Source organism: Streptomyces chumphonensis (assembly GCF_014779715.1).
In the GTDB taxonomy this organism is placed as follows: domain Bacteria; phylum Actinomycetota; class Actinomycetes; order Streptomycetales; family Streptomycetaceae; genus Streptomyces; species Streptomyces chumphonensis.
The window spans coordinates 1-57,671 of record NZ_JACXYU010000006.1 but is presented as its reverse complement, the minus strand read 5'-3'; the positions used below and the strand labels follow the sequence as shown (position 1 = coordinate 57,671).

At 74.1% G+C, this 57,671-nt stretch carries 47 protein-coding genes and 1 tRNA gene (1 of these 48 running past the window's edge); 18 read left to right on the top strand and 30 right to left on the bottom strand.

Translation table 11 applies throughout. From position 1 onward, the window contains the following. Positions 1-1,043: the 3' portion of a sensor histidine kinase gene (locus IF129_RS26740; protein WP_191209925.1), read on the top strand. 331 nt of this gene lie to the left of the window's left edge; the window shows 1,043 of its 1,374 coding nt (coding positions 332-1,374); its start codon lies beyond the left edge, outside the window; its stop codon occupies positions 1,041-1,043. Between the two features lie 15 nt (positions 1,044-1,058). Here the strand turns inward: IF129_RS26740 and IF129_RS13800 are convergent, their stop codons facing one another. Beyond that, positions 1,059-1,676, bottom strand: a complete 618-nt coding sequence (locus tag IF129_RS13800; RefSeq protein WP_191209924.1) for a peptidoglycan-binding domain-containing protein — start codon at positions 1,674-1,676, stop codon at positions 1,059-1,061. Between the two features lie 246 nt (positions 1,677-1,922). On the opposite strand from IF129_RS13800, the gene IF129_RS13795 reads away from it, so the two are divergent. Both IF129_RS13795 and IF129_RS13790 read left to right on the top strand, forming a co-directional pair. Continuing rightward, positions 1,923-2,075: an SDR family NAD(P)-dependent oxidoreductase gene (locus tag IF129_RS13795; protein WP_191209923.1), complete on the top strand. Its 153-nt coding sequence runs from the start codon at positions 1,923-1,925 to the stop codon at positions 2,073-2,075. Then, complete coding sequence (locus IF129_RS13790) at positions 2,075-2,956, top strand: universal stress protein (RefSeq protein WP_191209922.1); 882 nt, start codon at positions 2,075-2,077, stop codon at positions 2,954-2,956. The genes IF129_RS13795 and IF129_RS13790 overlap by 1 nt, the downstream gene beginning before the upstream one ends. Positions 2,957-3,000: 44 nt before the next feature. On the opposite strand, the gene IF129_RS13785 is transcribed toward IF129_RS13790, so the two are convergent. Further along, the gene (locus IF129_RS13785; protein WP_318153720.1) at positions 3,001-3,888 is read right to left on the bottom strand and encodes a universal stress protein; all 888 of its coding nucleotides are present in this window, start codon (positions 3,886-3,888) and stop codon (positions 3,001-3,003) included. Positions 3,889-4,190: 302 nt separating this feature from the next. Between IF129_RS13785 and IF129_RS13780 the strand changes: the two genes are divergently transcribed. The 3 genes from IF129_RS13780 (at position 4,191) to IF129_RS13770 (ending at position 7,688) form a co-directional block, all read left to right on the top strand. Further along, entirely contained in the window at positions 4,191-5,072 is an 882-nt protein-coding gene (locus tag IF129_RS13780; protein ID WP_191209920.1) for a universal stress protein, read from the top strand. A 150-nt stretch (positions 5,073-5,222) separates the two neighbouring features. Beyond that, positions 5,223-5,912, top strand: a complete 690-nt coding sequence (locus IF129_RS13775; RefSeq protein WP_191209919.1) for a helix-turn-helix domain-containing protein — start codon at positions 5,223-5,225, stop codon at positions 5,910-5,912. 69 nt (positions 5,913-5,981) lie between these two features. Next, positions 5,982-7,688 carry a sensor histidine kinase gene (locus IF129_RS13770; protein ID WP_191209918.1) on the top strand — a complete coding sequence of 569 codons (1,707 nt, stop codon included), beginning with the start codon at positions 5,982-5,984 and terminating at the stop codon, positions 7,686-7,688. A 39-nt stretch (positions 7,689-7,727) separates the two neighbouring features. Here the strand turns inward: IF129_RS13770 and IF129_RS13765 are convergent, their stop codons facing one another. Continuing rightward, the gene (locus IF129_RS13765; RefSeq protein WP_191209917.1) at positions 7,728-8,447 is read right to left on the bottom strand and encodes a response regulator; all 720 of its coding nucleotides are present in this window, start codon (positions 8,445-8,447) and stop codon (positions 7,728-7,730) included. A gap of 341 nt (positions 8,448-8,788) precedes the next feature. On the opposite strand from IF129_RS13765, the gene IF129_RS13760 reads away from it, so the two are divergent. After that, on the top strand, positions 8,789-9,694 hold the full coding sequence (locus IF129_RS13760; protein WP_191209916.1) for a universal stress protein: 906 nt from the start codon (positions 8,789-8,791) through the stop codon (positions 9,692-9,694). Continuing rightward, positions 9,691-10,554, top strand: coding sequence for a universal stress protein (locus IF129_RS13755; RefSeq protein WP_318153719.1), 864 nt, complete (start codon positions 9,691-9,693; stop codon positions 10,552-10,554). Before IF129_RS13760 ends, IF129_RS13755 begins: the two co-directional genes overlap by 4 nt. Positions 10,555-10,650: 96 nt before the next feature. Here IF129_RS13755 and hflX read toward each other — a convergent pair whose 3' ends face one another. The 6 genes from hflX to miaA form a co-directional block, all read right to left on the bottom strand. Then, positions 10,651-12,138 (bottom strand): GTPase HflX, encoded by a 1,488-nt coding sequence (gene hflX, locus IF129_RS13750; protein WP_191210102.1) that lies wholly within the window; start codon positions 12,136-12,138, stop codon positions 10,651-10,653. A gap of 170 nt (positions 12,139-12,308) precedes the next feature. Next, positions 12,309-13,805 (bottom strand): M1 family metallopeptidase, encoded by a 1,497-nt coding sequence (locus IF129_RS13745; RefSeq protein ID WP_191209915.1) that lies wholly within the window; start codon positions 13,803-13,805, stop codon positions 12,309-12,311. Positions 13,806-13,948: 143 nt separating this feature from the next. Next, complete coding sequence (locus IF129_RS13740; RefSeq protein WP_191209914.1) at positions 13,949-16,018, bottom strand: RelA/SpoT family protein; 2,070 nt, start codon at positions 16,016-16,018, stop codon at positions 13,949-13,951. A gap of 271 nt (positions 16,019-16,289) precedes the next feature. Continuing rightward, positions 16,290-17,174, bottom strand: a complete 885-nt coding sequence (gene dapF, locus IF129_RS13735) for a diaminopimelate epimerase (protein WP_191209913.1) — start codon at positions 17,172-17,174, stop codon at positions 16,290-16,292. Between the two features lie 95 nt (positions 17,175-17,269). Next, positions 17,270-17,806 (bottom strand): hypothetical protein, encoded by a 537-nt coding sequence (locus tag IF129_RS13730; RefSeq protein ID WP_191210101.1) that lies wholly within the window; start codon positions 17,804-17,806, stop codon positions 17,270-17,272. Positions 17,807-17,913: 107 nt separating this feature from the next. Then, positions 17,914-18,876: a tRNA (adenosine(37)-N6)-dimethylallyltransferase MiaA gene (gene miaA, locus IF129_RS13725; protein WP_191209912.1), complete on the bottom strand. Its 963-nt coding sequence runs from the start codon at positions 18,874-18,876 to the stop codon at positions 17,914-17,916. Positions 18,877-19,001: 125 nt separating this feature from the next. On the opposite strand from miaA, the gene IF129_RS13720 reads away from it, so the two are divergent. Both IF129_RS13720 and IF129_RS13715 read left to right on the top strand, forming a co-directional pair. Further along, the gene (locus tag IF129_RS13720; RefSeq protein WP_191209911.1) at positions 19,002-19,364 is read left to right on the top strand and encodes a hypothetical protein; all 363 of its coding nucleotides are present in this window, start codon (positions 19,002-19,004) and stop codon (positions 19,362-19,364) included. Between the two features lie 27 nt (positions 19,365-19,391). After that, positions 19,392-19,652 carry an antitoxin gene (locus IF129_RS13715; RefSeq protein WP_191209910.1) on the top strand — a complete coding sequence of 87 codons (261 nt, stop codon included), beginning with the start codon at positions 19,392-19,394 and terminating at the stop codon, positions 19,650-19,652. A gap of 87 nt (positions 19,653-19,739) precedes the next feature. On the opposite strand, the gene IF129_RS13710 is transcribed toward IF129_RS13715, so the two are convergent. Next, entirely contained in the window at positions 19,740-20,447 is a 708-nt protein-coding gene (locus IF129_RS13710) for a class III extradiol dioxygenase subunit B-like domain-containing protein (protein WP_191209909.1), read from the bottom strand. Between the two features lie 141 nt (positions 20,448-20,588). After that, entirely contained in the window at positions 20,589-22,070 is a 1,482-nt protein-coding gene (miaB, locus tag IF129_RS13705) for a tRNA (N6-isopentenyl adenosine(37)-C2)-methylthiotransferase MiaB (protein WP_191209908.1), read from the bottom strand. Between the two features lie 93 nt (positions 22,071-22,163). Here miaB and IF129_RS13700 point away from each other — a divergent pair, with 93 nt between their 5' ends. Continuing rightward, the gene (locus IF129_RS13700; protein WP_191209907.1) at positions 22,164-23,159 is read left to right on the top strand and encodes a TAXI family TRAP transporter solute-binding subunit; all 996 of its coding nucleotides are present in this window, start codon (positions 22,164-22,166) and stop codon (positions 23,157-23,159) included. On the opposite strand, the gene IF129_RS13695 is transcribed toward IF129_RS13700, so the two are convergent. The 5 genes from IF129_RS13695 to IF129_RS13675 all read right to left on the bottom strand — a co-directional run bounded on the left by IF129_RS13695 (position 23,149) and on the right by IF129_RS13675 (position 28,228). Further along, on the bottom strand, positions 23,149-24,723 hold the full coding sequence (locus IF129_RS13695) for an FAD-dependent monooxygenase (RefSeq protein WP_191209906.1): 1,575 nt from the start codon (positions 24,721-24,723) through the stop codon (positions 23,149-23,151). The two genes, IF129_RS13700 and IF129_RS13695, sit on opposite strands and share 11 nt — an antisense overlap. 180 nt (positions 24,724-24,903) lie before the next feature. After that, on the bottom strand, positions 24,904-25,818 hold the full coding sequence (locus IF129_RS13690; protein WP_191209905.1) for an amino acid ABC transporter permease: 915 nt from the start codon (positions 25,816-25,818) through the stop codon (positions 24,904-24,906). Next, positions 25,815-26,492 (bottom strand): amino acid ABC transporter permease, encoded by a 678-nt coding sequence (locus IF129_RS13685; RefSeq protein ID WP_191209904.1) that lies wholly within the window; start codon positions 26,490-26,492, stop codon positions 25,815-25,817. Before IF129_RS13685 ends, IF129_RS13690 begins: the two co-directional genes overlap by 4 nt. Positions 26,493-26,579: 87 nt before the next feature. After that, the gene (locus IF129_RS13680; protein WP_191209903.1) at positions 26,580-27,398 is read right to left on the bottom strand and encodes a glutamate ABC transporter substrate-binding protein; all 819 of its coding nucleotides are present in this window, start codon (positions 27,396-27,398) and stop codon (positions 26,580-26,582) included. A 44-nt stretch (positions 27,399-27,442) separates the two neighbouring features. Beyond that, positions 27,443-28,228 (bottom strand): amino acid ABC transporter ATP-binding protein, encoded by a 786-nt coding sequence (locus IF129_RS13675; protein ID WP_191209902.1) that lies wholly within the window; start codon positions 28,226-28,228, stop codon positions 27,443-27,445. Positions 28,229-28,521: 293 nt separating this feature from the next. Between IF129_RS13675 and IF129_RS13670 the strand changes: the two genes are divergently transcribed. Then, entirely contained in the window at positions 28,522-29,259 is a 738-nt protein-coding gene (locus tag IF129_RS13670; protein ID WP_191209901.1) for a response regulator transcription factor, read from the top strand. A gap of 10 nt (positions 29,260-29,269) precedes the next feature. Beyond that, positions 29,270-30,700, top strand: coding sequence for a sensor histidine kinase (locus IF129_RS13665; protein WP_191209900.1), 1,431 nt, complete (start codon positions 29,270-29,272; stop codon positions 30,698-30,700). Between the two features lie 44 nt (positions 30,701-30,744). Here IF129_RS13665 and recX read toward each other — a convergent pair whose 3' ends face one another. From recX to IF129_RS13650, 3 genes are all read right to left on the bottom strand, one after another. Further along, a complete protein-coding gene (gene recX, locus IF129_RS13660) occupies positions 30,745-31,362 on the bottom strand; it encodes a recombination regulator RecX (RefSeq protein ID WP_191209899.1) in 618 nt (205 codons plus the stop codon). Positions 31,363-31,377: 15 nt separating this feature from the next. Next, positions 31,378-32,520 (bottom strand): recombinase RecA, encoded by a 1,143-nt coding sequence (gene recA / locus IF129_RS13655; protein ID WP_191209898.1) that lies wholly within the window; start codon positions 32,518-32,520, stop codon positions 31,378-31,380. Between the two features lie 318 nt (positions 32,521-32,838). Then, complete coding sequence (locus IF129_RS13650; RefSeq protein WP_191210100.1) at positions 32,839-33,033, bottom strand: DUF3046 domain-containing protein; 195 nt, start codon at positions 33,031-33,033, stop codon at positions 32,839-32,841. Between the two features lie 138 nt (positions 33,034-33,171). Between IF129_RS13650 and IF129_RS13645 the strand changes: the two genes are divergently transcribed. Then, positions 33,172-37,773, top strand: a complete 4,602-nt coding sequence (locus IF129_RS13645; RefSeq protein WP_191209897.1) for an ATP-dependent helicase — start codon at positions 33,172-33,174, stop codon at positions 37,771-37,773. A gap of 12 nt (positions 37,774-37,785) precedes the next feature. Next, entirely contained in the window at positions 37,786-38,613 is an 828-nt protein-coding gene (locus tag IF129_RS13640; protein WP_191209896.1) for an Fpg/Nei family DNA glycosylase, read from the top strand. On the opposite strand, the gene IF129_RS13635 is transcribed toward IF129_RS13640, so the two are convergent. Then, positions 38,591-39,070 (bottom strand): RrF2 family transcriptional regulator, encoded by a 480-nt coding sequence (locus tag IF129_RS13635; RefSeq protein WP_191209895.1) that lies wholly within the window; start codon positions 39,068-39,070, stop codon positions 38,591-38,593. The two genes, IF129_RS13640 and IF129_RS13635, sit on opposite strands and share 23 nt — an antisense overlap. A 76-nt stretch (positions 39,071-39,146) precedes the next feature. Between IF129_RS13635 and IF129_RS13630 the strand changes: the two genes are divergently transcribed. Next, positions 39,147-39,890, top strand: coding sequence for an SDR family oxidoreductase (locus IF129_RS13630; RefSeq protein WP_191209894.1), 744 nt, complete (start codon positions 39,147-39,149; stop codon positions 39,888-39,890). A 131-nt stretch (positions 39,891-40,021) separates the two neighbouring features. Here the strand turns inward: IF129_RS13630 and IF129_RS13625 are convergent, their stop codons facing one another. The 6 genes from IF129_RS13625 to IF129_RS13600 all read right to left on the bottom strand — a co-directional run bounded on the left by IF129_RS13625 (position 40,022) and on the right by IF129_RS13600 (position 46,947). Then, positions 40,022-40,402 carry a helix-turn-helix domain-containing protein gene (locus tag IF129_RS13625; RefSeq protein WP_191209893.1) on the bottom strand — a complete coding sequence of 127 codons (381 nt, stop codon included), beginning with the start codon at positions 40,400-40,402 and terminating at the stop codon, positions 40,022-40,024. A 94-nt stretch (positions 40,403-40,496) separates the two neighbouring features. After that, positions 40,497-41,024 (bottom strand): CinA family protein, encoded by a 528-nt coding sequence (locus tag IF129_RS13620; protein ID WP_191210099.1) that lies wholly within the window; start codon positions 41,022-41,024, stop codon positions 40,497-40,499. 50 nt (positions 41,025-41,074) lie between these two features. Beyond that, a complete protein-coding gene (pgsA, locus tag IF129_RS13615; protein WP_191209892.1) occupies positions 41,075-41,713 on the bottom strand; it encodes a CDP-diacylglycerol--glycerol-3-phosphate 3-phosphatidyltransferase in 639 nt (212 codons plus the stop codon). Further along, positions 41,710-43,185 carry a 30S ribosomal protein S12 methylthiotransferase RimO gene (gene rimO, locus IF129_RS13610; RefSeq protein ID WP_191209891.1) on the bottom strand — a complete coding sequence of 492 codons (1,476 nt, stop codon included), beginning with the start codon at positions 43,183-43,185 and terminating at the stop codon, positions 41,710-41,712. The genes pgsA and rimO overlap by 4 nt, the downstream gene beginning before the upstream one ends. A gap of 121 nt (positions 43,186-43,306) precedes the next feature. Further along, complete coding sequence (locus IF129_RS13605) at positions 43,307-44,134, bottom strand: helix-turn-helix domain-containing protein (RefSeq protein WP_318153718.1); 828 nt, start codon at positions 44,132-44,134, stop codon at positions 43,307-43,309. Positions 44,135-44,370: 236 nt separating this feature from the next. Next, complete coding sequence (locus tag IF129_RS13600; RefSeq protein WP_381479864.1) at positions 44,371-46,947, bottom strand: DNA translocase FtsK; 2,577 nt, start codon at positions 46,945-46,947, stop codon at positions 44,371-44,373. Positions 46,948-46,966: 19 nt separating this feature from the next. Between IF129_RS13600 and IF129_RS27085 the strand changes: the two genes are divergently transcribed. Further along, positions 46,967-47,173, top strand: a complete 207-nt coding sequence (locus tag IF129_RS27085; protein WP_381479866.1) for a hypothetical protein — start codon at positions 46,967-46,969, stop codon at positions 47,171-47,173. A gap of 128 nt (positions 47,174-47,301) precedes the next feature. On the opposite strand, the gene IF129_RS13595 is transcribed toward IF129_RS27085, so the two are convergent. After that, positions 47,302-47,985 (bottom strand): response regulator, encoded by a 684-nt coding sequence (locus IF129_RS13595; RefSeq protein WP_191209888.1) that lies wholly within the window; start codon positions 47,983-47,985, stop codon positions 47,302-47,304. 243 nt (positions 47,986-48,228) lie between these two features. Beyond that, positions 48,229-53,649, bottom strand: coding sequence for a HAMP domain-containing protein (locus tag IF129_RS13590; protein ID WP_191209887.1), 5,421 nt, complete (start codon positions 53,647-53,649; stop codon positions 48,229-48,231). Between the two features lie 434 nt (positions 53,650-54,083). Between IF129_RS13590 and IF129_RS13585 the strand changes: the two genes are divergently transcribed. Next, positions 54,084-56,708, top strand: a complete 2,625-nt coding sequence (locus tag IF129_RS13585) for a SpoIIE family protein phosphatase (RefSeq protein ID WP_191209886.1) — start codon at positions 54,084-54,086, stop codon at positions 56,706-56,708. A gap of 69 nt (positions 56,709-56,777) precedes the next feature. On the opposite strand, the gene IF129_RS13580 is transcribed toward IF129_RS13585, so the two are convergent. Both IF129_RS13580 and IF129_RS13575 read right to left on the bottom strand, forming a co-directional pair. Next, positions 56,778-56,853, bottom strand: a tRNA-Thr gene (locus IF129_RS13580). 79 nt (positions 56,854-56,932) lie between these two features. Next, on the bottom strand, positions 56,933-57,671 hold a 739-nt coding region (locus tag IF129_RS13575), incomplete at its 5' end, for a DegT/DnrJ/EryC1/StrS family aminotransferase (protein ID WP_318153717.1).

The window sequence follows — 57,671 nt, the reverse complement described above, 5'->3', positions numbered from 1 at the left end:
GGGGCGAGGAGGTCGTCCTGCTGCCGGTCCGGCTGCCCGAGGGCGGCACGGCCCTGGTGGAGTCCGTCGTGCGGGAGGACGAACGGACCGACGGCGTGCGCGCCGCCTGGGCGGTGCTGGCCGCCGCCGTGGTGTCGCTGACGCTGGTGGCCGTGCTGGGCGCGGACCGGGTCGCCCGTCGGCTGGTGCGCTCCTCGGACGACCTCGTGCAGGCGGCCTCGGCCGTCGGCCGGGGTGAACTCGGCGTCCGCGTCCGGGTCGCAGGGCCCCGCGAGGTACGGGAGGTCGCGACCGCCTTCAACGCCATGACGGACCGCGTCACCGAGCTGATGCGGCACGAGCGGGAGTTCGCCGCCGACCTCTCGCACCGGCTGCGGACGCCGCTGACCGCGCTCGGACTTGAGGCCGACCGGGTCGAGGGGCCGGTCGCGGAGCGGTTGCGCGTCGCGGTGCGGGCGCTCGACGAGGAGGTGACGCGGCTGATCGGGCTCACCCGCCAGGGCTCGGCCGTGGCCCCGGCCGGGCCGGGGCGGCACCGTGCCCGCGCCGACCTCGCCGGTGTGGTCGGCGCCCGCATGGCGTTCTGGGCGGCGCTGGCCGAGGCCCAGGGCAGGCGCTGCGAGGTGACCGTGGCCCCGGGCCCGGTCGAGGTGGCGGTCCCGGAGGAGGACGTCGTGGCGGCTCTGGACGCGCTGCTCGGGAACGTCTTCCGGCACACCCCGCCGGGCACCCGGTGCGGCGTGTACGCCGGGCCGTCGGACGGCGTCCCGACCCTCGTCGTGGAGGACGCGGGCCCGGGCGTCCCCGCCGGTGAGGCGGTGCGGGCGCGCGGGCACAGCGGCGGTGCCTCCAGCGGGCTGGGCCTGGACATCGCGACGCGCGTGGCCCGTGCGGCGCGCGGCGGCCTGGTGATCGGTCCGGGGCGGCTCGGCGGCACCCGGGTGTGCCTGCGGTTCGGTGCCCGGCGACCGCCCGCACTCCCCCGCACGGACGGCGACGTCGCACGCGGGGGCGCGTCCCCGCTCCCGGACGCGGAACGGTGAGGCGGTCGGCGCCCGTCAGGTCTCGCCCTCCAGGGCCGCCCGCGTGTGCGGTCCGTACACGCCCGTCGGGTCGGCCTGCACCCCTCTGAGCGCCTGGTAGTTCTGGACGGCCGCTTCCGTGGGCTGGCCGTAGACGCCGTCCACGGGGGTCGTGTGGATGCCGACGGTCCGCAGCCTGCGCTGGAGGTCGAGCACCTCGCGCCCCCGGTCCCCGCGCGCCAGTACGGCCGGGGCGGCCTCCGGCGCCTCCCCCGGCTCCGGTGCGGCGTCCCGCGGCTCGCTCGGCCGGGGCGGGGGCGGTGTCGGGGACGCCGGGGCGGGCGGGGGCTCGGGGGTCGGGGTGCCGGCGGGGACGCCGACGTCCCGGGGTGGCGTGTCCCGGCCCGGGGAGGAAGGGGGTGCGGGAGCTGTGGACCGGCCGCCGGGGGCGGACGTGGGCGCGGACGTCCCGGGTGCGGGTCCGTCGGGGACGGCGGGCGGGGACGCCGCCGGGGGCCCGGCGACGTGCGGCGGGATCGGCGGCGGTTCGAAGGGGGGCACGGGTCGGGTGAAGAAGTGCACCAGCGCGGCGGCGAACAGGCCGAGCGCGGCCAGCGCCGTGGCGACCCCCAGCCGGGTGCCCGTCCACCGCATCGGCGGCCCTCCCTCCCCGCGTGGGAGCCCCTGAAGCCCGCGAGACCGTGAGAGCGCTCTCATTCCGGGTCGTCGCCGAGTCTAACCTCCACCGCCGCACAGCCGCAGCCCCACGGTCCGCAGCTCCGCCTCCCGCCAACTCGCGTGCCGGTCATGCCCGGAGGAGCCTGGAAGGAGCCCGCCGCACGGCACGCGACCGGGGGCGGGCTCGTGCGTCGCGGCACACCACAGCGAGGCGGTGAACCCATGGGACGCTTGACGGGCCGCACGGTCCTGGTCACGGGAGGCGCACGCGGCATCGGCGCCGCGATCGCCGAACTCCTCGTCGCCGAGGGGGCGTCGGTGCTGATCGGCGACGTCCTCGACGAGGAGACCGAACGCCGCCGAGGAGGTGCGTGATGCCGCAGCACGTCGTCGTCGGACTGGACGGCTCGCCGGAGAGCCGGTTCGCCGCCCGCTGGGCGGCCCGCGAGGCCGTGAGCCGGGAGGCGCCACTCCTGCTGGTGCAGGTGCAGGACGTCGACCCCGACCCGCTCGCCCGCGTCCCCGGTGAGACGGCCGCCCACGCGTGGGCCGAGCACACCGCCGAGGACGTCCAGGCCGAACTGCACCGCACCCACGCCGCGCTGCGCAGCGCCACGGAGGTGCGGGAGGGGCCGCCGCCGGACGTGCTGGCCGAGTTGAGCTCCCCGAGCGGGCTGCTGGTGCTCGGTTCGCGGGGGCTGGGCGCGATCCGGGGCTTCCTCGTCGGGTCGGTGGCCCTGCCGACCGTCGCCCGCGCGCACGGTCCGGTCGTCCTCGTCCGGGCACGGCCGGAGCCGTCGCCCCCCGAGACCGCCACCACGGCACCGCGGGCGCGCGTCGTCGTCGGGGTGGATCTCGACGCCCCGGCCGCGGAGGTCCTGACCTTCGCGTTCGACACGGCGGCACGCTGGGGGGCCGCGCTGCACGCCGTGTACGGCTGGGAGCCCCCGCCCGTCTTCGGCGTGCGACCGCTCGTCGCCGCCGAGGACGCGCGCGTCCAGCTGAACCAGGAGAAGGAGGAAGCGCTGGTCGGCCTGCTGCGGCCGTGGGCGGAGGAGCGCCCCGCAGTCCCGGTGGAGGCGCGCGCCGTGGTGGGCGGGCCCGGACGGCTCCTGCTCGACGCGGCGGCGGACGCCGGTCTCCTGGTGGTCGGACGGCACGCCCGGCACGGACGCCTGGGCCCCCACCTCGGCTCCCTCGCCCACGCCGCGCTGCACCACGCCGAGATCCCCGTGGCCGTCGTCCCGCACCCCTGAGGAGCCGACGGCCCCACCCCCTCCGGAGCCGAGGAGAGCAGCCGTCAGCGACCCTGGCCGTCCGCGCGGACGACGGCGACCGGGCAGCGGGCGTGCTGGAGCACCGCCTGGCTCACCGAGCCGAGCAAAAGTCCGGTGAAGCCGCCCCGGCCGCGCGCGCCGACGACCAGGAGGCGTGCCGTCCCGCTCGCCTCGATGAGCGCCTGCCGGGGGTGGTCACGGACCAGCCGCCGCTCGACCGGCACGTCCGGGTAGGTGGCCCGCCGGCCCGACACCGCCTCGGCGAGGAGCCGCTCCTCCTGGTGCTGGAGGTGGTGCTTCTCGTACACCGCGGTGTGCGGGTCTCCGGGGCCGAGTTCGACCGGGGTGCTCCAGCCGTCCCACGCGTGCAGGGCGGTCACCCCGACGCCGTACCGGGAGGCCGCCGCGAACGCGAAGGCGAGGGCCGCCTCGTCGGTGGGGCCGCCGTCCACGCCGACCAGCACGTCCCCCGTCGGTTCGCCCCGACCGCGCACCACCAGCACCGGGCAGCGGCCGTGGGCGGCCAGGTGCACCGCCGTGGACCCGACCAGCAGCCCGACGAACCGGCCGAGACCCCGGCTGCCGACGACCATGAGCGTCGCCTCGCGCGACTCCGCCTCCAGGACGGTCAGCGGCTCACCGGTCACGAGCGCCCGGGTGATCTCCAGCTCGGGGGCCAGCTCCCGCGCCCGCTCCGCCGCCTCGTCGAGCAGCCGCTCGGCCTGGTGGCGCAGCCCGCCGTCCGACGGGCCCAGCTCCGAGGGCCCCAGGGGCACGTGCATGAGCGGCCAGATGAACGCGTGCACCACGCGCAGCGCGCAGCGCCGGCTGCGCGCCTCCTCCACGGCGACGGCGACGGCCGCCAGACTCGACTGCGATCCGTCCACCGCGACGACCACCGGTCCCCGCACGGACGGACTCCCCTGCTCTGCGTTCCTCCGCGGCATCCTCGCCACCTCCTGTCTCCACGATGCGCCACGCCACCGTGCCCCCGCAGGCGCCGATCGGTCACTTTCCGCGGCCGTTCGGCCCTGTCGCCACCGCCCCGGTCCGTGCCACGGGGTGGGCTGACGCGGCCGAGGTGCGCGACGGCCCGCCGGAGGCAGGGCCGACCGGCCCCCGGCTCCGGGCCGGGCGGCCCTGTACCGGGCGGGCCCGCGCGGAGCACCGTGGGGCGAGGGCGCACCGCCCCGCCGACCGTGGAGGGACGACCATGACACACACCGTGACCGTGGGCCTGGACGGCTCAGCGGCGAGCCTGGCCGCCACCGACTGGGCGGCCCGGGAGGCCGCCTCCCGGGCGGCGTCGCTGCGCCTGGTGTGCGTCCGGGACAACACGCCCTACCCGTACGCCGCGCTCGCCAGGACGGAGGCCGACTTCGAGCGGGCCCGCCGGGTGTGCCGCGAGGCGGCCGACCGCGTCGCACTCCGGTGGCCGGAGCTGGGGACGAGCACCCAGACCCCGGCCGGGCGACCCCCGTCGGTGCTGGCCGAGGCGTCGGAGGAGTCGGAGCTGCTCGTCCTCGGCACGCGCGCCATGGGCCGGCTGCGTGCCCACCTCGTCGGTTCGGTGGCCCTGCGGACGGTTCCGCACGCCGCGTGCCCCGTCGTGCTGGTGCGGGCGGGAACGGCCCCGGAGGGCCCCGCCGGGGACGGGGGACCGGCGGGCCGCGTCGTCCTCGGTCTCGGCGACGGTGACGCCCCCGCCGACGTCGTCGGCCACGCCTTCGGCACGGCCGCACGGTGGGGGTCGCCGCTGCTGGTGCTGCACGTGCGCCGCCCCTCGCCCCTGCTCCTGGCGGACGTCGGCGACGACGACGGCGATCCGGAGGGGGCGGGAGCCACCGGCGTCGTCGCGGCGGAGCTCGCGGAGCGGCTGCTGCCGTGGCGGGAGAAGTACCCCGACGTCCCGGTGACGGCCCGAACGGTCACCGGTTCCCCGGCCGAACGGCTGGTGGAGGCGGCCGAGACGGCCGCGCTGGTGGTCGTCGGGCGCCGGGTGACGTACACGGGCCCGGGAGCGCACGTCGGCCCGGTGGCCCAGGTGGTGATGCACCACGCCACGGCTCCGGTGGCCGTCGTGCCGCACCGGTGACCACCGGAGCCGGGGCGTGACCGGGCCGGGCCGCGCGGGTCGGGAGGCGCGGACGTCCTCCCGCGCGGCACCCTGGAAGGAGACCGTCCGACGCGAGCGGCCCGAGCCCGGTGGCCGCGCCGGTTCCACGGGCAGTGAAGGAGCGCCACCATGACCGCACACGAGGCCGGAGCCGAGGGCCCGGCGTCCGGGGACGGCAGGGCCCGGGGCGACATCGGACGGCGCATGGCCCAGCGCCGTGCGGAGCTGGGCCTCAGCCGCGAGGAGGTGGCGCTGCGGGCGGGCACGGCACCCGGCTACCTGGAGTACCTGGAGGAGCGGCCCAGCGCCGCACCGGGGAGCGGCGCCCTGCTGCGCATCGCGCACGCGCTGGAGACCACGGTCGCCGCGCTGCACGGCGGGGTGAGCGACCTTCCGCCGGGTACCGGCCGGGCGGCGGCGGGCGCCGTGTTGCACGAGCTGGACCCGGCGGAGTGCCGGGAACTGCTCGGGACGCACGGCGTGGGCCGGCTGGTCACGGCCACCGCCGAAGGCCCGGCGATCGTGCCGGTCAACTACAGCGTCGTGGAGGGCGACATCGTCTTCCGGACCGCGCCGGACGCCGGGCCGGCGGGCGTGGCCGGCACGGACACCGCCTTCGAGGTCGACCGCATCGACGACGCGCTCAGCGAGGGCTGGAGCGTCCTCGTGCGCGGCCCCGCCCGCAGGGTGACCGGCGAGGACGAGGAACGCCGGCTGGCGGAGCAGGCGTACTCCCGGCCGTGGCCGCCGGGCGAGCGGCCCCTGTGGGTGCGCATCACCCCCAGGCACCTCACCGGCCGCCGCGTCGCCTCCCGTTGAGATCGGGCCGCGCACCGGGCGTCCACCTGGCGATTGCTACCGTGGGGGCGCCGGGGTGAGGAGGCGTCCATGGACCGTGAGGCGGGGGCCGAACACCTCCCGAAACTGGGTCTCGACCAGCTGCTGGACGAACTGCAGGTGCGCATCGACGCGATGCGGGGCACCCGCGACCGCGTGCACAGCCTGCTCGACGCCGTCCTCTCGGTCGGCAGCGGGCTGGAGCTGCCCCAGGTGCTGCGGCGCATCGTGGAAGCGGCGACCGACCTGGTGGACGCCGCGTACGGAGCCCTCGGCGTCATCGGGGAGGACGGCGGGCTGGCCCAGTTCCTGACGGTGGGCGTCACCGAGGAGGAGGCCGCGGCGATCGGCCCGCTCCCCTCCGGACACGGTCTGCTGGGCGAGCTGATCCGCCACCCGCAGCCCCTGCGGCTGCCGGACCTCGCGCGGCATCCCGCCTCGTCGGGCTTCCCGGCCCACCACCCCCCGATGCGGTCGTTCCTCGGTGTGCCCGTCCGGGTCCGCGACGAGGTGTTCGGCAACCTCTACCTGACCGAGAAGCGCGGCCGGGGGGCCTTCGACGAGGAGGACGAGGCGGTCGTCTCCACGCTGGCCGTGGCGGCGGGCGTCGCGATCGAGAACGCCCGGCTCTACGAGCGGCAGCGCGCCCGTCAGCGCTGGCTGGAGGCCAACGCGCGCGTCACGGAGGTCCTCCTGTCCGGCGCCGAGGAACCGCACGCGCTGGAGATGATCGTGGACCACGCCCGCCGCATCCTCGGCGCCGACCTGGGCACCCTGCTGCTGCCCGTGCCGGGCGGCGCGGAGCTGCGGGTGGCGCTGGCCCTCGGTGACGGCTCCCGGGAGCGGCTGGGCGTGCTGGTGCCACGGGACGGCACCTTCGCCGGGCAGGCCGCCGCGTCCGGCACGGCGGTGACCCGCGCGGACGCCGGCGACGAGCCGACGGTCGACGACCTCTCGCCCTGGGCGGGGCTCGGCCCCGCCGTCGCGGTGCCCCTGGGCACGGGCGAGAGCCTGCGAGGCGTCCTGGCCCTGGCGCGCGGGAAGCAGGGACCCGCCTTCGGCGAGGGGGACACCGAACCGCTCCTCGCCTACGCAGGGCAGGCCGCGATCGCCATGGAGCTGGCCGACCGGCGGCGCTCGGCCGAGCAGATCGCCCTGCTGGAGGACCGCGACCGCATCGCACGCGACCTGCACGACGTGGCGATCCAGCGGCTCTTCGCGACCGGCATCACGCTGCAGAGCGCACAGCGGTTCGTCGACCATCCGCAGGCCCGGGAACGGCTCGCCCGCGCCGTGGACGACCTGGACGAGACGGCGAAGATCATCCGGTCGTCCATCTTCGGACTGCGCCGCCGGGAGGGCGCGGGCGGTCAGGGCCTGCGGGTCCGCGTCGCCCAGCTCCTCGAACAGGCGGTCGGGACCCTCGGCTTCACTCCGTCGCTGCGCATGGAGGGCCTGGTCGACACCTCGGTCCCCGCCGACACCGCCGAGCACGTGACCGCCGTGCTGGCGGAGGCCCTGAGCAACGTCGCCCGGCACGCCGAGGCGCGCGGCGTCGACGTGGCGCTCGTGGTCGGCGGCGGGCAGGTCGCCCTCACCGTCACCGACGACGGCGTCGGCCTGCGCGCCGGAGGGCGGCGCAGCGGGCTGCGCAACCTGGCCGAACGCGCCGACCGGCTCGGCGGGACCCTGGAGCTGGGCGCGTCGGACGCGGGCGGGACCCGGCTGCGGTGGACGGTCCCGCTGGCCGAGGACTGAGCGCGGGCCCGCCCCCGTCCGACGCCCCTGCGGGACCGCTCAGAGCGCGCCGTGCGCCCGCCCGCCCGGCTGTTCGGCCCCGCGGGGCCCGACCTGCGTCGCCAGGACCGCCGCCTGCACCCGCCGCTCGACGCCCAGTTTGGCCAGCAGGCGCGAGATGTTGTTCTTCACCGTCTTCTCGGACAGGAACAGCCGCTCGCCGATCTGCCGGTTCGTCAGACCGTCGCCGATGAGGGCCAGGATCTGCCGCTCCCGGTCCGTCAGCCCGGCGAGCGCGTCGCCCCGGGCAGGACGCTCCCCCGGAACGTCACCGCGCAGCGACCTCATGAGACGGGCGGTGGTGGCGGGGTCGAGCATGGACTGCCCGGAGGCCACCGTGCGCACCGCCGTGACGAGGTCCGAGCCCTTGACCTGCTTGAGCACGTAACCGGCCGCGCCCGCCAGGATGGCGTCCAGCAGGGCGTCGTCGTCGTCGAAGGACGTCAGCATCAGGCAGGCCAGCTCAGGCATGCGCGAGCGCAGCTCACGGCAGACGCCGATGCCGTCCCCGTCCGGCAGCCGCACGTCCAGCACGGCGACGTGCGGACGCAGGGCGGGGCCGCGCACGAGGGCCTGCTCGATCGTGCCGGCCTCCCCCACGACCTCCAGGTCCGGCTCGGCGTCCAGCAGGTCGTGCACCCCCCGCCGCACGACCTCGTGGTCGTCGAGGAGGAAGACGCGCACGGGGTGCGCCGCGGTGAAGCCGGGCCGGTCTGTCATGGCGGAGTTCCCTGCTGGGGTCGGGGCGGGCGGACCCCTCCATGGTGGGTGAGGCCGCACCCGACGGCCAGGGCCGTCCGGCCCTCATCCGGACCCGGCGTCCGGCCGGGCGGGCACGCCGGGACCTCCGGCACCCGACGCGGGCCGGTCGGCCACCTGTGCGGACCGGGGCGGGCGGGCGACGGTGGTACCGCGGGGCCGCCGCCGGGGCACGGGGCCGGACGGGACCGTTCGGACGCCGGACCGGTCCGGCCCGTTAGCACCGCCCTCCGACGCGGTACCCCGCACCCCAAGGACCGGAGCGGCCGCCCGCCGCCCACCGCCACTGCCGAAGGAAGATCATGACGCACACCGTGACCGTGGGGCTCGACGGCTCCTCCGAAAGCCTCGCGGCGACCGACTGGGCGGCGGACGAGGCCGCGCTGCGCGGGGCGACGCTGCGGCTGGTGCAGGTCTACGAGTCCGTGCCCGTCCCCTACTCGGCCGTCGTGGATGCGGACGCGGAGTCCCGGGCCGCGCACCGGATCTGCGCGGAGGCCGCCGAGCGGGCGTCCCGGCGCCACCCCGGGCTGCCCACGCGCACGGACGTGCGCCGGGGCCGTCCGCACCAGGAGCTCGTCGAGGCCTCCGGCGAGACGGACCTGCTCGTCCTCGGCTCACGCGGCCTGGGGAGGCTGCTGGGCCACCTCGTCGGCTCGGTCGGCCTGCGGACCGTGCCGCACACCGCCTGCCCCGTGGTCCTGGTGAGGTCCCGGCGACCGGACGACGGCACCGGGGAGCGCGGCGCGGACGACGGCGTCCCCGGAGCGGTCGACCGGCCCCGGGAGATCCTCGTCGGGGTGGACGTGGACGAGCCCTGCGAGGAACTCCTGGCCTTCGCCTTCGATGCCGCCGCACGCCGCGACGCCCCGCTGCGGGCCGTGCACAGCTGGCGCATGCCCCTCATCTACGGCGCCGACCCCTACGTCCTGCCGCCGGAGGTGTACACGGACGTCTCCGACCTGGCGACCGAGCGTCTGCGGGCGATGCTGCGTCCGTGGGAGGAGAAGTACCCCGGCGTCCGCGTCACGGCGCAGGTGGTCAGCGGTGGTCCGGCCGACCACCTCGTGGACAACGCGGGATCCGCCGCGCTCGTCGTCGTCGGACGGCGCGTGCGCCGGTCGCCGCTCGGCACCCACGTCGGTCCCGTCGCCCTCGCCGTCCTGCACCACGCCCACGCGCCCGTGGCCGTGGTCCCGCACCGGTGAGCGGGGCGGAGGCGGCGTCGGCCGCCGGCGCCGTGGTGGTCGGCGTGGACGGCTCCCGGTCGAGCCGGGCGGCGGTGCTCCTCGCGGCCCGGGAGGCGCGGCTGCGCGGGCGGGCCCTGCACGTCGTGCACGCCCTCACCACTCCCGTGCCGCTCCTGCCGCCCGGCCCGCCCGACGCCCCCGGTGAGGGCGGTCTGCGGGACCGGGCGGAAACGCTGGTGGCCGAGGCCGTGGAGACGGCACGGGCGGCCGGGGCGGGCGGGCGCGTCAGCGGTGCCGTGCTGCCCGGAGAGGCGCTGACGGTACTGGAGACCGCCTCGCGCTCAGCGGCCGTGGTCGTGCTCGGGAGCCGGGGACGGGGGGAGTTCCGGGCCCTGCTCCTGGGGTCGACGGCGGTGCACCTGGCGGCGCACGGCCACTGCCCGCTCCTGGTGGTGCGCGGCGAGGGCGACGCGTCCGGCCCGGTACTGCTCGGCGTGGACGGATCGCCGACCGGAGCGGCGGCGGCCGCCTTCGCCTTCGAGGAGGCGGCGCTCCGGGGCACCGGCGTGCGCGCCCTGCACGCCTGCACCCCGCTGCCCCCGGGCGCACCCGCGCCGTCGGGTCCGCCGGACGGCGAGGAGGAGCGTCTCCTGGCCGAGAGCCTGGCCGGTCTGCGCGAGCGCCACCCGGACGTCCCCGTGGAGCAGTCGGTGGTGCGCGGCGGCGTCCGCGAGACGCTCATCGAGGCGAGCGCGGACGCGGGGCTGCTCGTGGTCGGGGCCCGGGGCCGCGGGGGCTTCGCCGGGCTGCTCCTCGGGTCGGTCAGCCAGGCGGTCCTGCACCACGCCCGCTGCCCGGTCGCCGTCGTGCGGCCCTGAGGGCGGGGCCTCGGAACGACTCCGACGGGGCATGGCGGGAGGGTCGGCGGTGCGCACCGCCGACCCTCCCGCCCGTGGAGGGCGCGGCCCGGCCCGTCAGGCCGCCGCGTAGGGCCGCAGGGCCGCCGCCAGCTCGTCGTGGACCCGGGCCCTGACCAGCGTGCCCGTCTCCGTGTGCTCCTCGGACAGCAGTTCGCCCTCGGTGTGCACGCGGGAGACGAGGCCGCCCTCGGTGTAGGGCACCAGGGCCTCCACCTCGACGGCGGGGCGGGGCAGCTCGGCGTCGATCAGCGCGAGCAGCTCCTCGATGCCCGCGCCGGAGTGGGCGGAGACGGCGAGGGCGTGCTGCTCGTTGCGCAGCAGCCGTTGGACGACGAGGGGGTCGGCGACGTCTGCCTTGTTGATCACGACGATCTCCGGCACGTCCGTGGCACCGACGTCGCGGATGACCTCCCGTACGGCGGCGAGCTGCTCCTCGGGCACCGGGTGGGCGCCGTCCACCACGTGCAGGATCAGGTCGGAGTCGCCGACCTCCTCCATCGTGGAGCGGAACGCCTCCACCAGGTGGTGCGGCAGGTGTCGGACGAAGCCGACGGTGTCGGCCAGGGTGTACTGCCGCCCGCTGGGCGTCTCGGCCCGGCGGACCGTCGGGTCCAGGGTGGCGAACAGGGCGTTCTCCACCAGGACGCCGGCACCGGTGAGCCGGTTGAGGAGGGAGGACTTGCCCGCGTTGGTGTAGCCGGCGATGGCGACGGACGGGACCTGGTTGCGCCGCCGTTCCTGACGCTTGACCTCGCGGCCCGTCTTCATCTCCGCGATCTCGCGGCGCATCTTCGCCATCTTCTCGCGGATGCGTCGACGGTCGGTCTCGATCTTGGTCTCACCGGGGCCACGGGTGGCCATGCCGCCGCCGGACGAACCGGAGCCACCGCCGCCCATCTGCCGGGACAGCGACTGGCCCCAGCCGCGCAGCCTGGGCAGCATGTACTGCATCTGAGCGAGCGAGACCTGGGCCTTGCCCTCACGGGACTTGGCGTGCTGGGCGAAGATGTCGAGGATCAGGGCGGTGCGGTCGACCACCTTGACCTTGACGACGTCCTCCAGGTGGATCAGCTGCCCGGGGCTGAGCTCACCGTCGCACACGACGGTGTCCGCGCCGGTCTCGAGCACGATGTCGCGCAGCTCCTCGGCCTTGCCGGAACCGATGTAGGTGGCCGGGTCGGGCTTGTCACGGCGCTGGACGACGCCGTCGAGCACCTCGGCGCCGGCGGTCTCGGCGAGCGCGGCGAGCTCGGCCAGCGAGTTCTCCGCGTCCTGCGCCGTGCCGGACGTCCAGACGCCGACGAGGACGACGCGCTCCAGGCGCAGCTGCCGGTACTCGACCTCCGTGACGTCCTGGAGCTCGGTGGAGAGGCCCGCGACGCGGCGCAGCGCCGCCCGGTCCGAGCGGTCGAACTGCTCGCCGTCACGCTCCCCGTCGATCTCGTGGCTCCATGCGACGTCCTCCTCCATCAGGGCGTCAGCACGGCGCGTGGTGGGTTCGTTGCGCTGGCCGAGGTGCGGAAGAGAAGAAGAGAAGGTCAAGGGTGTCCTCACGTCGATGGAAATGGACCTCGGTAGGGGCCAACGCACGGCGGCGGCCGTTCATTCCCCCGAGGGACGAGGGCGGGCGCGCGGGGCGTTCCCGGGCCCTCGGGGAAATGGTGGCACGGCCGGACGACGGCGTCACGTGAGTATCCACCGCCGGCGCGCGGTCAGCTCGCCGTGCTGCGCCAGTCCGGGTGGCCGGGCATGGGCGGGGTGCGCTCGCCGTACAGCCAGGCGTGCAGGAACGTGGTGAGGTCCTCCCCGGCGACCTCGCTCGCCAGGGCGACGAAGTCCGCGGTGGAGGCGACGCCGTGGGCGTGGCGCTCGACCCACGTCCGCTGGAGCTCGTCGAACGCCGGCGCCCCGATCCTCTGCCGCAGGGCGTAGAGGGCGACGGCCGACCCCTCGTAGACGACGGGGCGGAAGATGCCGAGCTTGTCGTCGTCCTCGGGACGGTGGATCCGCGCGGGCGGCCCGTAGTCGCGCCGCCAGGTGTCGGACGCCTCGTACGCCGTGCGGGCGAGCCGGGACAGCGACGGCCCGCCGTGTTCGGCGGCCCAGTGCCACTCGTACCAGGTGGCGTGCCCCTCGCCCAGCCACAGGTCGTCCCACCGGCGCGGGCTGACGCTGTTGCCGTACCAGTGGTGGGCCAGTTCGTGGATCATGACGGCCTCCCGGTACCAGGCGGGGTAGCGGGTGTTGGTGAGGAAGTCGACGGAGAACAGCGACAGGGTCTGCGTCTCCAGGGCGAAGCCGAGGTCGGCCTCGGCCACGAGCAGGCCGTAGTTCTCGAAGGGGTAGGCACCCACCTTCTCCCGCATCCACCTCAGGTGCTCCGGCGTCCTCTTGAGCCAGGGCTCCAGCGCCGCCCGGTGCTGTTCGGGCACGACGTGGCGCAGCGGCAGGCCGCCCGGCCCCTCGTCCCGGACGACGACGGACCGGCCGATGGCGACCTGCGCGAGCTCGGTGGCCATGGGGCGGACGGTGCGGTAGGTGCGGGTGACCGTGTCGCCGCTGGTCCGTTCACCGACCCGGCGCCCGTTGGCCACGGCGGTGAAGCCGGTCGGGGCGGTGATGCGGAAGGTGAACCGCGCCTTGTCGGACGGGTGGTCGTTGGCGGGGAAGACGCGGTGCGCGGCGTCGGCCTGGTTGGCCATCACCAGTCCGTCCCGCTCGGTCCTGATCCAGCCGCTGGGCCGGGCCCCGGAGGTGGGGCTGGTGTGCCGCACGTCGATGCGCACGACGTCGCCCCGCTTGAGCTCCCGGCCGGGGGTGAGGACGAGGTCCTCCCCCGCCGAGGTCCACGGCACCCGCTCGCCGTCGATGCGGGTCTCGCGCACCGTGCCGTTGGCGAAGTCGAGGTTGAGCCGTTCCATCCGCTCACCGGTGACGCGGGCGGTGATGCGCGTCCCGGCCTCCAGGGGGCGGGTGTTGTCCCCGCTGTAGCGCAGGTCGACGGCGTAGCGCAGGACGTCGTAGCCGGGGTTGCCGAGCGTGGGGAAGAGGCGGTCGCCGAGGCCCAGCGCCTCGGGCTGCGGCGCGGAGGCGACGAGGCCGAGCGAGACGGCGACGGCGGCGGTGGCGGTGAGCCGGGACCGCAGGCGGGCGCGGGCGGGTCGGGAGCGCGGGGTCCGGGGGGCCGGGTGCGGGCGGGGGGAGGTCATGATCCATCAGGTACCAGCCGGAGGGGCCGGTTCGGTGACGGCGCGTCACCGGGCCACCCGATCGGATGGTCATACCGCAACTGTCGGATGGGGCCCGCACCACGCCCGACGAACGACACCTCGGCCCGCCCGGACCAGGCGCCTCACACCACGGGACGGGTGGCGCGGGCCACGTCGTAGACGCCCGGCACACCGCGCATGGCCCGCATCAGGGCCGGCAGCGCCGTGGCGTCCGGCAGTCGCAGCGTGTACCGGTGCCGCACCCGCTGCTCACGCGGCGGCTCGACGTCGGCGGAGATGACGGCGGCGCCCTGCACGGCGATGGCCTCGGTCAGGTCGGCCAGCAGCCGCGGCCGTCCGAACGCCTCCGCCAGCAGCGTCACCCGGCACCCGCCTCCCCCGGCCTCCCAGCGCACGGGAACCGGTCGACGCCCCGACGCCGTCATCCGCCCCGCGACGGCGCAGGCGTCGCGATGCACGGTGACGGCGCCACCCCGTACGGGAAAGCCCGTGACCGGGTCGGGGGGCACCGGCGTACAGCACCGGGCGAGCCGCACCGGGCGGTCCGGCTGCTCCACCGCCACGGCGGCCCGCTCCGCACCGGGAGCGGGCGACGGACGCCCGGCACCGCCCGGCCCCGACCCGTCCGCCACCGGCGCGGGCGCGGCCTCGGCCGGGGTACCGCCCTCGGGGTGGGCCTCCAGCCACCGCCGGACGGCGATCCGCGCGGCGGGCGTGCGCACGTGGTCGAGCCAGTCCGGGGAGGGCCCCGAGGCGCCCTCGGGAGCGAGGAGCAGGTGGAGGGCGTCCCCGTCGCGCAGGACCGTGCCGAGCGTGGTGAGCCGCCCGTCGACGCGGGCCCCGACGCAGGTGTGCGCCCGGGGCCCGTACCGCGCGTAGGCGGCGTCGAGGCAGGTGGCCCCGGCGGGCAGGTGCAGCGTGCCGCCCCCGCAGAAGACGGTGACCTCGCGGTCCTGTGCCAGGTCCTCCCGCAGGTGGGCCCAGAACGTGTCGGGGTCCGGAGCGTCGCTCTGCCACTCCAGCAGCCGGGACAGCCAGCCCGGCCTGGTCGGGTCCACCCGCTCCGCCTCACCCTCGCGCGCCCCGGCCGGCCGGTCGGCGCCGCCCGCCGCATCGGCGGGGTCCGCCGCGTCCTCCGCGGGGGCGCGGCGATGCGGATCACCGAGCGCGATGACGCCCGCCTCCGCGACCCGGTGCATGCGACGGGTGCGGATCAGGACCTCCGCCACCCGGCCCTCCGGGTCGGCGAAGGCCGTGTGCAGGGACTGGTAGAGGTTGAACTTCGGGACCGCGATGAAGTCCTTGAACTCGGAGATGACCGGGGTGAAGCAGGTGTGCAGCTCCCCGAGCACGGCGTAGCAGTCGGCGTCGTCCTCGACGAGGATGAGGAGCCGTCCGAAGTCGCAGGGGCCCAGCGGCCCGCGCTTCTTCACGGCGCGGTGCACGGACAGCGCGTGGCGCGGCCGGACCTGCACCTCGGCCCCGACCGGGGAGTCCCGCAGCACGCCGCGCACCGCGTCGGCGACGGCCCGGAGCGGATCGGGCCCGGCCGTGTGGGCCCGCATGATCTCCCGGGTGTGCGCGTAGCTCTCCGGATGCAGGATCTGGAACGCCAGATCCTCCAGCTCCGTCTTGAGCGCCTGGACGCCGAGCCGTTCGGCGAGCGGGATGAGCACGTCCCGCGTGACCTTGGCGATGCGGGCCTGCTTCTCCGGCCGCATGACACCGAGGGTGCGCATGTTGTGCAGCCGGTCGGCGAGCTTGACGGTCATGACGCGGACGTCGTCGCCGGTGGCGACGAGCATCTTGCGGAACGTCTCCGGCTCGGCGGCGGCTCCGTAGTCGACCTTCTCGAGCTTGGTGACACCGTCCACGAGGTAGGCCACCTCGGCGCCGAACTCCGCGCGCACCTGGTCGAGCGTGACGTCGGTGTCCTCCACCGTGTCGTGCAGCAGCGACGCCGTCAGCGTCGTCGTCTCCGCGCCGAGCTGCGCCAGGATGAGGGTCACGGCCAGCGGGTGCGTGATGTACGGCTCGCCGCTCTTGCGCATCTGGCCGCGGTGCGAGGACTCGGCCAGGAGATAGGCCCGGCGCAGCGGTGCGAGGTCGGCGCGCGGGTGGTGGGCGCGGTGGGCCTGGGCCACGTGCTCCAGGGCGTCCGGGAGGCCGCCGCGCGGGGCGGAGCCGCTCATCGCAGCCCGGCTGAGTTTTCTCAGGCCCCGTACCGCGCTCAAGGCAGCCCCCTGTCCAGGTGTCGCACCGTCAGTTGGTCGATGCTACCGACCTCACCACGTGGCACCCCGTGGGTGGTGCCGCCTGCGGGAGGGATCACCCCATCGGGCGACATCCGCGTCCCGCGTGGCGAGTTGAGGCACCAGCCGGAGGCACGCTAGGCCCCGAGCCGGGCCGGGCCCCCATGCCCGCCAGGCCGGCACCCCTATGCCTCGAGCCAGGCAGGCACCCCTATGCCTCGAGCCAGGCCGGCTCGACCAGACCCTCGGCGACGATGACGGCCGGGCCGGTCATCTCGATCTCGCCGTCGGGGCGCTCGGTGATCTCCAGCCGGCCTCCCGGCACGTCGACCGTGTACGTCACCGGCACGCCCCGCTCGGCGGGGTCGGCCCCGTCCCGGCGGGCGGCGGCGACCATGACGGCGCAGGCTCCGGTGCCGCAGGAACGGGTCTCGCCCGAACCCCGCTCGTGCACGCGCAGCGCGACGTGCCCGGGCCCCCGGTCGACGACGAACTCGACGTTCGTGCCCTCCGGGTAGGCGTCCGCCGGAGCCACCACCGGGGCCTCCAGCAGGTGCCCGGCGTCCGCGAGGTCGGCGACGAAGGCGACGGCGTGCGGATTGCCCATGTTCACGTTGCGGGCCGGCCAGGTGCGCTCCCCCACGGTGACGGTGACCGGCGGCTCCTCCTGCGGCAGCGTCGCCCGGCCCATGCCGACGGTGACCCGTCCGTCCTCGCCCAGCCGGACGTGCCGGACCCCGGCTCGGGTGGCGACGCCGAACGCCTCGTCCTTCACCAGGCCGGCGCGGTGCAGGTACCGGGCGAAGACCCGCACCCCGTTGCCGCACATCTCGGCGATGCTGCCGTCGCTGTTGCGGTAGTCCATGAACCACTCGGCCGTCGCCGCCATCGCCCGCGCCTCGGGGTGCGCGGCGGACCGCACCACGTGCAGCACCCCGTCGGCGCCCAGCCCCGCCCGGCGGTCGCACAGCCGCGCCACCGTGCGGGCCGGCAGTTCCACCAGCCCCTCGGGGTCGGGAAGGATCACGAAGTCGTTCTCGGTGCCGTGGCCCTTGAGGAAGACCAGAGGCGCGGAAGGCTGCGGTGCGGTGCTCACACGGCGATCGTACGGGAGCCGGCGCGGCGCGCCCCCCGGCCGCGACCACGGGGGGCCGTCGGGGCGGTGCCGCCCTCGGACGGGACCCCCACGGTCTACCGGAGGCGGGCCACCCGCCACACCGCCAGCGCGACCAGGACGACGCAGACCGACGCGTACAGGGCGACGACGCGCCAGTCGGGGCGCTCCCCCGTACCCCGGGCCGGCATGCCGGGCCAGGCGTGGCCGACCCGGCGGGCCGCCATCAGTCCCCAGCCCGCCGCGCAGCCGGTGATCAGCAGGCCCAGCATCGCGACGACGGCGCCGCCGTCCCCGAACTCGAAGGCGAGGGGGAAGGCGAACATCAGCGAGCCGAGCACGGCGAGGCCGACGATCGGCGCGAGCTGCCACAGCCGCAGCCGGCGCGGCGGTCGCAGCTCCGCGTACGACTCCTCGGGGTACGGCTCCTCCTCGCCGCCGCCCGGTGCGCCGTCCACGGCGAACCGGGCCCCGGGTACGTCCGCGATCCCGGACGTCCCGTCGGTCCCGACGCGCGCGGAGGTCGCCGCGCTCTCGCGGGAGTCGTCGCGCACCCGCGTCGCGGGGCCCGTCTCCCGTCCCGGTTCGTCGCCGCCACGAGGGCCGGCATCCATCGCCACGTGCCCTCCCGACTCACCACGGCATTGCGGCTAGAGCGTCGATGATGGCACGTCGGACCTGCCGGTCAGGGCTCTCCGGGCGTCCCGATGCCATGACGTGATCAGGCTGTGACCGCCCGTTCGACCAGCGACAGCGCGTGTCCGGCGAGGCTGTCGCGGTCCTGGGCGGCACCGCTCAGCCAGTGCACGCGATCGTCCCGGCGGAACCACGAGTCCTGCCGCCGCGCGAAGCGCTTGGTGGCCCGCACCGTCTCCCGGCGGGCGTCCTCCTCGGCGCACTCCCCGGCGAGCGCCGCCAGCACCTGCTGGTACCCCAGGGCACGGGAGGCCGTCCGGCCCTCCCGGAGCCCCACCGCCTCCAGCGCCCGGACCTCCTCGACCAGCCCCGCCTCCCACATGACGTCCACGCGGTGGGCGATCCGCTCGTCCAGCTCGGGCCGGGGGACGTCGACCCCGACGTAGAGCGTGTCGTACACGTCCCGCCGCGCGCCCGGCTCCGGCAGCTGCGCGGTGAAGGGGCGCCCGGTGATCTCCATGACCTCCAGGGCGCGCACGATACGGCGCCCGTTGCCCGGCAGGATGGCCGCCGCGGCGGCCGGGTCGGCGGCGGCGAGGCGGCGGTGCAGCTCCCCCGGGCCGTGCTCGTCGAGTTCCGCCTCCAGCCGGGACCGCACCAGCGGATCGGTGCCGGGGAACTCCAGCGCGTCCAGCGCCCCGCGCACGTACAGCCCGGAACCGCCGACGAGCACCGGCGTGCGGCCGCGCGCGAGCAGGGCGTCGATCTCCTCCCGGGCCAGGCGCTGGTACTCCGCGACGCTCGCGGCGACCGTCACGTCCCAGACGTCGAGCAACCGGTGCCGGACACCCCGCCGCTCCCCCGGGGTGAGTTTGGCCGTGCCGATGTCCATGCCCCGGTAGAGCTGCATCGAGTCGGCGTTGACGACCTCGCCGTCCAGCGCGCGGGCGAGCGCCACGCCGAGGTCGGACTTTCCGGCGGCGGTCGGGCCGACCACGGCGACGACCTGCGGGGCGGAGGGGGACGGTCGGAATGGGGGGCTGTTCACACCGATCAGTCTCCCAAACCGGGCCGACCCCTCACGAACGGGCGACGTGACGCCACCCGGGCGCCGTCGTTGCGCTTCACAGAGGTGGTGGCGCGCGAGCCGCACCCGCACGATGGGGAGTTGTCATGGGCGTACTGAGCTGGTTCCGCAGGAAGCCGACCGACGGGCCGTCCGGAGCGGAAGTCGACACCCCCGTCGCCGCCGGGGCGGCCGGGGCGGCCGGGGAGGAAGGTGCCGCCGGGGCGGCCGGCGCCGGGGAGACGGCACCGCACGACGCCGCCGACCACGCGGACGCCGCCGACACGTGTGCGGCGGAAGCCGACGGGAAGACGCCCGAGGACGGCGCCGGGAACCCCGAGGGGCCCGCCGCCGTTGCCACGAAGACGGACGGCGCGCCGGGAGAGCCTCGGGAGGACGTGGGGATCCCCAAGCAGCAGTCCGCCGGTGAAGCCGCTGCCACCGAAAGCGGCGACGGTGCACGTACCTGAGATCCGACGTCGAGGAAGGTGACTGCGATGAGCATGATGGACAAGCTCAAGGGGTTGCTCGTCAAGCACGAGAGCAAGGTCGGCCAGGCGGTCGACAGAGCGGCGCAGATGGCCGACAAGAAGACCAAGGGCAAGTACAGCGGCCAGTTGCGGACGGGCAGCCAGAAGGCCCGACAGGCCGTGGACCGGCTGGCCGACGAACAGCGGCGGCGCGGACCGGGCGGCCCCGGCGGGCACCCCGGCCCCGGCGGTCCGGGGCCGGGCGGTCAGCCGGGCGGGCCGCGCTGAGGGCCGACGCGGCGGTCACGTCCCCCGTCCGCCGCGTCGGCCGCACGACCACCGGGGTCACGCGGTCGACGCGGCGGACGTCCGGGGTCAGGACCAGCACGCCACGAGGTATCCGACGCCGTAGGGCGCGCGGTCGTAGAGCAGTTTGCCGGTGAGCCGGGTCCGTCCGGCGGCTGCGGCGAGCACCTGCCAGCCCGCCCGGCCGGACGCCTGCAACTCGTAGCCGAGCTCGGGATCGAGTGCGGCCAGCGCCCCGGTGTCGGCGGCGCCGAGGGCCCGCGCGACCTCCGCGTCGAACGCGGCGGCCCGCTCGTCGAAGTAGCCGGGTGCCTTGAGCGTGCGGCAGGCGCTGCCGTCCCCCATGACGAGCAGCGCGACGCGGTCGCCGTCCCCGGCCAGTTCGCGGCCGATGCCGGCGCACCGCTCGGGCGTCAGCGTCTCCGCCACACCGCGCCCGGTGACCGGGGCGGCCCGCCAGCCGTGGTGGTCGAGGAGCCAGGCGCCCACGGCCAGGGAGGGCGGCAGCGGACGGTCCCCGCCCTCGCCCCGCCCGAGCGCGACCGCGACGTCCACCCCGTAGCCGTGGAACGAGCCCCGGCTGCCCGGCGGGTAGCTCCCCCGGGCCAGCGGGTTGGCGGGCCCGACGACGACGAGGCGGTCGGGGCGGGCGGCGGCCAAGGCGTCCAGGGCCTCGGCACAGGCGGCACGGGCGTCGTCCATCTCGGGTGCGGCGCCCTTGGCGACCTCGGGCACCAGCAGCGGGGGGCAGGGGCAGGCGGCGGCAGCGGCAAGCATGGGCGGCAGCCTAGCGCCGCGGGGGCGACATGCCCCCGCATCCGGCGCGGATCGGCATATTCGGCAACGGGTGCGGTCCGTCGCCCGCCGGGGCACCCCCGCGACGGCGCCCGGCCCCGCCGCGACGGCCGGTGCCCGCCGTCAGCAGACCCGGCAGCCGTCCCCCTGCGCGGCGGGCCGCGCGGCGGGCGCCCCCACCGTGGGCAGACCGAGCATCACGCCCGAGGGGGCGGGGGCCGCGGTGCGGGCCTCCCAGGCGTCACCGGCGCGCGTGCGCCGGACCGCGAGCGCCGGGCCCTCCGCCAGCAGGTGGTGCGGGGCGGCGTAGGTGACCTTGACGCTCACCATGTCGCCGGGGCGCACCGGCTCCTCGGGGCGCGCGAAGTGCACCAGTCGGTTGTCGGCGGCCCGGCCGGACAACCGTCGGGTGGCCTCGTCCTTGCGGCCTTCGCCCTCGGCGACCAGCACCTCCAGGGTCCGGCCGACCTGGGCCCTGTTCTCGGCCCAGGAGATCTCCTCCTGGAGGGCCACCAACCGCTCGTAGCGCTCCTGGACGACCGCCTTGGGGATCTGGCCGTCCATCTCGGCGGCCGGGGTGCCCGGACGCTTGGAGTACTGGAAGGTGAACGCCTGCGCGAAGCGGGCCTCCCGGACGACGTGCAGGGTCTCCTGGAAGTCCTCCTCGGTCTCGCCGGGGAAGCCCACGATGATGTCCGTCGAGATCGCCGCCCGGGGCATCGCCGCCCGGACGTTCTCGATGATCTTCAGGAAACGCTCCTGCCGGTAGGAGCGACGCATGTCCTTCAGCACCCTGGAGGAGCCCGACTGCAGCGGCATGTGGAGCTGCGGCATGACGTTCGGGGTCTCCGCCATGGCGGCGATGACGTCGTCGGTGAAGTCCCGCGGGTGGGGCGAGGTGAAGCGGACGCGCTCCAGCCCCTCGATCCGGCCGCAGGCGCGCAGCAGCTTGCCGAACGCCTCCCGGTCGCCGATGTCGCTGCCGTAGGCGTTCACGTTCTGGCCGAGCAGGGTGATCTCGATGACGCCCTCGGCGACCAGCGCCTCGATCTCGGCGAGGACGTCGCCGGCCTTGCGGTCCTTCTCCTTGCCGCGCAGCTGCGGCACGATGCAGAACGTGCACGTGTTGTTGCACCCGACGGAGACCGACACCCACGCCGCGTAGGCCGACTCCCGGCGCGTGGGCAGGGTGGAGGGAAACGCCTCCAGCGACTCGGCGATCTCGACCTGCGCCTCCCGCCGCACGCGGGCCCGCTCCAGCAACACCGGCAGCTTGCCGACGTTGTGGGTTCCGAAGACGACGTCCACCCAGGGCGCCTTCTTCACGATCGTGTCGCGGTCCTTCTGGGCCAGGCACCCGCCCACCGCGATCTGCATGCCGGGCCGGGCGGCCTTCCTGGGCGCCAGCTGGCCGAGGTTGCCGTACAGCCGGTTGTCGGCGTTCTCCCGCACCGCGCAGGTGTTGAAGACGACGACATCGGCGCCGTCGGCCCCCTCGGGCGCGCGCACATAACCGGCGTCCTCCAGCAGACCGGCCATCCGCTCGGAGTCGTGGACGTTCATCTGGCAGCCGAAGGTGCGCAGCTCATAAGTCTTCGCAGTCATCTCAGTCGACCAGGGTACGCGTTCACCCGGGCCCTCCGCCCCTCCGGTGCACACACCTGCCGCCCGGCGGAGCGCGGATGGCAGGATCGGCCCATGGCCACCCTCCGCATCCGCCGTCTCGGCCGGCGCCGGGCACTCGAAGCCGGCGCCGCGCTCGTCGCGCTCGCGCTGCTCGCGTGGTGGCTGCTGCCCGCCGACGCCCCGTCGCCCGGGGGCCGGGTCACGTTCGCCACGGGGGTGCCGACCGGCGTCTACGAGCGCTACGGCGCCCTGCTGGAGCAGCGCGTGCGGACGGAGCTGCCGGAGCTGGAGATGGAGCTGCGGCCGAGCCAGGGCTCGGTGGAGAACATCCGGCGCGTGCTCTCCGGCGAGGCGGACTTCACCATCGCCCAGGCCGACGCCGTCGCCGCCCACCTCGGCGCGGGCGGCCCGGACGCCGCCCGGCTGCGCGCGTGCGCCCGGCTCTACGACGACTACATCCAACTCGTCGTCCCCGCCGACTCCCCTGTCCGCACGGCCGCCGACCTGGCGGGGCTGCGGGTCGGCGTGGGCGAGCTGGAGTCCGGCGTGCGGCCCATCGCCCGGCGGCTCCTCACCGCGGCCGGGCTGGATCCGGACCGGGAGGTGACCACCGTGCACGAGGGCATCGACACCATGCCGGGCATGCTCGAAGGCGGCCGGCTCGACGCCTTCTTCTGGAGCGGCGGACTGCCCACCGGCGCCGTCCAGAGCCTCGCCGCCCGCAGCGACGTCCGGCTGGTCGGCCTGGGCGACCTCGTGCCCGCGCTGCACGCCCAGGACCCCGTCGCCCGGCACTACCGCGCCGCCGTCATGCCCGCCGACGCCTACCCCGACGTGCAGCGCGGCGAAGGGGTGGAGACGGTCGCCGTGGCCAACCTGCTGGTGACGGCGCAGCGGGCGGACCCGGACGTGACCGCCGCGCTGACGCGCGTCCTCATCCGCAACCGGGACCGCATCGCCCACGAGGTGCACGCCGCCCAGCGTGTGGACCTGCGCACCGCCATCTACACCGACCCGCTCCCCCTGCACGAAGGCGCCCGGCGCTACTACCGCGCGGTCAAGCCCTGAGGTCGGCGCCGTCACCACCGGCGAGCCGCATCGCGCTCGCGTGCAGTTCCGCCGCGTCCACGCCCGGCAGCGCCGCCGCCAGGTGCCCGTCCGGGCGGACCAGGAGGACGCTGTGCGCCTCGGCGCCCGGGTACGCCTCGGCCACCAGGAGCTCGGCGGGCAGCGGCAGCTCCCGCACGGCTGCCGCGAGCTGCGGCATGACGCCCGCGTTGCGCCAGTGCCGGCTCTCCCACACACCCGTGCCGGGCGCCACGAGCACCACCAGCAGGCGTCGGCCCAGCCGGCCGCGCAACGGCTGGCGCTCCCCGCCCGGCACCGTCACCGGGACGTCGGCGGCCGGCCGTCCCAACTCGGCGGCGACGGCCAGCCCCGGCAGCGCGGGTGACGTCAGCGGGGACGCCGCGTACGCCCCGGGCGCGCCCAGCGGGCCCCGGCCGGCGTGGCCGTCGGTGAGGAGCCCGAGCGGCCCCCGGCCACCGGGCAGGAGGGAACGCAGCGCACTGCCGCCCTGCACCAGGGGCAGCGCCTGGTCCAGGGCACGCAGCCGGGCGACCGAGACGCCGCGTCGCTCGCTCTCGTAGGTGTCCAGCAGGGCGTCCGCCGCCGCACCGTCCCCGCCGTGCCAGGCGACGGCCAGCTTCCAGGCCAGGTTGTCGGCGTCGCGCAGCCCCTCGTCGACGCTCTGGGTGCCGAGCGCGCCCAGCAGCCGCGCGGCGTCCCCGGCCAGGAAGGCCCGCCCGCAACGCCAGCGGCGGGCCAGACGCTGGTGCGCCGTGTGGACGCCGGTGTCCAGCAGGTCGTAGGCGGGCGACCCGTCCTGCGGCCCCGCCTCCTCCGACCAGGCGGCGAGCGTGCTCCCGATCCGCCGCAGCAGGTCCTCGGGGGTGACGAGATCGCCGCGCGGCGGCAGCCGCCAGTCCAGCCGCCACAGGCCACCGGGCAGCGAGCGGGCGCTGACCTCGCCGCCGCCGGGCGGATCACGGTGCAGCAGCGCCTCGTCCGGCCAGGGCAGCGGCACGCGCAGGGCGGCGACCGCCCGGCGCTCGACCGACGTCCGGCCCGGGAAGCGGACGCCGAGCAGCTTGCGGACGGTCGAGCGGGCCCCGTCGCAGCCCACGAGGTAGCTCCCCGACCACGCGACGCCCAGCCCTCCCGAGGTGCGGGCCCGCACCCCCGAATCGTGCTGCTCCAGCTCCGTCAGGCGGCGGCCGGGGACGAAGTCGACGAGCCCGCTGCGGCGCACGGCGGCCGTGAGCGCGCCGGTCAGGGAGTGCTGCGGCAGGTGGAAGGGCGCATCGCCCGGCGCGAAGTCCTCCTGGTCCAGGCACTGACGGCGGCGCAGCGTGCGCCAGACGCGCCAGTGGGTGCCCGGCAGTTCCGCCGGGCCGGCCAGCCGCTGGGCGAGCGCGGCGGTGTCGGGGCGCAGGACGCAGGTGCGCGCCGGGCGCGCGGGCGCCTCACCGTCCCCCGTCTCCAGCAGCACCGACGGCACCTCGTGCCGTGCGAGCGCCAGCGCCAGCGCCAGCCCCACCGGGCCCGCGCCGACCACGATCACCGGCTCCACCGCACCCCGTTCCGACGCCTCGGTCCGTGCCGGGAGTCCCCGACGGGGACGGGAGTGGGGGCCGGAGGCCGAAGGCCGTGCGTGATCACACCCGTATGCAACCCACTGCCCGTGCAACCGTCAAGTGACGGCCGCCCGGGCAGCGGGTTGCGTGCGGGGGGACGGAGGGCCCGGGGCGCCTCAGGTCCGGCCGGTCTCGCCGCCCCGCCCCGTCACCGGCTCGGGGCCGACGTTCTCCAGTTCCTCCAGCTGCTCGGTGGTCAGGGCCTTGCCGGAGGACCTCCCGCCCTGCCGGATGCGCCGTTCCAGCCAACCGGCCCCACCGGTCAGGGCGAAGTTGAGCACGATGAACAGCAGGCCGACGAAGAGGTAGGCGGCGATGGGGTTCGAGTAGTTGACCGTGATCAGGTCACCCTGGCGCAGCAGCTCGCTGAAGCCCAGCACCGCACCACCGAGCGCGGTGTCCTTCACGATGACGACCAGCTGACTCACGATGGCCGGAAGCATCGCCGTGACCGCCTGCGGCAGCAGGACGAAGGTCATGACCTGCCACTTGCGCATCCCGATCGCCTGCGCGGCGTCCGTCTGGCCGCGCGGCAGCGACAGGATGCCGGCCCGCACCACCTCGGCGAGCACGGAGGCGTTGTAGAGGACCAGGCCGGTGACGACCGCGTAGAGCGGCCGCACGCCGGAGTCCACGTTCGTCCACATCGCGTAGGCCTCGTTCGCGAAGACCATGAGGAGCAGCACCGGAATGGCCCGGAAGAACTCCACGATCGCACCCGCGACACCGCGCACCCAGGCGTGGTCCGAGAGCCGCGCGATGCCGAGCACGGCGCCCAGCGGTAGTGCGATGGCCATCGCGAGGGCCGCCGCCTTCAGGGTGTTGACGAGCCCGGGCAGCAGGAACGTCGTCCACACCCGCGAGTCGGTGAAGAACGGGGACCACTTGTCGGCCTCCAGCTCCCCCGCGTCACCCAGCGTCCGCAGCACCCAGTAGAGCGCGGCGCCGAGCACGACGAGGAACCCGACCGTGTAGAGGGCGTTGCGGACCTTCGCACGCGGTCCCGGCGTGTCGTAGAGGACGGAACTCATCGCTTCACCGCCACACGCTTGCTGAGCCAGCCGAGCACGAGACCCGTGGGAAGGGTGAGAACGATGAACCCGAAGGCGAACACCGCGAAGACCAGCAGGATCGCGTCGGACTCATTCTCGATCATCTCCTTCATCAGCAACGCCGCTTCGGCGACACCGATGGCCGCGGCGACCGTCGTGTTCTTGGTGAGGGCGATCAGGACGCTCGCCAGCGGCGCCACCACCGAGCGGAACGCCTGCGGCAGCACGATCGACCACAGCACCTGGAAGAAGCCGAGACCCAGCGCGCGCGCCGCCTCCGCCTGGCCGAGGCCGACGGTGTTGATCCCCGACCGCAGCGCCTCGCAGACGAAGGTCGCCGTGTAGGCGGCCAGGCCCAGGACGGCCAGCCGGAAGTTGATCGACTCGATGTCACCCCCGCCGCCCAGCGTGATGCCGAGCGAGTTGTACAGGCCGAGGGACGTGAAGACGATGATGAGCGTCAGCGGGGTGTTCCGCACGACGTTCACGTACGCCGTGCCGAAGGCCCGCATCACCGGGACGGGACTGACCCGCATGCCGGCCAGGATCGTGCCCCAGACCAGGGCTCCGATCCCGGAGAAGACGGTGAGCTGCACCGTCAGCCAGAACGCCCCGAGCAGGTTGTACTGAGGCGAATCAAGGAAATCGAACACTGTCTACCGCGCTCTCACCTCATGGAAGGCGGGGCGCGTCGGGCGGAATCCGACGCGCCCCGTGGCTCTTGTCCGACCGCCGCCCGGTCAGCTCTTCTCGGTGATCTCCGGGGCCTCGCCCGGGTCGTAGCCGGCCGGGCCGAAGTGCTTGTCCACGGCCTCCTTCCAGGAGCCGTCCTCGATCATCTTCTCCAGGGCCGCGTTGACCTTCTCCTGCATCTCGGTGTCGCCCTTCTTCAGGCCGATCCCGTAGTTCTCGTCGCTCAGGCTGAGGCCGGCGAGCTTGAACTGGCCCTCGTAGTTGTCCTGCGCGGCGTACCCGGCCAGGATGGCGTCGTCCGTGGTCAGCGCGTCGACGGTGCCCTTGCTGAGGCCGTCCAGGCACTTGGAGTAGGTGTCGAACTCCTGCAGTTCGGCGTCGGGCGCCAGCTCGTTCTTGACGTTCTGCGCGGACGTCGAACCACCGACCGAGCAGAGGTTCTTGTCGTTGAGGTCCGAGGCGTCGGTGATCGCCGTCTCGTCCGAGCGGATCAGCAGGTCCTGGTGCGCGATGAGGTACGGGCCGGCGAAGCTGACCTTCTCCTTGCGCTCGTCGGTGATGGAGTACGTGGCCGCAATCATGTCCACGTCACCACGGCTGAGCAGGTTCTCCCGCTCCGGGCTCGGCGACTGCTTCCACTCGATGTCCCCGGCCTCGTAGCCGAGCTCCTTCGCGACGTACGTCGCCACATCGACGTCGAAGCCCTCGTAGGCGCCGTCCGGGGTCTTCAGGCCGAGACCCGGCTGGTCGAACTTGATGCCGATCGTGATCGTGTCGTCGCTCCCGCTGTCACTGCCACAGGCGGTGGCCGAGACGGCCAGGGCGAGCGCGGCGGCGACGGCGGCACCGGTCTTGCGGAATCTCATGTGGTTTCCCTTGGTGAAGTGGTGGAAGGGGCCCGTGCGGTCGTTCAGTGGGCGAGGATCTTCGAGAGGAAGTCCTTCGCCCGGTCGCTGCGCGGATTGCTGAAGAACTGGTCCGGCGTCGCCTCCTCGACGATCCGCCCGTCGGCCATGAAGACCACGCGGTTCGCCGCGGACCGGGCGAAGCCCATCTCGTGGGTGACGACGACCATCGTCATGCCGTCCCGGGCCAGCTGCTGCATGACCTCCAGGACCTCGTTGATCATCTCGGGGTCGAGTGCGGAGGTCGGCTCGTCGAAGAGCATGACCTTCGGCTCCATGGCGAGGGCACGGGCGATGGCCACGCGCTGCTGCTGGCCGCCGGAGAGCTGGGCGGGGTACTTGTCGGCCTGGTTGCCCACCCCGACCCGGTCCAGCAGGGCGCGGGCCCGTTCCTCGGCCTCGGCCTTCGGCGTCCTGCGCACCTTCGTCTGGCCCAGCGTGACGTTCTGCAGGACCGTCTTGTGCGCGAAGAGGTTGAACGACTGGAAGACCATGCCCACGTCCGCGCGCAGCCTGGCCAGTTCCCTGCCCTCGGCGGGGAGCGGCTTGCCGTCGATGCTGATCGACCCGGAGTCGATCGTCTCCAGGCGGTTGATGGTGCGGCACAGGGTCGACTTGCCGGACCCGGAAGGACCGATCACGACGACCACCTCGCCGCGGGCGATGGTCAGGTCGATGTCCTGGAGCACGTGCAACGCGCCGAAGTGCTTGTTGACGTTGTCCAGTACGACCAGGGGTTCCGCCGGGTCCGCCGGGCCCCCGGCGTCCTCGGTCACCGATACTGCGCTCATCGGCGTCACTCGCTCCGTCCTCGTCGGTTGGTGGGACCTTAGTGACCGCCTCGGAGCAGCGTCAGCACATCTGAGCGGAACTTGAGCATAACGATCCAGCCACGCACCACCACGGAGCGTGAGGGGACGTAAGGGCCGCGTACCGGCTGCATAACGGAACGCCCGGCGGACCGGAACCGCCTTGACGTGCGGCATCTCCGTCGGCGTGGATGCAGGCGGGCTTCCCCCCGAGACGTTCGGCGGGACAATGGACGGGCCGAGGGGCACACGAGGAGCACAGGGACGGAGGCGACATGCGCGTGTTGCTGGTCGAGGACGACGACCACGTCGCCGCCGCGCTGTCCGCCGTGCTCGCCCGGCACGGCTTCACCGTCGTCCACGCACGCGGCGGCGCGGAGGCCCTGGAACACATCCTCCCCTCCGACGGCAGCGCGCCCTTCGACGTGGTCCTCCTCGACCTCGGCCTCCCCGACCAGGACGGTTTCGAGGTCTGCGGACGCATCCGGCGCTGCACCGGCGTCCCCGTGATCATGGTGACGGCCCGCGCCGACGTGCGCTCACGCGTCCACGGGCTCAACCTCGGAGCCGACGACTACGTCGTGAAGCCCTACGACACCGGAGAACTGCTCGCCCGCATCCACGCCGTCGGCCGCCGCACGGCCCACGGTGACGGGCCCGCGCCCTCCCTCGCCCCCGCCGGGGAGGGCGAGCGCGAAGCGGACCCCGGGCTGCGGATCGGGCCGGTGCTGATCGAGACCGCAGGACGCCGCGTCACCGTCGACGGCGCGGCCGTCGCCCTCACCCGCAAGGAGTTCGACCTGCTGGCCCTGCTCGCCCAACGCCCGGGCGTCGTCTACCGGCGGGAGCAGATCATCAGCGAGGTGTGGCGGACCAGCTGGGAGGGCACGGGCCGCACGCTCGAAGTGCACGTCGCCTCGCTGCGGTCCAAGCTCGGCCTGCCGGCCCTCATCGAGACCGTGCGCGGCGTCGGCTACCGGCTGTCGGTGCCCGACGACGACCCGCCCCGGTAACGTTCCGCCGGTGCGCGCCCGTCTGCTGCCCCTGCTCATCGTCCTGATGGCCGGTGTGCTCCTCGCCCTGGGCTTCCCCCTCGCCGCCAGCATGGCCGCCGCCGAGCAGCAGCGCCTCGTCGTCGACCGCATCGACGACACCGCACGCTTCGCCTCGCTCGCCCAGTTCGTCACCGCACGGCCGGGAGAGGTGTCACAACCGACCGCCGAGGCCCGCATCGAGGACGGCAACCGCGACGAGCGCCTCTCCACCCTCACCGACGAGCTGGCCCGCTACCACGACCTCTACGGCATCAACGCCGGGGTCTTCTTCCGGGACGGGCAGGCCATGGCCGCCTCCCCCGGTGGCTGGCGCGTGCCGGACACCGGAGCGGGGGCCGACGCGTTCGCGGAGGCCCTGGCCGGGCGGCGCAGCCACGACCCGCCCCAGGTGTGGCCCTGGCAGACGCACCGCATCGCCGTCGCCTCCCCCGTCATCCGGGACGGCGACGTGGTGGCCGTCGTGCTCACCGACTCCCCCACCGGGCCGCTGCGCTCCCGCATCCTGCGCGACTGGGTACCGCTGGCCGCCGGGGAGGCGGCCGCGATGCTCCTGGCCCTCGCGGCGGCGGCCCGGCTCTCGGGATGGGTGCTGCGCCCCGTGCGCGACCTGGACAAGGCGACGCACGACATCGCCACCGGACGACTCACCTCCCGGGTGGCCGCCGCCGGGGGCCCGCCCGAGCTGCGTCGGCTGGCGCACTCCTTCAACGAGATGGCCGACCACGTGGAGGACATCCTGGAGCAGCAGCGCGCCTTCGTCGCCGACGCCTCGCACCAGCTGAGGAACCCGCTGTCCGCGCTGCTGCTGCGCATCGAACTGCTGGGGCTGGAGCTGCCGGGCGACCGAGCGGGCTTCGAGGCGGTGCAGACGGAGGGCAAGCGGCTGGCCCGGGTCCTGGACGACCTGCTGGGCCTGGCGACGGCGGAGCACAGCCGGGCGGACCTGCGACTGACCGACGTGGGCGCGCTGGCCACGGAGCGCATCGCCGCGTGGCGCCCGGTGGCGGAACGCGAAGGGGTGGAGCTCGGCCGGGAAGGACCGGCGGCGCTGACGGCGTGGGCCGATCCGATCGCGCTGTCGAGCGCGCTGGACGCCGTGGTGGACAACGCCGTGAAGTTCACACCGCGCGGCAAGGCGGTGACCGTGGCCGTCGCGGCGGCCGGTGACCACGTCACCGTGGAGGTGGTCGACGAGGGTCCGGGGCTCACCGAGGACGAGCTCGAACGGATCGGCGACCGGTTCTGGCGCAGCGGCCGCCACCAGAACGTCTCCGGCTCCGGGCTCGGGCTCTCCATCGCGCGGGCCCTCCTCGCGGCCGGTGACGCGTCGATCGCCTACGCACCCCGCGAGCCGCAGGGGCTCCGCGTCACGCTCACCCTGCCCCGGTCGGCGCCCTGAGTGCGGCGTGCGGACACGGGGCGACCGCGCTCGGACGGCCCGGCTCAGAGGTCCGGGAAGGACTCCGGCCACCCGGTGGCACCGTCCCCGTGGTGCTCGGCCTCCTCCTCCAGGGCCTGACGGACGACACGCAGCGCCAGACCCTCGGCGTACCCCTTGCGGGCGAGCATCGCGGCGAGGCGGCGCAGCCGGCGCTCCGGCGCCAGGCCCCGGGTGGTCCGGAGCTTGCGCTCCACCAGGGCGCGCGCCGTCTCCTCCTCCTGCTCGGCGTCCAGCCGCCCGAGCGCACCCTCGATCACCGAGGACTCCACGCCCTTGGTGCGAAGCTCCCGCGCGAGCGCCCGGCGGGCGAGACCCCGGCCGTGGTGGCGGGACTCCACCCAGGCGTCGGCGAACCCCGCGTCATCGATGAGGCCGACCTCCTCGAATCGGGCCAGCACCTCCTCGGCCGCCTCGTCGGGGATGCCGCGTTTGCGCAGCGCTTCCGCGAGCTGGCTGCGTGTGCGGGGCGTCCCGGTGAGCAGTCTCAGGCAGATCGCCCGCGCCTGCTCGACCGGATCGCGGGACCCGGACGGTGCCACCTCCTCGGCCCTCGACGAGGAGGCGGCACCGCCGTTCTCGGGTGCCGGGGCGTCCCCCGGCCAGTCCGTCCGCCGTGTCATACCGGGGCGCCCGGACTAGCTCTTGGCCGCGGTGCCGGCGGCCTTGGCGGACTTCCCCTTCGCGGCCGTCACCGGAGCGGCCTTCGAGACCGGCTCCGCGAGGCCCGGGGCGGGTGCGCCCGGGGCGGCGTCCTCACCGGGCTCGGCGGCGGGCTCCTCGACCCGGACACCGATGCCGAGCTTCTCCTTGATCTTCTTCTCGATCTCGTTGGCCAAGTCCGGGTTGTCGCGCAGGAAGTTGCGGGCGTTCTCCTTGCCCTGGCCGAGCTGGTCGCCCTCGTAGGTGTACCAGGCGCCCGACTTGCGGATGAAGCCGTGCTCCACGCCCATGTCGATGAGGCCGCCCTCGCGGCTGATGCCCATGCCGTAGAGGATGTCGAACTCGGCCTGCTTGAACGGCGGCGCGACCTTGTTCTTCACGACCTTGACGCGGGTGCGGTTGCCGACCGCGTCGGTGCCGTCCTTGAGCGTCTCGATCCGCCGGATGTCCAGGCGCACCGAGGAGTAGAACTTCAGCGCCCGGCCGCCGGTCGTCGTCTCGGGCGAGCCGAACATCACTCCGACCTTCTCGCGGAGCTGGTTGATGAAGATCGCCGTCGTCTTCGACTGGTGGAGCGCGCCGGTGATCTTGCGGAGCGCCTGACTCATCAGCCGTGCCTGGAGGCCGACGTGGGAGTCGCCCATCTCGCCCTCGATCTCGGCGCGGGGCACCAGGGCGGCGACCGAGTCGACCACGATGAGGTCGAGCGCGCCGGACCGGATCAGCATGTCGGTGATCTCCAGCGCCTGCTCGCCGTTGTCCGGCTGCGAGAGGATCAGCTGGTCCACGTCGACCCCGAGCTTCTTGGCGTACTCGGGGTCGAGCGCGTGCTCGGCGTCGACGAAGGCGACGGTGCCGCCCGCCTTCTGCGCGTTCGCCACGGCGTGCAGGGTGAGCGTCGTCTTGCCGCTGGACTCCGGGCCGTAGACCTCGACCACACGGCCGCGCGGCAGGCCGCCGACCCCCAGGGCCACATCCAGCGCCGTCGACCCGGTGGGGATGACCTCGATGGGCTCGTTCGGCCGCTCACCGAGACGCATCACGGCGCCCTTGCCGAACTGCCGTTCAATCTGTGCGAGCGCGGCGTCGAGCGCCTTCTCGCGGTCGGTTCCTGCCATGGGTGCCACCGGTTTCTGGTTCGATCGCTTCACATCCGGGACGCTAGCGGCTGCCACTGACAATCGGGCCACCCAGGCCCCTCACCGACCCGCGAGGACCTGCCCGCGGGGCCGGAGACCTGGAAGAGCCAGGAGCGCTTCCGCCGCCTCCATGGGAATCCATGTTCGATTTTTGTGTCAAGTGAACCCGCCGCCCCTGTGGAGACCAGAAACCCGCAGCTCACCGCCCCGATGTCGCTCCCTGTGGATCCTCGCGCCACCCGAAGGGGTGAGAAGAAGTGGAGCGCGATGACGCTATGACGCTGTGGCGCGATGCCGTCAGCGCAGCTCGGCGGGGACGTCCATCGCCGCACAGACCGCGCGCCAGACGTCCTTCGCGTTCCACCCGGCGTCCAGCGCCTCGCGCACCGTACGGCCGCCCAGCTCGGACATGACGTGGTCACGCGCGAAGGAGTCGGCGTACGCCGGGCCGAAGTGCGCCGTCATCCGCTCCCAGAAGTCCGTCAGCCGCATGCGTCCAGTATCGCGCAGGCCGCGCGGGCGCCCGACCGCCGGCCGTTCGTCCCCGGGCCCGCCACCGCCCGCCGCTCCGCCGACGGAGGGGGAGCGGCGGAGCAGGCCGCTGTCGGTGCCCCGGTGCACGATGGGGGCATGGCTCACGCTGCCACCGAGGCGCTCGACGACTTCTCCCCCGCCACCCGCGCGTGGTTCGGCGGGGCCTTCCGCGCGCCCACGGCGGCACAGGAGGGTGCCTGGCGGGCGCTCGCCGAGGGGTCCGACGCCCTGGTCGTCGCGCCGACGGGGTCGGGGAAGACGCTGGCCGCGTTCCTGGCCTCGCTGGACCGGCTGGCGGCCTCGGCCCCGCCCGCCGAGCCGCTGAAGCGGTGCCGGGTGCTGTACGTGTCGCCGCTGAAGGCGCTCGCGGTGGACGTCGAGCGCAATCTGCGGAGCCCGCTGACGGGCATCCGTCAGGAGGCGCTGCGGCTCGGTCTGCCGGAGCCGGACGTGCGTGTGGCGATCCGTTCCGGGGACACCCCGGCCGCCGACCGGCGGGCGATGGCCCGCCGTCCGCCGGACATCCTCATCACGACGCCCGAGTCGCTGTTCCTCATGCTCACCTCGCAGGCGCGGGAGGCGCTCGCCGGCGTGGAGACGGTGATCCTCGACGAGGTGCACGCCGTGGCGGGCACCAAGCGCGGCGCGCACCTGGCGCTCTCCCTGGAACGGCTGGACGAGCTGCTCGACCGCCCCGCGCGCCGCGTCGGTCTGTCGGCCACGGTCCGCCCCGTGGAGGAGGTGGCCCGCTTCCTCTCACCGCGGCGGCCCGTGACGATCGTGCAGCCCCCGGCGGAGAAGGAGTTCGCCCTTCAGGTCGTCGTGCCGGTGGAGGACATGGGGGAGCTCGGCGGCTCACCGGTGCCCGAGGGCGTCGAGGGGGGCGACCGACCGTCCATCTGGCCGTCGGTGGAGGAGCGCATCTGCGACCTCGTGCAGGCCCACCGCTCGACGATCGTCTTCGTCAACTCCCGTCGCCTCGCCGAGCGGCTGTGCAACCGGCTCAACGAGATCGCCTACGAACGGGCCACCGGCGAGCCGCTGCCGAAGGACCACGCGCCCGCCGAGCTGATGGGCGGCTCCGGCGCGGCGGAGGGTGCCCCGCCGGTGCTGGCCCGGGCGCACCACGGGTCGGTGTCGAAGGAGCAGCGCGCGCTGGTGGAGGAGGACCTCAAGGCCGGGCGGTTGCCGGCCGTGGTCGCCACCTCCAGCCTGGAGTTGGGCATCGACATGGGGGCGGTCGATCTCGTCGTGCAGGTGGAGTCGCCGCCGTCGGTGGCGTCGGGGCTGCAGCGGGTGGGCCGGGCGGGCCACCAGGTGGGGGCGGTGTCGGCGGGTGTCGTCTTCCCGAAGTACCGGGGCGACCTGGTGCAGTCGGCGGTCGTGACGGAGCGGATGCGGCAGGGCGCGATCGAGGCGCTGCGCGTTCCGGCCAACCCGCTGGACGTGCTGGCGCAGCAGATCGTGGCGGTCACCGCGATGGACGTGTGGGACGTGACGGAGCTGCTGTCCCTGGTGCGGCGGGCCGCCCCGTTCGCGGCGCTGCCGGAGTCGGCGTTCACGGGCGTCCTGGACATGCTGGCGGGCCGCTACCCGTCGGACGCGTTCGCCGAGCTGCGGCCCCGCGTCGTGTGGGACCGGGTGGCGGGGACGGTGGGCGCGCGGCCGGGGGCGCAGCGGCTCGCCGTCACCTCGGGCGGCACCATCCCCGACCGGGGCCTGTTCGGCGTCTTCCTCGCCGGGGCGGACCCGAAGCGGGGCGGCGGCCGGGTCGGTGAGCTGGACGAGGAGATGGTGTACGAGTCCCGGGTGGGGGACGTGTTCACGCTGGGCACGACGTCCTGGCGCATCGAGGACATCACGCGGGACCGGGTGCTGGTCTCCCCCGCCCCCGGGGTGCCGGGCCGGCTGCCGTTCTGGAAGGGGGACCAGCTGGGGCGCCCGCTGGAGCTGGGCCGGGCGCTGGGGGCGTTCCTGCGCGAGGTGGGCGCGCTGGAGGAGGAGGCGGCGCGCGGGCGGCTGGCCGCGGCGGGTCTGGACGAGCTGGCGACGGGGAACCTGCTCGCGTACCTGGCGGAGCAGCGTGCGGCGTGCGGGCATGTGCCGGACGACCGCACGATCGTGGTGGAGCGGTTCCGGGACGAGCTGGGTGACTGGCGGGTGGTGGTGCACTCGCCGTTCGGTGCCCAGGTGCACGCGCCGTGGGCGCTGGCGCTGGGGGCCCGACTGACCGAGCGCTACGGTCTGGACGCACAGGTGATGCACGCCGACGACGGGATCGTGCTGCGGCTGCCGGACGCGGACCTGCTGGGCCTGGACACCCCGGACGGCCCGCTGGAGCCGGACCGGTCCTTCGACGCCGCGCAGGCGCCGGTGGGCGCGCAGGACGTGCTCTTCGACCACACCGAGGTCGACGGGATCGTCACCGAGCAGGTGGGTGGTTCGGCGCTGTTCGCCGCGCGGTTCCGGGAGTGCGCGGCGCGGGCCCTGCTGCTGCCGCGCCGCGACCCGGGGCGGCGTACGCCGCTGTGGCAGCAGCGCCGCCGTGCCTCCCAGCTGCTCCAGGTGGCGAGCGAGTTCGGGTCCTTCCCGATCGTGCTGGAGGCGGTGCGCGAGTGCCTGCAGGACGTGTTCGACGTGCCCGGGCTGACCGAGCTGATGGAGGACGTGGCGGCCCGCCGCGTGCGGCTGGTGGAGGTGACGACGCGGGAGCCGTCGCCGTTCGCCCGTTCGCTGCTGTTCGGGTACGTGGCCCAGTTCCTCTACGAGGGCGACACCCCGCTGGCCGAGCGGCGCGCCGCCGCGCTGTCGCTGGACTCCCGGCTGCTGGCCGAGCTCCTGGGCCGGGCGGAGCTGCGGGAGCTGCTGGACGCGGGGGTGCTGGCGGAGCTGGAGGCGGAGCTCCAGTGGCGCACGGAGGAGCGGCGGGTCAAGGACGTCGAGGGGGTGGCCGACGCCCTGCGGGTGCTGGGGCCGCTGACGGACGAGGAGTTGCTCGGGCGGGGCGCCGAGCCGGGTTGGGGCGCGGAGCTGGCGGCGGCGCGGCGGGCGGTCGCGGTGCGGATCGCCGGGCGGGAGCACTGGGCGGCGGTGGAGGACGCCGGGCGGCTGCGGGACGCCCTGGGCGTCGCCCTGCCGGTCGGGGTGCCGGAGGCGTTCACCGAGCCGGTGCCCGACCCGCTGGGCGACCTGCTGGCCCGGTTCGCGCGGACCCACGGCCCGTTCACGACCGCCCGGGCCGCCGAACGGTTCGGGCTGGGGCAGGCGGTGGTCGACGGCCAGTTGCACCGGATGGCGGCCGAGGGCCGGTTGGTGCAGGGCGAGTTCCACCCGGCGGGGGCCGGTCAGGAGTGGTGCGACCCGACGGTGCTGCGCAGGCTGCGGCGGCGGTCGCTGGCCGCCCTGCGGCAGGAGCTGGAACCGGTGCCCGGTCCGGTCCTGGCGGCGTTCCTCCCCCGTTGGCAGCACGTGGGGGCCGGTGGGCTGCGCGGGGTCGACGGCTTGGCGCGCGCGGTGGAGCAGTTGCAGGGCGCGGCCGTTCCGGCGTCGGCGTTGGAGCGGCTGGTGCTGCCGGGGCGGGTCGTCGGGTACGCGCCCGCGATGCTGGACGAACTGACGACGACCGGTGAGGTCCTGTGGGCGGGTGCCGGCGCGCTTCCCGGCAAGGACGGCTGGGTCGCGCTGTATCCCGCGGACAGCGCGCCGCTCCTGCTGCCCGAGCCGCACCCGCTGGAGCTGACGTCCCGCCACCGTGCCGTACTGGAGGCGCTGGAGGGCGGGTACGGCCTGTTCTTCCGGCAGATCGCCGAGCAGGTGCGGGAGGTGGAGGCGGAGGTGACGGATCTGCTGCTGGCCGAGGCGGTGTGGGAGCTGGCCTGGTCGGGGCGGCTCACCAACGACTCCCTGGCGCCGCTGCGGGCTCTGCTGGGCTCGGGGCGCACCGCCGGGTCGACGGCGCACCGGGCGAAGCGGGCGGTGCCGCGCGGGCGGTACGGCTCGCTGGGGGTGCGGACGGCGTCGCGGAACGGACCGCCCACCGTCGCGGGTCGCTGGTCGCTGCTTCCGGAGCGGGCGCAGGACGCCACACTGCGGGCCCACGCCTCGGCGCGCACGCTGCTCGACCGGCATGGTCTCGTGACGCGCGGCGCGGTGGCGGCCGAGGGGGTGCCGGGCGGCTTCGCGGCGGCCTACCGGGTGCTGTCGGCGTTCGAGGAGAGTGGTCAGGCGCGGCGCGGGTACGTCGTCGAGCATCTGGGCGCCGCCCAGTTCGCGATGGACGGCGCGGTGGACCGGCTGCGGGCCGTCCACACGGCCCGGGAGCGGGAGCGGGAGCAGCGGGCCGTGGTGCTGGCGGCGGCCGATCCGGCCAACGCCTACGGGGCGGCGCTGCCGTGGCCGGAGTCGCCGGAGGGCGCGGGTCACAAGCCGGGGCGCAAGGCGGGGGCGCTCGTCGTGCTGGTCGACGGCGAGCCGGCCCTGTATCTGGAGCGCGGCGGCCGGTCGTTGCTGGCGTGGAGCGAGGGGGCCGCGCTGGAGACGGCCGCTGCGGCGCTGGCCGGTGCCGCCCGGGCCGGGATGCTGGGCGCGCTCACCGTCGAGCGGGCCAACGGCGCGCCGGTGCTGACGTCGCCGCTCGGTCGCGTCCTGGAGGCGGCCGGCTTCCACGCCACGCCGCGTGGGCTGCGCCTGCGGCCGTAGGAGGAGGGCCGGATGCCGGAGGGTGACACCGTGTGGCGCACGGCGCGACGTCTGCACGTGGCGCTGTCCGGGGCGAGGCTGAGCCGGGGGGAGCTGCGTGTGCCCGCCTTCGCCACGGCCGACCTCGCGGGGCGGGAGGTGGTGGAGACGCTGCCGCGCGGCAAGCACCTGCTGACGCGTCTGAGCGGTGGGCTCACGCTGCACTCGCACCTGCGGATGGACGGCGCCTGGCGGCTGTACGCGGCCGGGGAGCGCTGGTCGGGCGGGCCGGGCCACCAGATCCGCGCGGTGCTGGAGAACGCCGAGCGGGCCGCCGTCGGCTACCGGCTGCCCGTCCTGGAACTGCTGCCCACGCGGGAGGAGGAGCGGGTCGTCGGGCATCTCGGCCCGGACCTGCTCGGCCCGGACTGGGACGCGGCCGAGGCCCTGCGCCGGCTGCGGTCCGCTCCGGGCCGGGACGTGGGCGAAGCGCTGCTGGACCAGCGCAACCTGGCGGGCGTGGGCAACGTGTACCGGTCCGAGCTGTGCTTCATGGCGCGCATCCCACCGTGGACGCCGGTGGGCGAGGTGGCGTCGCTGGACCGGCTCGTGGAGCTGGCCCGTCGGCTCCTGGACGCCAACAAGGCCCGTCCGGACCGGATCACCACCGGCGACCGGCGGCGCGGGCGGCAGCTGTGGGTGTACGGGCGGCAGCACCGGCCGTGTCTGCGGTGTGGGACGCCGGTGGCGCGTGGGGAGGCCGCGGGGCCGCCGGGGGCGCCGCGGCCGGTGTACTGGTGCCCCCGGTGCCAGCCGGAGGGACGTCCGGGGGCGCCGGTCAGGACGTCGGCGCTCCGGTGAGGCGGGAGCGGGTGCGGGCACGCGCGGCGGGCGGCAGGGTGGCCAGGATGTCGGCGAGCGTGACGCCGTCGAGACTGCCGCGCCACGCCTGGTGCGCTTCGGCCATCTTCTGCGCGAGTACGCAGGTCCGGCGGCATTCCTCCGGGGGCAGTGCGCCGCTGCCCTGCTGCCGGATCTCCCGGCACTCGTAGGGCGAGGAGGTCCCGTCGACGGCCTCGACGAGGGCGAGCAGGGTGATCGCGGCGGGGGGCCGCGCCAGCCGGAAGCCGCCCCTGGGCCCGGTCGTGGCGCTCAGCAGTCCGGCCCTGACGAGCGCCTTCAGCTGCTTGGCGAGGTAGGCGGGCGGCAGGTCGAAGTACTGGGCGAGCTGCGCCGTGGAGGCGCTGGTCCTGGGTTCGAGCTGCGCCAGTGTCGTGGCGCAGTGCAGGACCCATTCGGTGCTCGCTGGCAGCTTCACGCCTTCGAGTCTAATCCTCGCTATTATGGATCTCCATAGTCCATAATGGGTTCACCGAGAAGAAGGGGAGACCAGCATGCGCATCGCAGTCGCCGGAGCCACGGGGAACATCGGGGCCCGCACCGTCAACGCCCTGGAGCAACAGGGGCACGAGGTCGTCCGTATCAGCCGCTCGCTCGGCGTGGACCTGCAGACCGGTGAGGGGCTCGACGCCGCCCTCGACGGCGTGCAGGCCGTCGTCGACGCGACGAACGCGCCCCCCGCCGACCGGGCCGCGTCCGTGGCGTACTTCGGCACGACCACCCGCACGCTGCTCGCGGCCGAGGAGCGTGCGGGCGTCCGGCACCACGTCCTGCTGTCGATCGTCGGCGTCGGCCGCACCCAGGGCAACGCGCACTACGCCGGCAAGCGGGAACAGGAGCGCCTGGTCGCGGACGGCCCCGTGCCGTGGACGATCGTCCCGACGACGCAGTTCCACGACTTCGCCGCGATGGTGGCGAGCTGGACCGAGCAGGACGGCGCGGCCACGATCGCACCGCTGCTCGTCCAGCCGGTCGCCCCCGCCGACGTGGCCGCCGTGCTCGCCGAGGTCGCGGCCGGGGCGCCGCAGGGGCGCCACGTCGACGTGGCCGGCCCCGAGACCCAGGACCTCGTGGACATGGCCCGACGCACCCACCAGGCGCGGGGCCGCGAGATGCGGCTCGTCCCGTCGTGGTCGGGGGCCTTCGGCACCGCCATGGCCGGTGACGTGCTGTTGCCCGGGGAGGACGCCCGCATCATGCCCACGACGTTCGACAAGTGGCTGGCCGAACAGCGCTGAACGACCGTGGACGATCCACGGGCCGGACGGGGCCCGTGACGCACGAACGCCGGGCGGGCTGCGAGGGCAGCCCGCCCGGCGTTCACGTGCGGTGCGTCCGAAGGTCCGGGCTCACCGCCTCGCGCGGAGCCTCAGGCGGCGACGACGTCCACGGCCTCCTGGGGCCGCTTGATCGTCACGCGCTCGTCGGGACGGCCGGTGACGGAGGTCACCGACACCGGGTTCAGTACGGGCCGCATCGGCGCCGGCACCGCATCGCCGGCGGCCGACTGGGCCAGCTCGGCCAGGGCCAGCTCGTCGCTGACCTCGCGCATCAATTCGGACATCGGTACGTCCAGTGCGTCGCAGATGGACGACAGCAGCTCGGAGGACGCCTCCTTCTGCCCCCGCTCCACTTCCGACAGGTAGCCGAGTGAGACGCGCGCGGATGCGGAGACTTCGCGCAGGGTACGGCCCTGACGCTGGCGCTGCCGACGGAGCACGTCACCCAGCAGGCGACGGAGCAGAATCATCGGTGGCTCCCTCCTCGGACCGTGGACCTGAATCCTTCATGCCCCACCGTACCGCCTACAACCGCGGCCGTGCGGGGAGCGATGTCGTGTTCACTCAGGGCTGCAAACATCCCTTGCCCCCGCTCTGTTCCGTATCCTGTCCCCCGCGATTCTCCCGCAGTTCCGTGCGGAGCAGGTCGAGAACGGCTCGGACGCTGCCCTCGCGGACGGCCCCGCGGTCCCCCGCCAGATCCAACCGGCGGGCCGCCACCACGTCACCGGGACCGGCGACGGCGATGTGCACCGTGCCGACCGGCTTCCCGTCCTGCTGTTCCGGACCGGCGACGCCCGTGGTGGCCACCCCCCAGTGGGTACCCAGCAATCGGCGAACACCACGTGCCATCTGGCGTGCGACCTCGGGATGCACCGCCCCCTCGCGGGCGAGCAGGTCGGCGTCGACGCCGAGGAGCCGCCGCTTGAGGTCGGTGGCGTACGCCGTCACCGAGCCGCGGAAGGCCCGGGAGGACCCGGGGGCGGCCGTCAGCGCCGCGGCGACGAGCCCGCCGGTGAGGGACTCGGCGGCTCCCGCCGTCTCCCCCCGGCCCACCAGCAGCTCGAGGGCCTGGGCGGCCACGGCGTCGATACTCCGCGTCTCCGGCGGTGCCCCGGCCTCCCGGACGTCCTCGACGCCGCTCACGCCGACCGCTCCGCCACCGCACCCGCCCGGCGCAGGCTCACGGCCTGGTGGACGTACTCCACCGCGCTGCCGACGGTGAGCACGACGGCCGCGGCCATGACCCACCAGCGCAGACTGGCCAGCGGACCGGTGAGCGCGAGGATGTACATGCCCACCGCGACGCCCTGGGCGAGCGTCTTGAGCTTGCCGCCCCGGCTGGCGGGGATGACGCCGTAGCGGATCACCCAGAAGCGCAGGAGCGTGATGCCCAGCTCCCGACCGATGATCACCACGGTCACCCACCAGGGCAGGTCTCCCAGCGCGGAGAGGCAGACCAGGGCGGCGCCCATGATCGCCTTGTCGGCGATGGGGTCGGCGATCTTTCCGAAGTCGGTCACCAGGTCGTACCGGCGGGCCAGCTCCCCGTCGAAGAGGTCGGTGATCATGGCGACCGTGAACGCCGCCCACGCCAGCGCCCGCCAGCGCGGGTCGTGGCCGCCGTCGACGACCATCAGGGCCACGAAGCCCGGCACGAGGGCGAGCCGGATCATGGTCAGGATGTTGGCGATGTTCCACACGCCCGCCTGACGGGCCGCCGGCCGGCGCGACTCCGCCAGCCGGCCGCCCCCGGCCGCTGAGGCCGGGACGCCTGTCATGGAGCTTCCTCCTCGGCCGGTCCTGGTTCGGCGACCAGATCAACGCCCTCGGCCGCCACCGCCTTCGCCTCGACCATACGTCCGGGCACGAGTCCGGCGCAGCCGGAGCCGGTGAGCAGCACCTGCCCGTCCGTCTCGGGCGCCTGGTGCTCGGCGCGGCCGATGACGCCCTCCTCCGCGTCGACGCGCTCCACCAGCACCGACAGCCGTCCGCCGACGCGCTCCTCGGCACGTTGCGCCGTCAGCTCCTCGGCGAGCGGCGTGAGGTGCGCGAGGCGTTCGGCCACGGCGTCGGGGTCGAGCTTGCCGGGGTAGCCGGCCGCCTCGGTGCCGTCCTCGTCGGAGTAGCCGAAGACGCCGATCGCGTCGAGCCGCGCGCCGGTGAGGAAGCGTTCCAGCTCGGCGAAGTCGGCCTCGCTCTCACCGGGGAAGCCGACGATGAAGTTCGAGCGCACACCGGCCTCGGGGGCCTTGGACCGGATCGTCTCCAGCAGCTCCCAGAAGCGCTCCGTGTCACCGAAGCGCCGCATCGCCCGCAGGACGGCGGGGGCCGCGTGCTGGAAGGAGAGGTCGAAGTAGGGCGCGACCTTCTCGGTACCGGCGAGCACGTCGATCAGGCCGGGACGCAGCTCGGCGGGCTGGAGGTAGCTCACCCGGACGCGCTCGATGCCGTCGACGGCCGCCAGCTCCGGCAGCAGCGTCTCCAGAAGGCGGATGTCGCCGAGGTCCTTGCCGTAGGAGGTGTTGTTCTCCGAGACGAGCATGATCTCCTTCACGCCCTGCTCGGCGAGCCAGCGGGTCTCGCCGAGCACGTCGGAGGGGCGTCGGGAGACGAAGGAGCCGCGGAAGGAGGGGATCGCGCAGAACGAGCAGCGCCGGTCGCAGCCCGAGGCGAGCTTCACCGACGCGACCGGGCCGGTGTCGAGGCGGCGCCGCAGGGGCGCGCGGGGGCCGGACGCGGGGGCGAGCCCCTCGGGCAGGTCGGCGGGGGCGGAGGCGAGCGCGTCGCCGTGCCCGGGCAGGGCCACCTGCGAGTCCTGGCGCTCGGCCGGGGTGATGGGCAGGAGCTTGCGGCGGTCGCGCGGCGTGTGCGGGGCGTGCACACCGCCGGAGAGGATGGTCTGCAGTCGGCCGGAGATGTCGGCGTAGTCGTCGAAGCCGAGGACGCCGTCCGCCTCGGGCAGGGCGTCGGAGAGCTCCTTGCCGTAGCGCTCGGCCATGCAGCCCACCGCCACGACGGCCTGGGTACGGCCCTGGCCCTTCAGGTCGCCGGCTTCGAGGAGGGCGTCGACGGAGTCCTTCTTGGCCGCCTCGACGAACCCGCAGGTGTTGACGACGGCGACGTCGGCTTCCGCCGCGTCGTGGACGAGGTCCCAGCCGTCGGCCGCCAGGCGGCCTGCCAGCTCCTCCGAGTCCACTTCGTTACGGGCGCAGCCAAGTGTGACCAGGGCGACGGTGCGGCGTTCGGGCATGCGCTCAGCCTACTTCGTCACGACCGCGGCCCCGGCCGTGCCCTGCTGCGCGGGGCACGGCCGGGGCCGCGGTCGGGCGTGGGCGGGCGGCGGCCCGGCCGTCGATGCCGGACGGGCCGGGTCAGCCCTGCGCCGGGTCGCCCTTGGTGTAGCTGACGCGCTGGACCTGACCGACCTCGCCCACCTGGTCGACCTGCTTGCCGTTGACGTACAGCTCGACGGCTCCGGCGTTGCCGAGGACGAGGTCGATCTGCTCGTCGTCGGTGAACGTCCTGCTGTCGCCCTCCTCCAGCACCCCCTCGTGCATGAGGCGGCCGGTGTGGTCCTCGGCGGAGATCCAGCTGTCGCCGTTGCTGGCGACGAGCTTGACGGTGACCTTGTCGGCGGGGACCGCCGCGATGGCGCTGTCCGACGGCTTCGGCTCGGGTTTCGGCTCGGGCTTGTCGGGAGAGGGACTGGGCTCGGCCTCGGCCGACTCCTGATCGCTGGACTCGGCGACGGGGCGGCCCTTGTCGTCGCCGCCGACCAGGGTGAAGCCGACGAAGCCGACGACCACGACGATCGCGGCGACCATCGCCGCCGTCCAGTTCGGCCGCCGGCGCTCCGGCCGGATGCGTTCCGCCTCGAACAGCGGAGCGGCCGGGGTGGCCTGGGGACGCCCGCCGTGCTCGGCGTCGTACTGGTCGACGAGGGGGGCGGAATCGAGGCCCGCCGCCTTGGCGAGGGAACGGATGTGCCCGCGCGCGTACACGTCGCCGCCGCAGCGGGAGAAGTCGTCCTGTTCGATCGCCTGCACGATCGGGACGCGTACGCGGGTGGCGGCACTGACCTCTTCGACGGTCAGCCCCGCCTGGATGCGGGCCTGGCGGAGAACGCGGCCGACGGCCGGCCGGTCCTCGTGCGGGACGGCCGAAGGCCGTTCCTCTTCGGGTGAGTTGCCGATGGACACGGGAGCGCCTTTCGAGCGTGTAGCCACCTGCTGGGCATTCAGTCTAGGGGGGTCCGGAAGCGGTCGGGCAAGCGGTCGGACGGGCTTGTCCACCATCAGGATGGCCGACCGTCCCGATGCTGGACCCGCGCACCGCCGCAGCGGTACGGGTGATGTTCCGCTTACCCGCCTAACTGGACGTATGCCCAGAGGGAACGGTTGTCCGCCCCGTCGTTACGAGACCTACTCTTTATGAGTTACCCGTTCGTGTCCCCGCGGATGAGCGCGAGCACCCCGTCCAGCTCGTCCGGCTTGACGAGGACGTCCCGGGCCTTGGACCCCTCGCTGGGCCCCACGATGTCGCGACTCTCCATCAGGTCCATCAGCCGCCCGGCCTTCGCGAACCCGACGCGGAGCTTGCGCTGGAGCATCGAGGTGGAGCCGAACTGCGTGGAGACGACCAGCTCGGCGGCCTGGCACAGCAGGTCGAGGTCGTCACCGATCTCCTCGTCGATCTCCTTCTTCTTCCCCTGCCCGACCAGGACGTCGTCACGGAAGACCGGAGCCATCTGCTCCTTGCAGTGGGCGACGACGGCGCGGATCTCGTCCTCGGTGACGAAGGCGCCCTGCATGCGGGTGGGCTTGCCCTGCCCCATGGGCAGGAACAGCCCGTCACCCTTGCCGATGAGCTTCTCCGCCCCCGCCTGGTCCAGGATGACGCGGCTGTCGGAGAGCGAGGACGTGGCGAACGCCAGCCGGGAGGGCACGTTCGCCTTGATCAGCCCGGTGACGACGTCGACGGACGGCCGCTGCGTGGCCAGCACGAGGTGGATCCCGGCCGCCCGGGCGAGCTGGGTGATGCGCACGATCGCGTCCTCGACGTCCCTCGGCGCGACCATCATGAGGTCCGCGAGCTCGTCGACGATGACCAGCAGGTACGGGTAGGGCGCCAGCTCCCGCTCGCTGCCCTCCGGTGCGCTCACCTTGCCCGCGCGCACGGCGGCGTTGAAGTCGTCGACGTGCCGGAACCCGAAGGCGGCCAGGTCGTCGTAGCGCAGGTCCATCTCCCGCACGACCCACTGCAGGGCCTCGGCGGCCTTCTTCGGATTGGTGATGATCGGCGTGATCAGGTGCGGAATCCCCTCGTACGCGGTCAGCTCGACCCGCTTGGGGTCGACGAGGACCATCCGCACGTCCTCCGGCGTGGACCGCATCATGACGGAGGTGATCAGGCAGTTGATGCACGACGACTTGCCCGACCCGGTGGCACCGGCGATCAGGATGTGCGGCATCTTCGTGAGGTTCGCGTTGACGTAGCCGCCCTCGACGTCCTTGCCGAGCGCCACCACCATGGGGTGCTCCTCGCCCTGCGCGTCCGCCGACCGCAGCACGTCGCCGCAGTTGACCATCTCCCGGTCGCTGTTGGGGATCTCGATGCCGACGGCCGACTTGCCGGGGATCGGCGAGATGATCCGCACGTCCGGGCTGGCGACGGCGTAGGCGATGTTCTTCGTCAGCGCGGTGATCTTCTCCACCTTCACCGCGGGCCCGAGCTCCACCACGTAGCGGGTGACCGTCGGGCCGCGGGTGAAGCCGGTGACGGCGGCGTCCACCTTGAACTCGGTGAACACCGTCGTCAGCGACTCCACCACGGCGTCGTTGGCCGCGCTGCGCGTCCGGCCGGGCCCGCCGCGCTCCAGCAGGTCCAGTGAGGGCAGCCCGTAGGTGATGTCCCCGGAGAGCTGGAGCTGTTCGGCCCGCGACGGCAGGTCCCCGGTCGGCTCGGGCGCCGCCTTCGTCAGGTCCGGGACGCCGCCCGGAGCACCCGCTCCGGCGGCCGCGCGACCGGTGCCGGACGCGGTGCCCTCCGGCCGGCCCCCGTCGCGCTCGGCGGAGACGGTCGTACTGATGTCCGCCAGCAGCCGGGAGGGCTGGACACCGTGGAGCAGGGCACCGTCCAGGTCGGCGGCGGCAGCGGCGGCCAGGTCGACGGCGTCCAGCGAGCGGCCGTCCCGGCGCGGCCGAGCCGCCCCGTGCCGCTCGGCGGGCAGGGCCCCGGCGGGTTCCCCGCCCTCGGCGTCCGCGACGCGCCGGGGCCGGCGGGACGTGCGGCGGCGGTCCAGCGCCTCCTTCTCCGCGTCCTCCGGCCCGGTGTCCTTGCGCAGGTCCGGACGGCGTCGGCGGCGGGGCGCCTCGTCCTCCCACACGTCCCGGTACTCCTCGGCGTCCTCCGCGTACTCCTCCTCCGAAGCGGCCACGAGACCCAGGCGGACGCCCGCCTGACGCAGCCGCCGCGGGATCGCGTTCACCGGCGTGGCCGTCACGACGAGGAGCCCGAAGACCGTGACCAGGAGCAGCAGCGGCACGGCGAGGACCTCGGTGACGGTGAGCACCAGGGGCTGCGCCGCGCCCCAGCCGATGAGTCCGCCCGCGTCCCGCAGCGCGGCCCCGCCCTCGTCCCGGGCGGGTGACCCGCAGGCGACGTGCACGAGTCCGAGCACCCCGGCGACCAGCGCCGACAGTCCGATGACGACGCGCCCGTTCGCCTCCGGCTGCTCGGGGTGCCGGACGAGCCGCACGGCCAGCACGCCGAGCAGAATGGGCACGAGCAGGTCGAGCCGCCCGAAGGCACCGGTGACGAGCATCGTGACGAGGTCCCCGACCGGTCCCTGGAGGTTCGACCAGGTGCCCGCCGCGACCACGATGACCAGACCGATCAGCAGCAGCGCCAACCCGTCCTTGCGGTGCGCCGGATCCAGGCCCTTCGCGCCACGCCCTATCCCGCGCAGGAGCGCACCGATCGTGTGGGCGACGCCCAGCCAGATCGCGCGCACGAGACGGAAGATGCCACCCGTGGGCGACGGTGCGGGCTTCGGCGGCTTCCTGGCGGCCGTCCTCTTCACCGCCTTCCGGGCGGGCGGCTTCTTCCCGGTGGCCCGGCTCGCCGGCTTGGCCGGCGGCTTCGCCGCTGACTTCTTGGCGGGCGCCTTGGCGGCTGCTGCCCGGCTGCCGGACGTACGTGAGGCCATGATGGCGAGGTTACCGCCGCGGGGCGGGTGAGGCACGGATGGATCCGGGGTGACCGCGCACCGGACCTGCCGCCGCACGCCGCACCGGCCGGTCAGGCGGGCGGGTCTGACGCGCGGTCAGTACCGGAGCTCAGCGGCGCGGACGGGGGGACCGCGACGTCACTGCTGTGAGGGCACCGAGGCCGGGCGGCCGTCCGTGCCCGGCTCCAGGGCGTCAAGGGCCCTGCGGAGCCCGGTCAGTTTGCGCTCCAGGTGCGCGGCGGTGGCGAGCGCTCCGGCGTCCGCGTGGTCGCCCAGCTGCTTGGCCAGCGCCTCGGCCTGCTCCTCCACGGCGGCGAGCCGGGCCGACAGCTCGGCCAGCACTCCGGCCGCCGTCTCCGTCACCGCCCCGGACTCCTGGCCGTTGCCGCCGTCCAACTGGAGCCGCAGCAGCGCCGCCTGCTCCCGCAGCTGCACGTTCTTCATGTACAGCTCCACGAACACGGACACCTTCGCGCGCAGCACCCACGGGTCGAACGGCTTGGAGATGTAGTCGACCGCCCCGGCCGCGTACCCCCGGAACGTGTGGTGCGGTCCGTGGTTGATGGCGGTGAGGAAGATGATGGGGATGTCGCGCGTGCGCTCGCGACGCTTGATGTGGGCGGCCGTCTCGAAGCCGTCCATCCCCGGCATCTGGACATCCAGCAGGATCACGGCGAAATCGTCCGTGAGCAATGCCTTGAGCGCTTCCTCCCCTGACGATGCCCGCACCAGTGTCTGATCGAGCGCGGAGAGGATCGCCTCCAGCGCCAGCAGATTCTCCGGCCGGTCATCGACCAGGAGGATCTTGGCCTTCTGCACCATGGCCCGTCCTCCTCGCCCCGGTGACGCCTGGGGCGCCACGCCTGGGGACGACTCCTTTACGCCGCCCGTCCTTGTGCCGGTCATGGTAGCCGCACCCCGGCGCCCACCACACCCTGTCACCGCAATGTCACTGTGCACGTACCGGCAACGCCCCACCCGACCGGGAGGTTCCCGAATACCGCAGTTCCCTCCGGAACCGGCCACAGTGAGTCAACATACACGCCCGTGACGAAGGGTCGCATATCAGCCCGGACGCATCCGGTCGGCCATGACGGCGAGCAGGTGGTCCGGATCGACCGGCTTGGTGACGTGGTCGGACGCCCCCGCCTCGATGCTCTTCTCACGGTCCCCCTTCATCGCCTTGGCGGTGAGCGCGATGATCGGCAGCCCCGCGAACTGCGGCATGCGGCGGATCGCCTGGGTCGTGGCGTAGCCGTCCATCTCCGGCATCATGATGTCCATCAGCACCAGGGCCACGTCGTCGTGCTGCTCCAGCACCTCGATGCCCTCCCGGCCGTTCTCCGCGTACAGCACCTGCAGCCCGTTCTGCTCCAGCACGCTGGTGAGCGCGAACACGTTCCGGACGTCGTCGTCGACGATCAGCACCTTGCGGCCCGTGAAACGGCTGCGGTCCACGGGTGCGGGACGGCGCCGCGGCGGGCCGTCCTGCGGCCGCTCCGGCTCGTCGGCGACGGACCCGCCCGGCCCCCCGACCGGCGCGGCGGCCGACGGCTCGGCACCCGGCTGCTGCGGCGGCGCGGCGGGGGCCCGGGGCGCGACGCCGTCGCCGGGGGTCGCGGGAGCGGCCGGCAGGGCGGGCTGCGACGCGGGAGGTGCGGACGGCGCGAGGACGCCCGGCTCGGGCAGGCCCGGCAGGGCCAGCGGCGCACCGTCGGGCTGCTCGAAGCGCGGCGGGGGCAGCTCGGTCGGGTGGAGCGGCAGGTAGAGGGTGAACGTCGACCCGCGGCCGGGCTCACTGGTGGCGTCGATCTCGCCGCCGAGCAGCCGGGCGATCTCGCGGCTGATCGACAGCCCCAGCCCCGTCCCTCCGTACTTGCGGCTCGTCGTGCCGTCCGCCTGCTTGAACGCCTCGAAGATGACCCGCATCTTGCTCTGTGCGATGCCGATGCCGGTGTCCGTGACCGAGAAGGCGATCAGCTCGGCGTCGGCGTCCCGCAGGGCGCCCTGCTCCAGCATCTGCTCGCGGATCGCGACCGGCACGTCCTTGCGCGCGGCGCGGATGACCAGCTCCACGGCACCGGCGTCGGTGAACTTGACCGCGTTCGACAGCAGGTTCCGCAGCACCTGCAGGAGCCGCTGCTCGTCCGTGTGCAGGGTGGGCGGCAGCTCGGGCGAGACACGCACGGAGAAGTCGAGGTTCTTCTCCGCCGTCAGCGGCCGGAAGTGGGCCTCGACGTAGTCCACGAGCTGCACCAGCGCGATCCGCGTCGGGCTGACGTCCATCTTCCCCGCCTCGACCTTGGACAGGTCGAGGATGTCGTTGATCAACTGGAGGAGGTCCGAGCCGGCGCTGTGGATCGTCTCGGCGAACTCCACCTGCTTGGGGTTGAGGTTGCCCTCCCCGTTGTCGGCCAGCAGCTTGGCCAGGATCAGCAGCGAGTTCAGCGGCGTGCGCAGCTCGTGCGACATGTTCGCCAGGAACTCGGACTTGTACCGCATCGAGACGGCCAGCTGCTCGGCGCGCTCCTCCAGGACCTGACGGGCCTGCTCGATCTCGGAGTTCTTGATCTCCACCGCGCGGTTGGTCTGCGCCAGCTGCTCGGCCTTCTCCTCCAGCTGCGCGTTGGACTTCTCCAGCGCCTTCTGCCGGCTCTCCAGCTCCCCGGAGCGCTCCTGGAGCTGCTCGGCCAGCTCCTGGGACTGCTGGAGCAGCACCTCCGTCTTGGTGTTGACGCTGATGGTGTTGACGCTCGTGGCGATCATCTCGGCGATCTGGCTGAGGAAGTCCTTCTGGATCTGGGTGAAGGGCTGGAACGCCGCCAGCTCCACGACGCCGAGCACCTCCCCCTCGAAGACGACCGGCATGAGGATGACGTCGGCCGCCGGCGCCTCGCCCAGCCCTGAGGTGATCTTGAGGTAGCCCGGCGGGACGTTCTCCATGATGATGGTGCGCTTCTCCGCGGCGGCCGTGCCGACCAGCGACTCACCGGGTGAGAACGTCGTGGGCATCGTGCCCGGCGCGTAGCCGTAGTGGCCGAGGAGCCGCAGCTCGTAGTCGCCGTCGCCCTCGCCGACGCCCGCCTTCTCCGCCTCCGGCCCCCTGGGCACCGCGAGGAAGAACGCGCCGTGCTGCGCGGAGACGGCCGGGGCCAGTTCGCTCATGATGAGCTGCGCCACGTCCTTGAGGTCGCGGCGGCCCTGCATCAGACCGGAGATGCGCGCCAGGTTGCCCTTGAGCCAGTCCTGCTCGCGGTTGGCGAGCGTCGTCTCGCGCAGGTTGCGGATCATCTCGTTGAGGTAGCCCTGGAGCTCCATGATCTCGCCCGCCGCGTCCACGTCGATCTTCACCGCGTGGTCGCCGCGGGTGACGGCGGTGGCCACCTCGGCGATGGCCCGCACCTGGCGGGTCAGGTTGCCCGCCATCTCGTTCACGGACTCGGTGAGGTCCTTCCAGGTGCCCGCCACGTCCCGCACCCGGGCCTGACCGCCCAGAATCCCCTCGGTGCCCACCTCGCGGGCGACGCGGGTCACCTGCTCGGCGAACAGCGACAACTGGTCGACCATGGTGTTGATCGTGGTCTTCAGCGCCAGGATCTCGCCGCGCGCCTCGATGTCGATCTTCTTGGTCAGGTCGCCCTTGGCGATGGCCGTCGTCACCTGGGCGATGTTCCGCACCTGGCCGGTGAGGTTGTTCGCCATGGAGTTCACCGACTCCGTCAGGTCCTTCCAGGTGCCCGAGACACCCGGGACGCGGGCCTGGCCGCCCAGGATGCCGTCGGTGCCCACCTCGCGGGCCACCCGGGTGACCTCGGCGGCGAAGGACGACAGCGTGGTCACCATCGTGTTGACGGTGTCCGCGAGCTGGGCCACCTCGCCGCTGGCCTCGACGGTGACCTTCTTCGTCAGGTCGCCGTTGGCGACGGAGGTGGCCACCTCGGAAATGTTCCGCACCTGACCGGTGAGGTTGTTGGCCATCAGGTTCACGTTGTCGGTGAGGTTCTTCCAGATGCCGGAGACGTCCCGCACCTGGGCCTGGCCGCCGAGCTTGCCCTCGGTGCCCACCTCGCGCGCGACGCGGGTCACCTGCTCCGCGAACGAGGACAGCTGGTCCACCATGGTGTTCACCGTGGTGACCAGCTCCAGGATCTCGCCCTTGGCGTCCACGGTGATCTTCTTGGACAGGTCGCCCTGGGCGACGGCGGTGGTGACCTCGGCGATGTTGCGGACCTGGGAGGTCAGGTTGTTCGCCATCCCGTTCACCGACTGGGTGAGGTCCTTCCAGGTGCCGGAGAGGCCCTTCACCTCGGCCTGACCACCGAGGATGCCCTCGGTGCCGACCTCACGCGCGACCCGCGTCACCTGCTCCGCGAACGACGACAGCTGGTCGACCATCGTGTTGATCGTCGTCTTCAGCTCCAGGATCTCGCCCCGGGCGTCGACGGTGATCTTCTGCGACAGGTCACCGCGCGCGACGGCCGTCGCCACCTGCGAGATGTTCCGCACCTGCGACGTGAGGTTCCCGGCCATGCCGTTCACCGAGTCGGTCAGGTCCCGCCACACGCCGGCGACGCCGGGCACCTGCGCCTGTCCGCCGAGCCGGCCCTCCGTGCCCACCTCCAGGGCCACCCGGGTGACCTGGTCCGCGAAGGCGGACAGCTGGTCGACCATCGTGTTGATCGTGTTCTTCAGTTCCAGGATCTCGCCCCGGGCGTCGACCTGGATCTTCTGCGACAGGTCCCCCCGGGCGACGGCGGTGGTGACCTGCGCGATCTGCCGCACCTGGTCGGTGAGGTTCCCCGCCATCGAGTTGACGGAGTCCGTGAGGTCCTTCCAGGTGCCCGAGACGCCGTCGACGCGGGCCTGACCGCCGAGGCGGCCCTCCGTCCCGACGTCCCGGGACATCCGGGTGACCTGCTCCGCGAACGAGGAGAGCTGGTCGACCATGGTGTTGACGGTGTTCTTCAGCTCCAGCATCTCGCCGGACACGTCCACGGTGACCTTCTGCGACAGATCACCGTTGGCCACCGCCGTCGTCACGTGGGCGATGTTGCGCACCTGGCCGGTGAGGTTGCGGAAGGCCGTGTTGACGGAGTCCGTGAGGTCCTTCCACGTCCCGGCGGCGCCCGGCACCTGCGCCTGGCCGCCGAGCGAGCCCTCGACGCCGATCTCCCGGGCGACGCGCGTCACCTCGGCGCCGAAGGCGGAGAGCTGGTCGACCATCGTGTTGACGGTGTTCTTCAACTCCAGCATCTCGCCGGACACGTCCACGGTGACCTTCTGCGACAGATCACCGTTCGCCACCGCCGTCGTCACCTGCGCGATGTCCCGCACCTGCGCGGTGAGGTTGCGGAAGGCCGTGTTGACGGAGTCCGTCAGGTCCTTCCACGTCCCCGCCACTCCCGGCACCTGCGCCTGACCGCCCAGGATGCCCTCGGTGCCGACCTCGCTCGCGGCCCGTGTCACCTCGTCGGCGAACGTCCGCAGCGTCTCCGTCATCGTGTTGATCGTGTCGGCGAGCTGCGCGACCTCGCCGCGCGCGTTCACCGCGACCTTCTGCGAGAGGTCCCCGTTGGCCACGGCGGTCGTCACCCGGGCGATCTCGCGCACCTGGGAGGTGAGGTTGCCCGCCATCAGGTTGACCGAGTCCGTGAGGTCCTGCCAGACGCCGCCGACGCCCTCGACCCGGGCCTGACCGCCCAGCTCGCCCTCCGTGCCGACCTCCCGGGCGACGCGCGTCACCTCGGACTGGAAGGAGGAGAGCTGGTCCACCATCGTGTTGACGGTGTTCTTCAGCTCCAGCATCTCCCCGGCCACGTGCACCGTGACCTTGCGCGAGAGGTCGCCCTTGGCCACGGCGGTCGTCACCAGCGCGATGTCCCGCACCTGCGCCGTCAGCCGCGACGCCATCGTGTTGACGGAGTCGGTGAGGTCCTTCCAGGAGCCGGACATGCCCCGGACCTTGGCCTGACCGCCCAGCTTCCCCTCGGTGCCGACCTCGCTGGCCACCCGGGTGACCTCGTCGGTGAACACCGACAACTGGTCCACCAGGCCGTTCACGGTCCGGGCGACCTTCAGGAACTCTCCGCGCAGGGCGTGCGGCGGCGCCCCGTCGGAGCCCTGTACCCGCAGGTCCATGCGCTGGTCCAGGTCGCCCTCGGCCACGGCGGTCAGCACCCGCCCCACCTCGGAGACGGGCCGCACCAGGTCGTCGACGAGCGCGTTCGATGCGTCCACGGCCGTCAGCCAGGACCCTTCACACGCCCCCGCCGCCAGGCGCTCGGTCAGCCGGCCCTCCCGGCCGACGACCCGGCGCACCCGGCTCAGCTCGTTCGTCAGGTGCAGGTTGCGATCGGCGACCTCGTTGAAGACGGCCGCGATCTCGGCCATCGGTCCCTCACCCGCGACGGTGAGCCGCTTACGGAAGTTGCCGTCGCGCATGGCGACGAGCGCGACCCGGAGCCGGTCCAGGGCAGCCCTGTCCACTTCGACGGTCCCGCTTCTGCGGGCCCGTCCGCCCTTCGGTCGCGTGCTCGCGCTGCTGCGCGCCGCTCCGCTGGAGTCCACCGCGTCCCTCCTGCAGGGTCGACCATTCTCGTTCGGCTGCCTGAACCAACCTTCCCAGTGTTTCACCTCGACCGGAGGAGGCGATAACAGTTCGGCAGCATCGCACACGGTGCGCGACCGTGGCGGCAGGGGGAAACACTCGCATCCGGCACCCGTCCGCCCGTCCGACGTCAGTAACCTGGCTCCGACGGCGGCGCGGGTCGACCGCCGCGCGGGAACGGGCAGCAATCGGGCAAAGAGAGGGCGCCGGGGTGGACAAGCAGAGCGCCGGTCTGGGGCGAGCCGGTCGCGTAGGCGCCCAGCGGACCCCGGGGACGGGCGCGGAGCCGACGAGCCGCACGACCGAGACATTCATGAGGAGCGCAGTGATCACCGCACGGGCCGCAGCCACCTTCGAACCGGTGGGGCGGTCGGTCGCCGCCGCGCGCGGCTTCGTGCGCGACACGCTGCAGGGCTGGGGCCTGTCCGACATCGTGGACGACGCCGTGGTGCTGACCAGCGAGCTCGTCACCAACGCCGTCGTGCACGCCGGCACCTCCGCCGAGGTGCTCTGCCTGCGGGACGGCGACGGCGTGCGCGTCGAGGTCGTCGACAGGTATCCGGAACGTGAGATTCCCCTCAGGGACGCCACCACCGCGCCACCCGGTCCCGATCGCGAGGGCGGCCGCGGGCTGCTGCTCTGCGCCGCCCTGGCCACGCGCTGGGGCGTCGACTACACGGCCTCGGACAAGCGCGTCTGGTTCCGCCTCCAGCTGCCCGACCGCCCCGTCGGCACCCGCAGCGCCGGTCCGGCACTGCCCGACGAGGCACTGCCCGTCGCCGAGAACCGCGTCCGCGTCGGCGTCGCCCAGACCGACGCGGTCGGTGCCGTGACCGTCTGGAACGACGACGCCGCCGAACTGTCCGGGTACCCCGCCGACCAGGTGGCCGGAAAGCCGTTCACGGACTTCGCCGCCTGGCCGCACACCCCCGGCACCGGCACCGGCATCGCCGAGGCGCTGCTGCTCTCCCGGTGGGAGGGCACCTACGGGCTCCGCCGCTCCGACGGACGCACGGTGCCCGTCTACGCCTCCCACCTGCGGGTGCGCGACGCCGAGGGCGAACCGTCGACCGTGTGCCTCTTCGTCCGCGACCACGAGCGGGCCGTCCTCCAGACCCCGCAGCGGGCCACCGCTCCCGAGGCCGGCAACGGGCCCGGCGAGAGCCGGGAACGGGCGACGGACCCGTTCGAGATCTTCATCGGCTCCCCGGCCCCGGAGGATCTCGACGGACTGCTCCAGCGCACCGTGGAGCGCGCCCGGGACATGCTCGACGCCGACGCCGCCTACCTGCTGCTGGCCACCGACGACGAGACGGAGCTGGAGGTCCGCGCCTCCACCGGGCTCGCCTCCGCCCGCCAGCGCTTCGCCCGGGTGCCCGTGGAGGCCGGCACCGGGCGCTACGGAAGTGCCCGCATGCCGTCCGTCCACGAGGACCTGGCGGCCGTGCCCGGCGCCGTGCCGGTGCTCACCGGCACCGGTATGCGCTCGGTGGTCACCGTTCCGCTGAAGGTGGAGGGCCGGCTGACCGGCTCGCTCGGGGTCGCCTCGGAGAGCCCCGCCCGCTACACCAACGAGGAGGCGCTCCGCCTCCAGTTCGCCGCCGACCGGATCGCCCTCGCCGTCGAGTCGGCCCGGCTGACGGAGCTGGAGCGACTGCGCCGCGGCTCCCTGTCGTTCCTCGTCGAGGCCTCCGACCTGCTGGCAGGGACGCTGGACCGCGACCAGACGCTCGCGCTGATGGCACAGATGACCGTGCCGACGCTGGCCACCTGGTGCGCCGTCTACACCATCGCCGATCCGGCCTCCGACCCCGAACTCGCCTACGTGCTGCACGAGGACGAGGACCGCATCGACGGGCTCAAGGCCCTCCTGGCGAAGGTGGACCCGCCCGAGCCACTGCTCGCGCCCGGCGCCCGTGGTTGGAACGCACCCGGCGAAGCGGCCCATTCCACCGCCCTGCGCACCTCGCTCCGCAGCCTGGGCCTCGGCGACGCACACAGCTCCGCCCCCGGGACGAGCCTGGCCACCGCCTCCGCCGTCGGCGGGGAGACCGTGGTCCTCCCCCTCGTCGCCCGCAACCGGGTCATCGGCATGCTCACCCTCGGCAAGCCGGCCGACGAACGGTTCCGCCAAGAGATCCTCGAACTCGCCGAGGACCTCTCCCGACGTGCCGCGCTCGCCCTCGACAACGCACGCCTCTACTCCGAGCGCACCGCCATCAGCCAGTCGCTGCAACGGAGTCTGCTGCCTCCGGAACTGCCCGAGGTCCCGGGCGTGGAGGTGGAGGTCATCTACCGCGCCGCCGGAGAGGGCAACGAGGTCGGCGGTGACTTCTACGACCTGTTCCCCATCCGGGACGGCTCCTACGGCTTCGCCATCGGCGACGTGTGCGGCACCGGCCCCGAGGCCGCCGCCGTCACCGGTCTGGCGCGGCACGCCCTGCGACTGCTCGCCCGGGAGGGCTTCACCGGTCCCGCCGTCCTGGAACGGCTCAACGCGGCGATTCTCGACGAGGGTTCGCGGAGCCGGTTCCTCACGTTGCTGTACGGAGAGCTGTGGCCGCAGGAGAACGGCGGCGCGCTGCTGAAGGTCGTCTGTGCCGGTCACCCCCTGCCGCTTCGCCTGCGGCAGGACGGCAGCGTGGAGGCGGCCGCCGAACCGCAGCCGTTGCTGGGCGTCATGGACGACCTGGAACTCTACGAGCAGACACTGACCCTCGACCCGGGGGACGTCCTCCTGTGCGTCACCGACGGCGTCACGGAACGCCGGGAGGGCACCCGCATGCTCGGGGACGACGGGTTGGCCGAATGCCTCGCCCAGTGCACCGGTCTCACCGCCGGGGCCGTGGCCGCCCGCATCATGCGCGCGGTGGAACGCTTCGCGGCCGACGCCCCCTCCGACGACATGGCCATCCTCGCCATGCGCGTCCCCGAATAGGCACCACGACGCGCGTCCGGCCGCGGACGTACGAAGGGCCCCCGCCCATGGGCGGGGGCCCTTCGTACGTGGAGCCCCAAAACGGAATCGAACCGTTGACCTTCTCCTTACCATGGAGACGCTCTGCCGACTGAGCTATTGGGGCCTGTCGACGGCATCGATCATACCCGAAGCCGAACCGCTTCCCGACCGCCCCCGACCGCCCCCGACCGCCGGACGAACCGTCAGCAGGCCGGCTCGAGCACCAGACCCCCCAGAGCGTTGCAGGCGGAGACGAATCTGTGGACCTCACGCCGTGTCATGCCCTCGTGCACCGGCAGCGCCAGCGACTCCGCGGCGGCCCGCTCCGTCTCCGGCAGCAGGCGTGCCTGGCGGAACGCGGCAGTGCGGTGAGCCGGCGTCGGAACCGGAACCTCGGCGACGATCCCGCGTGCGCGCAATGCCCGCCGGAAGGCGTCCCGGTCCGGGCGGCCGTTCCCCGGCACCCGGACGACGTAGCGCGTGAAGAGGTGTGCGCGGCCGGGCCGCACCGGCGGTGTCACCACTCCCGTCAGCCGGGTGTTCAGGTACTGCGCGATCTGTCGCCGACGCGCCGAACCGGCCATCCGGACCGCTGCGTCGTCGACCACTCCGGGGTCGATCAGCTGGACGCCACGTCGCCCGGCGAGCTGGAGCAGGCCGGCCATGTCCGGGCTCTGCCCGAAGAGAGCGACCGGGAACACCGCCGTGGTCCGCGACGAGATGGCAGCCTCCGCAGCCGTCGGGTCCAGGCAGAAGCTGGCAGCGTCGATGTCCGCGAAGACCGGCTCAGCGCCGGCTCCCCGCACGAGCTCGGCCGCGCGTTCCCCTCCGAACGAGGGCACCACGACCTCGTCACCTGCTCGGAACTCCGCTGCGCCTACCCTTGAGGTCCCCATGATGCGATCGTCATCACGGCACATGAACGCGCGGTGACGAAACACG

Excerpts from the sequence above, each read along its gene's own strand:
- IF129_RS13730 (WP_191210101.1), bottom strand. The coding sequence starts at position 17,806 with ATGGATGCCGGCCCTCGTGGCGGCGACGAACCGGGACGGGAGACGGGC.
- IF129_RS13710 (WP_191209909.1), bottom strand. The coding sequence starts at position 20,447 with ATGCTTGCCGCTGCCGCCGCCTGCCCCTGCCCCCCGCTGCTGGTGCCC.
- rimO (WP_191209891.1), bottom strand. The coding sequence starts at position 43,185 with ATGCCCGAACGCCGCACCGTCGCCCTGGTCACACTTGGCTGCGCCCGT.
- IF129_RS13775 (WP_191209919.1), top strand. The coding sequence starts at position 5,223 with ATGACCGCACACGAGGCCGGAGCCGAGGGCCCGGCGTCCGGGGACGGC.
- miaB (WP_191209908.1), bottom strand. The coding sequence starts at position 22,070 with ATGACTGCGAAGACTTATGAGCTGCGCACCTTCGGCTGCCAGATGAAC.
- IF129_RS13770 (WP_191209918.1), top strand. The coding sequence starts at position 5,982 with ATGGACCGTGAGGCGGGGGCCGAACACCTCCCGAAACTGGGTCTCGAC.
- IF129_RS13800 (WP_191209924.1), bottom strand. The coding sequence starts at position 1,676 with ATGCGGTGGACGGGCACCCGGCTGGGGGTCGCCACGGCGCTGGCCGCG.
- IF129_RS13630 (WP_191209894.1), top strand. The coding sequence starts at position 39,147 with ATGCGCATCGCAGTCGCCGGAGCCACGGGGAACATCGGGGCCCGCACC.
- recA (WP_191209898.1), bottom strand. The coding sequence starts at position 32,520 with ATGGCAGGAACCGACCGCGAGAAGGCGCTCGACGCCGCGCTCGCACAG.
- IF129_RS13780 (WP_191209920.1), top strand. The coding sequence starts at position 4,191 with ATGACACACACCGTGACCGTGGGCCTGGACGGCTCAGCGGCGAGCCTG.
- IF129_RS13745 (WP_191209915.1), bottom strand. The coding sequence starts at position 13,805 with ATGACCTCCCCCCGCCCGCACCCGGCCCCCCGGACCCCGCGCTCCCGA.
- IF129_RS13650 (WP_191210100.1), bottom strand. The coding sequence starts at position 33,033 with ATGCGGCTGACGGACTTCTGGGAGCGGATGACGGCGCACTTCGGCCCG.
- IF129_RS13680 (WP_191209903.1), bottom strand. The coding sequence starts at position 27,398 with ATGAGATTCCGCAAGACCGGTGCCGCCGTCGCCGCCGCGCTCGCCCTG.
- IF129_RS13645 (WP_191209897.1), top strand. The coding sequence starts at position 33,172 with ATGGCTCACGCTGCCACCGAGGCGCTCGACGACTTCTCCCCCGCCACC.
- IF129_RS13760 (WP_191209916.1), top strand. The coding sequence starts at position 8,789 with ATGACGCACACCGTGACCGTGGGGCTCGACGGCTCCTCCGAAAGCCTC.
- pgsA (WP_191209892.1), bottom strand. The coding sequence starts at position 41,713 with ATGACAGGCGTCCCGGCCTCAGCGGCCGGGGGCGGCCGGCTGGCGGAG.
- IF129_RS13585 (WP_191209886.1), top strand. The coding sequence starts at position 54,084 with ATGAGGAGCGCAGTGATCACCGCACGGGCCGCAGCCACCTTCGAACCG.
- IF129_RS13690 (WP_191209905.1), bottom strand. The coding sequence starts at position 25,818 with ATGAGTTCCGTCCTCTACGACACGCCGGGACCGCGTGCGAAGGTCCGC.
- IF129_RS13675 (WP_191209902.1), bottom strand. The coding sequence starts at position 28,228 with ATGAGCGCAGTATCGGTGACCGAGGACGCCGGGGGCCCGGCGGACCCG.
- IF129_RS13640 (WP_191209896.1), top strand. The coding sequence starts at position 37,786 with ATGCCGGAGGGTGACACCGTGTGGCGCACGGCGCGACGTCTGCACGTG.
- IF129_RS13765 (WP_191209917.1), bottom strand. The coding sequence starts at position 8,447 with ATGACAGACCGGCCCGGCTTCACCGCGGCGCACCCCGTGCGCGTCTTC.
- IF129_RS13700 (WP_191209907.1), top strand. The coding sequence starts at position 22,164 with ATGGCCACCCTCCGCATCCGCCGTCTCGGCCGGCGCCGGGCACTCGAA.
- IF129_RS13720 (WP_191209911.1), top strand. The coding sequence starts at position 19,002 with ATGGGCGTACTGAGCTGGTTCCGCAGGAAGCCGACCGACGGGCCGTCC.
- IF129_RS13715 (WP_191209910.1), top strand. The coding sequence starts at position 19,392 with ATGAGCATGATGGACAAGCTCAAGGGGTTGCTCGTCAAGCACGAGAGC.
- IF129_RS13625 (WP_191209893.1), bottom strand. The coding sequence starts at position 40,402 with ATGATTCTGCTCCGTCGCCTGCTGGGTGACGTGCTCCGTCGGCAGCGC.
- recX (WP_191209899.1), bottom strand. The coding sequence starts at position 31,362 with ATGACACGGCGGACGGACTGGCCGGGGGACGCCCCGGCACCCGAGAAC.
- IF129_RS13740 (WP_191209914.1), bottom strand. The coding sequence starts at position 16,018 with ATGAGCGGCTCCGCCCCGCGCGGCGGCCTCCCGGACGCCCTGGAGCAC.
- IF129_RS13595 (WP_191209888.1), bottom strand. The coding sequence starts at position 47,985 with ATGGTGCAGAAGGCCAAGATCCTCCTGGTCGATGACCGGCCGGAGAAT.
- IF129_RS13790 (WP_191209922.1), top strand. The coding sequence starts at position 2,075 with ATGCCGCAGCACGTCGTCGTCGGACTGGACGGCTCGCCGGAGAGCCGG.
- IF129_RS13795 (WP_191209923.1), top strand. The coding sequence starts at position 1,923 with ATGGGACGCTTGACGGGCCGCACGGTCCTGGTCACGGGAGGCGCACGC.
- IF129_RS13670 (WP_191209901.1), top strand. The coding sequence starts at position 28,522 with ATGCGCGTGTTGCTGGTCGAGGACGACGACCACGTCGCCGCCGCGCTG.